This window comes from Bradyrhizobium sp. WCU1 (assembly GCF_053474805.1).
On record NZ_JBQPHM010000001.1, the window covers coordinates 55,926 to 111,646 of the forward strand.

Below are 55,721 nucleotides of genomic sequence, written 5' to 3' on the forward strand. Positions count from 1 at the left end.
CCAGGTCCGCGGCTCCGTGGAATTCCGGCGCGAGGCCTGGCTTGAAGCCGGCGCGCGCGGACTAGAGGTTCAGGGTTATCAGCCAACTGAGCTTGACCGACAGACCCTTGCTGATCGGCGAGAAGTCTGGGACCGGGCCCATTCGGGCACCCCGGAAGTCGAGGCTCGTTGGGCTTCCGATAAAGGAGAGCGCGCGGATAAGTTTGACTACGACAAGGGCATATCCGGACGCCTGATCGAGGTCGGTCAGGCACCTTACCGCAATCGTACCGATGCCGAAGCGACCACTTATGTTGCTCTCGAGCTCGACAATGGCCGCCAGCATCAAGTGTGGGGCGTGGGTCTTGAAAAGGCGACGGCCGACAGCAACGCGAAGCCCGGTGATCGCGTTCACGTGCGCCGGGACGGTGTCGAGCGCGTCACAAAAGAGATCAGGGTGATCGACGCCACCAGTGGGCATGCACATATCGAACAGCGTCAGATGCCGCGCAATCGTTGGCAGGTGACTGCTGAGAAATTTCGCGCGGCAGATCGGCAGACAGCCGCCCGTGAACCCGATCTGGTGACGGCGCAGTCGCAAATGGTTATCATCGAGAAAGCCTTGGAGCGCGCGTTTCCCAAGGATTTACGCGCGCGTCACAGCATCATGGAAGCGGCGAGGGAACGGATCGCACACCATCTTGGGCAAGGACACTCATTCGGCCGAGCAACCGTCATGGAACCAGCTCAGGACCGTCATCGATCGGAAGGCGATAAAGGTGATGCTCTGCAAGCCCGGAACGGCGAGCGCGTGAGAATTCAGCAACGAGAACGCTGATCGCGCCGACTTCTCCGTACTAATTGTTTCAGGTCTTACTCACTGCGTGAAATCCCAGGTTCAAATCCTGTCCCCGCTCGCGACACTCCCGCAGCGAAAGCTGCGGGAGTGTCGCGTTTCCGAGTCTTTCCAATGACTTGCGCTTCGATCCAGCCAAGGATCGTGCCCAATTCGCCGTGTAAGGTGGCGTCGATTTCGCCGCGGTTCGGGCCAGGGCGCAGCGTAATTTTCTCAACCAGCCCCCGGATTGCTTCCGCTGCCTCACCACGATCCTCGGGGTTGTTGAGCGCCTCCGCCAGTCGCTCGACCTTCATCCGATAGACACACGACACGTTCGGATGGATGTCCGGAATATCTGCCGGCACCTGCGCTAGAGTTTCCTTCAGCACGTCCTCGCGGGCCTCCAATTCGCGCATGCGATCGGTCATGCCGCGCGTGTGGCCGCCTCCTTCAATCACACTCAGCATTTGCTTCAAGGTGCGCTGGATCTTCGCCAACTCCGAGCGGTGACCCTCGCCACTAGCGCGGCGTTCGCGGTTAAGCCCGTTCGTCTCCTCCGCGTAAGCGCGTATTGCCTCAGCTGCCATCTGCGGCGCCATCATCCGGTCCTGGAGCCGGCGAGCACGCGCTGCTCAAGGTCAGCCTGTGCGATCGTGCGGCTGTTCGTGCAGGAGCCGTTGGTAACACGGGCCGCACAGGCATAGCGGTCCTGGCCGCGCAGCGAGTAGGGGCCGCCGCAAACGCCGCAATAGATCAACCCGGAAAACAGCGACTTCGGTCGGTGCAAGCCGTTCAGCCGGTTCGACTGTGCCTCACGCACCGTCTCGACGACATTGACATATTTGTCGGCGATCTCGCTCTGACGCGCTTTCACCGCCTGCCAGAGTTTGTCGTCGATAATCCTGAGTTCCAGAACCTCGGTGACGATCCACTCCGATTTTGATGATGCCGGTGCCGCGCTTTACGTGTCCGCGGATCATGTATTCAACCATGTGAACTTATGTGGCCGGCCGGCGCCGATGTCGGCCACGCCGATCAGCCGCACAGGTTCGCCGCCAATCAGGTTCTGCGATGGACCCGGCCGACGCGCTGCTCTATCAGGCACAGCAGGACAGCTTGGCGACATCCTTAGTGAAGGTCTGCGCGGCAAGCTTCAATCCCTCGACTGTCGTGAGATAGGGGAAGATCGTCTCGGCGAGTTGCTCGACCGTCAGGCCGCATTTGATCGCGAGCACCGCGGTCTGAATGCTATCTGCTCCCTCGGGCGCAAGGATGTGCGCACCAAGAAGCCGTCCGCTACTTGCCTCGGCGACCAGTTTGATCAGGCCGCGGGTGTCGCGCGCGGCCAGCGCGCGGGGAACATACTTCAGATCGAGAGTAGAGGTCTTTACCTTTAAGCCTCGAGCGCCGGCTTCGGCTTCCGTCAAGCCAACGCTGGCAACTTGCGGATCGGTGAACACCACTGCCGGCATGGCGGTCGCATCGTAGGGTTTCCTGTTGCCGTTGAGTGCGTTCTCCGCCGCGATCCTGGCGCCGTAAGCCGCCATGTAGACAAATTGATCGCGCCCGGTGACGTCGCCGGCGGCATAGACGCCAAGCTTTGAGGTGCGCATGCGGTCATCGACGTTGATACCGCCGTTCGAAAGAAGTTCGACACCGCTTTCCGCAAGCCCGAGGTCGTCGGTGTTGGGCCGGCGTCCGGTCGTGATGAGGACACGCTCGGCCGTGATCGTCTCGGCGCGGCCATGGGCTGAAACCAAAAGCGCGATGCCCATCGGCGCTTGTTGGATCTCCCGGTATGAGAGCCCCTCGCGAACGGCGATGCCTTCCTCGGTGAAATATTTGGTCAGTGCGGTGCTGATTTCCGGCTCCGCATCCGGCAACAAACGGCGGCGTACCGCGATCGTCACCTTGACGCCGGCGCGGGCGAACATCTGGCCGAGCTCGCAGCCGATGTAACCGCCGCCGATCACCAGCAGGGACTTCGGCAGTTTCTCGAGTTCTAGGGCCGTCGTGCTCGTCAGATACGGCACATTTTCGATCCCCGGGATCGATGGCATCGCCGCAGCGGCGCCGGTCGCGATGATGACCTTGCCTACCTTGATCGGCTCACCGTTCACCATCACGCCGTCGTTTGTCAACCGGGCCCGGCCTTCCCGATAAGCGACCGTGTTGTAGCTCGGCAGCAGATCGAAATACTTCGCCTGCCGCAACGACGACACCAATTCATCCTTCTGCCGCACGACCGCGGCCCAGTCCGCGATTCCGCCATCCGTCCGGATGCCGGCAAAGCGCGATGCGGTTTCCGCGTGATGAACTGCCTCGACTGCACGGATCATGGTTTTCGACGGGACGCAGCCTACATTGACGCAGGTGCCCCCGATCATCCCGTGCCCGACGAGCGCAACATTGGCGCCAAGCTCCGCTGCGGCAATTGCGGCCGAGAAGCCGGCCGAGCCAGCGCCGATGACGGCAAGATCATATCCGCCATTCGCTTTCGGCGCGTCGGAAGCGCAACAGTCACCAACGGTCATCGTGAAACTCCTGATACTGAATTAGATCGGAGAAAGCCGCGTTCGCCGACGGACGGCGCTCCACCTTATTTGGAATCGTTTGGCTCGCCAGCCGAGCGCCCGCTGTCGGAAGCGTCCTTTACTTTTTGGCGAGCCAAACGGGCTTTTCAGTTCTTGACGTGTGCGGGGTAGCCGGCGTTCGTGGCCGCTGCGATCAGCGTAGGAACATCGGCGGTCGCATCGTCGAAGGTGACGGTCGCGACGGCGCTCGCGTTCGCGTTGGCTTCCTTGACCTGGACCGCTGTGACGCCCTTTACCCGCGACAGCGTCTTCTTGACGATCGGCGCGCAGAGTTCGCAGGTGCCGTTATCGACATTGAGGACAACAGTCTTTTCAGCGGCCTGAGCGACGAGCGGCGATAGCGCCATGGCGAGGGCAGCGGCGGCGATCCTGATACGAATCATGATCTCTCTCCTTTTGGATTCTGGATTGGGCAACAGACTAAAGAAATAACGGTGCGATTTTTGGAAAGCCGAGTGCCACGATCACCAGAACGGTGGCGACCCAAAGGCCGATCTTGGCCGTACGTCCGGAACGCGGCTTGGCGCAGTAGGAATCTTCGGCACAGTCCACCTTGGGCTTGCGATAGACGAGGTAGAACCCGTAACCGAGGAAGGCGAAGGTAACCACGGCGAAAATCGGCTGATAGGGTTCAAGCGCGGTCAGGTTGCTGATCCAGGCTCCGCTGATTCCGAGCGTGAAAAGAGCAAATGGTACCACGCAGCACGATGCCGCGCCCAGCGCCGCCAAAATTCCGCCAACAGAGGCCAGCCGGGCCGTCCGGGTCGACGAATCCCCCCGATCGGCCTCACGCGAGGAGGGCGTTGCGCCAGTGAAGTTTTGTTGCACTATTTTGTCCATGTGCTGCGCCCTCCGTGACGCCTTGTAGTGTTATGGGGCCTGTAGCAAGTACAGGTTCAAGCGGAACTTTCGGAACCGCCAACACGGTTTTGTGAGGCGGCGCCTCAAGGAAATTGCGCTTGAACCCTACTCGACGGACTACTACGGCATATTCATTGGCCTACAGCATCCTCTGCGTCTTCATCAATGCCAGTTCAGCGGCGTGTCAGGCGCTCAAGTCGACATCGGGGTACCGCACCGGGTTTCTTTGCCGAGCAAAGATCTGCGCTTCCGGAAGCGTTACATGTGCTTCCTGCCGGGCTTGCGACCAGGCCGTGAATGTCCGTTCGTCCTTGAACAGGTTGACGTGGTCGCAGAACGCGCTTCGGAGATTGACGCAGCAAGCGTCGCTATCCGGCGCGACGATCGACATCACGCAGCCGGATGGCGGCGTCGAGCGCAACTGGCCGGGTGCCAGCTCGACGGTAAGTTGGGTCCCGGATCCGGGGCAGTGCGTGACCAAGGTCGCCGGCTTGCCGAGAATTTCCGGAAGAAAAAGCGCGTCAAAAGCGCACCAGGTATAGAGCCCGGCGTCTTCCGTGTGGAAGCGATGGTGCGTCGGAACGAGGCTCAGGCCTCCAAATGCAATGACCTGTCCATGTTCATCGAATCCAAAGTTTGTCGGCGGGAATTCGAGCAGAAGCTGGTCGATGCGTTCCGTTGGAAGGTCGCACCCGATGCCGAGTTGCTCGCGCGTCACCGGCACGCCGCAACCAAGCAATCTGAAGAGCTCGACACTCAGTCTCTGCAGTTCCGGAGTATTCTCTGTCAGAACGCGCCGCCTCAAGTAAACGTCGAACGCTTGGCGGCCGGCGTTCGGATCCAAAGCGCGCGATGCGGGCTTCGTGTTATTGGGGGCTCCCTGCGAAGCGCTCTTCATCACGTGATTTACTTCCTATGTTTCGTCAGTGCCGTAGATGGTTTTCGGCAAGCTCGGAAGAGCGTAGTGGCTGTAGGTAATACAGGCTCAAGGGCGAATTTCGTGGCGATGGCACTTTTCCGCGAAACGCTCGCCGCAGCGAGCGATGCCGCAAAGGACCCTCCGGTCCGACTTCGCGCGCAGCCCGGGGTGGGTTGTCCTTGCCAATGGCGGGTGTCGGCGCTATCTGACCTGTAGTCATTACAGGTTCGAGGCGGATACTATGTGGAGCAAGACGACAAACCGGGACGAATTCCTGACTCGCGGTGCACTGGCTGCCCAGACCGGCTGCAACATCGAAACGATCCGGTACTACGAGCAGATCGGCATCCTACCGGCGCCGCCTCGCAGTCAAGGCGGGCATCGCCTCTACGGGCAAGCTCTCGTCAGACGCTTGCATTTCGTCCTCCGAAGCCGCGATCTGGGTTTCACTCTCGAAGAAATCCGGGAATTGCTCAGAATGGTGGATGGCGACAATTACACGTGCAGGCAGATTGAAGCGTTGGCACTCGAGCACGTGCAGGCGATCCGCCGAAAGATGGCGGATCTCAAGAAACTCAAAGTCGTGCTCGAGACGATGGCTTCTCAGTGCGGGGGCGGGAAAATACCCAAGTGTCCCATCATCGACGCGTTGTTCGATGCGCGCGCGCCGATACGTTGGGCAAGGTAGTTCGGGCACTTCGGCGCGCGTCTCTTCAGCGTTTTGAAGGCGATCTATTCCCGGCAGGCAGACGCGCGTGACGTTCCGGAGATGGCTCCTGCGATCGTGAACGCAAGCCTCTTGAACGTGTAGGTACTACAGGGTGCACTTTGTTTCTGAACGGCCACAGGAGTGGACCGGCCCGGAGAGGCGTGGCACCATGAACGAACGCACCATAGGTGCAATTGCCCGCATGCTCGCGGTGCTGTGCTGCGGCGGGCCTGTTCTCGTCAGCGCCGCTGGGCGCGGCCGGGACCGCGGGGCTCCTGTCGTGGCTTTTCAAGTCCCTCTATTTCGCAATCCCGGGCAGTATTCATCGCTCTCGGGCTAGTCGGCGTCTTGTTGATGACCATGCGGTTGTGCGAGTAGATCGTGATGACCATCACGATACTCATCACGACGACATTCACCACGACACTCGCCACGGTGATCGCCATGACGACCGCCACGATTAGAGCCGGTTCTGGTCGGAACTGGGTTGAAGAGTAATTTTGAGAGCCGGAAGGGAACTTCGGATTTCACCTTCCGGCTCTGAGGGTGCAGGAGAAACCAGCAAGGCGCGGGGGCTATCGCCGAAAGTTGGTGACGGTGGGAATCGGAAAGGCGGCATATCGTGGGGGTGCTTGACGCCTCCACTTCTCCACCGAAGGAGCGATATGCCGTGCCACAGGATAACGTTATCAAGCTGATTCAGCCAGGATTCTTCGACGATCAACTCACCGGAATCTTACGCAACGGAGCCCGTGCGCTGCTTGCCAAGGCGGTCGAGGCCGAGGTCGCGGACTTCCTCGACAAGCATGCAGATTTGAAGACCGGGGACGGCCAGCAGCGGGTGGTCCGCCACGGTCATCTGCCGGAGCGCGAAGTGATGACCGGTATCGGTCCGGTCGCCGTCCGCCAGCCGCGTGTGCGTGACCGCGAAGCCGCCGCCGCCGATCCAGGGCGCATCCGGTTCTCGCCGTCGATCCTGCCGCCCTACATGCGCCGGTCGAAGTCGATCGAGACGCTGCTGCCGATCCTTTATCTGAAGGGTATAGCGTTGGCGGCACTGCTCGGCAATGATGCTGCCGGGTTGTCGGCATCGGCCATCGGCCGCCTGAAGGACGGCTGGTTCGACGAACAAGCCGCTTGGCAGAAGCGCGATCTGTCGGCGAAGCGCTACGTTTACATCTGGGCGGATGGCATCCATCTCGAAGCACGCCTGGAGGACGAAAAGCAGTGCATCCTCGTGCTGATCGGCGCGACGCCGGAAGGCCGCAAGGAACTGGTCGGCTTCACCGATGGCGCCCGCGAGAGCGCGCACGACTGGCGCGATCTGCTGCTCGATCTGAAGCGGCGCGGGCTCGACGTGCCCCCGCGGCTCGTCATCGCCGATGGCGCCCTCGGGTTCTGGAAGGCTGCCGGTGAGGTCTGGCCGAAAACGCGCGAGCAGCGCGGCTGGGTGCACAAGACCGCGAACGTGCTCGCCAAGTTGCCGAAGAGCCAGCAGCCGAAAGCCAAACGCGCGTTGCAGGAGGTCTGGATGGCCGAAACCAAGGCCGCCGCCGAACTGGCGTTCGAGGCATTCATCGAGAGCTACGCGTTGAAATACGACAAGGCGGCCGACTGCCTGAGCAAGGATCGAGATACGCTACTGGCATTCTACGACTTCCCGGCCGAGCATTGGAAACACTTACGGACCACCAACCCCATTGAAAGCACCTTCGCCACCGTGCGCCACCGCATGATCCGATCGAAGGGCTGTCTATCCAACAGGACCGCGCTCACGATGGTCTTCAAACTGATCGAGGGCGCCCAAAAAAGCTGGCGCCGTCTCGACGGTCATAACCAGTTGCCAAAACTCGTTCTCGGTGTGACATTCAACAACGGGATCGAGGTCATCGCAAAGCCGATTGATCGTCAGCCCGCAACCGCCGCCGCCTGACCGGCCCCGGCCGTCACCAAGATTTGGCGATAGCTCCAAGGCGCGAGTAGTTTAGGGGCTAAAATTACAGCAGCGATCAGTTCGTCTTCTCGTCATAAATTCCGATGCGTCAGCGGTTTTATATAATAAGGGCGCGCCATTTGGCGCGCCCGATGGAATTCCGAGAGCAAGTGAATCACATTTTCATCTTGGAATGGTCCATGCCCTTCATGCCCTTCATTTTCTTCGCGTCGCTTTTGGCCTTCTTTTGCTTAATCTGGACAACTTCGGCTCCGGCGTTTGTCATGCCAGGTTGACTTCCGACCGGAAGGGCAACAGCCGCAGCGGCAGAACTGACGAAGGCGAACGCTATAACGAGCAACACCCTGTTCATATTCATCTCCGAGTTAATGATGATCACGTGAACCAATGCGAGACGTGTGAGGGAGTTCCCTCCATGCGAAGCGAACCGCCTGAGGGAACTTATTTCGGAGTGGCGGCTTTCCTCTCTACGATTACAAAGAGGGGAGGATCCTATGTCTCGTTTTCCGCTCATAGGCGCTGCGGCGCTGTTAACTATTGCGGTATGCGCTCCCGCCTCGGCTCTTCCTTTGGCGAAGATGACCACCGCTGCGCTGCCCGAACCGCTCGTGGAAAATGTTCACCTCATTTGCGACAGGTACGGGCGGTGCTACAATTCCCGACGGTATGTTCAGCGGCGCTACTACGTGCAGCCCGGCTATTCTAGTTATGCCTACGGTCCGGGATACGGTTATGGCTACGGTCCCGGCATCAGCTTCGGTTTCGGCGGCGGTTTCGGCCATCATCACCATCACTGGTGAGCGGGGTCTTATGTCCGGCGACGGTGCACACTTTCGTGGCTGCGCGCAGCAGCGCCGTCACCGTGCCTGATCGGCCTGACGATAATGGCACCGATCCTGGACGATAGCCCCACGAAGGGGCTATTCGCGCAGCGAGTTATGAATGGCTGTTGCTGCGGCAGCAGCGTGTCCCATTGCGACGCTGATTTGGTCGACACCCTTCGCGACGTCTCCCGCAACGAAAAAGTTCGCGACCGTGCTTCGCTGGTGCTCGTCGGCAACCACGCAGTGATTATCGAGAGCCGCTCCCAGTGCGCCCGCTAGAGATGATCGCGGGGCACAGCCTAAAGCCGAGTAGAGGGTATCGAACGCAAGCGTACCGTGACGGTTCATGGTGAGCCCAACGATCTTGCCCTCATCGATTTCGACTTGCGTGACCGCCTCTTCGACGGCCTTGATGCCGGCGGCATGCATTTTTTGCCGCTGCGCGCTATCGAGCCTTAGCGGCTCGCCCAGCGAGAACAGCGTGATGTCGGCCGTGTAGGTCCTCAGGAAAAGCGCTTCACCGAGACCGGTTTCGCCATGGCCGATGACCGCAATTTTGTGGTCGATCACTTCGTATCCGTCACAAATTCCGCAGTGGCGGATGAGGCCTTTCTGAACCGCATCGAAGAGGTTAGGAAGCGCCGGCTCCTTGTCGATCACGCCTGTGGCGAGCAGGACGGTTTGTGCACTGACTTGTGTGCCTTCGAGTGTTGCTTCAAACGTTCCGTCCGGCAAGTGCTCAAGTTCGGATACGGTGCCTGAAACGATACGCGCTCCATATTTCACGGCTTGCGAGCGCATACGGCCCACCAGTTCGCTGCCGGTTACTCCTTCCGGAAAGCCGGCATGATTATGTGATTTCGGAATCCAAAGGGCCCGGCTGGCACCGGCGTCCGCGACGACGAAATTGCGCCGAAAACGGCCCAGATATATTGCAGCGGTAAGGCCGGCAGGGCCACCGCCGATTACCAGGCAGTCGAGTTTGGTTGTCATCGTCGAACCTTTTCTACTGCATCAATGTCGAAAGACCCGTCACGGGTGTTCCTCTGCCCCGACGCGCCCTGGATTGCGAAATTGGCACAGCCGTCTGGGCCAGGTCCGAGATATTTCGCTTCGTACGGACCGGCCCCGACAATGAGGTCGGAAAGGAGAATGCAGCGTCATCGCGCTCCCCGCACTGCGGGGCAATTCAGCACTCTTTCAGCTATATCCGAACCGCTCGCAGCCGCAGCGCGTTGCCGACAACGCTCACGGACGAGAGCGCCATTGCGGCAGCGGCAATGACCGGGGAGAGCAGCAATCCGAACGTCGGATACAGGATGCCCGCCGCGATCGGAATTCCCGCCGCGTTATAGATGAAAGCAAAGAACAGGTTCTGCCGGATGTTGCTCATCGTCGCCTGAGAAAGACGCCGGGCGCGGACGATGCCGCCTAAGTCGCCCTTCAGCAGGGTGACGCCGGCGCTCTCCATCGCGACATCCGTTCCGGTACCCATGGCGATTCCCACGTCCGCCGCCGCGAGGGCAGGGGCGTCGTTGACGCCATCCCCCGCCATCGCGACGACGCGGCCTTCCTGCTGGAGCTTGCTGACGACGGCGCTCTTCTGATCCGGAAGCACCTCCGCCTCGACGTCTGGAATGCCGAGCCGCCGCGCGATCGCGCTTGCCGTCGTACGGTTATCGCCGGTCAGCATGATGACCTTGATGCCTTCGGCGGCCAGCAACTTCAGTGCATCCGGCGTCGACGCCTTGACCGGGTCGGCGATTGCCAGAATGCCGGCGAGTCTGCCGTCGACCGCGACGTTGATGACCGTCGCGCCGTCGCCTCGCAGCTTTTCCGCCTGCGTCTCCAACAGTTGCGTTTTAATGCCCGCGGATTTCAGAAAATTGGAGTTGCCGAGCAGGACCGACCTGCCGCCGACCTTACCCGTAACTCCCTTGCCGGTCGGGGAATCGAACTCCTGGACATCGGCGAGAGCCAGATTCCGTTCTTTCGCCGCCCGGACAATCGCGTCGGCGAGCGGATGTTCGCTGGACCGTTCGACGCTCGCCGCAAGCTTCAGAATTTCCGCTTCGTCGAATCCCTGCGCAGGGATGATGTCGACCACCTTCGGCTTGCCTTCGGTCAGCGTTCCCGTCTTGTCGACGACCAGCGTATCGACTTTTTCCATCCGTTCGAGCGCTTCCGCATTCTTGATCAGGACGCCGGCCTGGGCTCCGCGTCCGACGCCGACCATGATCGACATCGGCGTCGCAAGTCCGAGGGCGCAAGGGCAGGCAATGATCAGGACGCTCACGGCCGCAACCAGTCCGAACGCGAGCCGCGGCTCCGGGCCGAACAGCGCCCAGGCGCCGAAGGCGACGAGAGCCGCCGCAATCACGGCCGGCACGAACCAGCCGGCGACCTGGTCGGCGAGACGCTGGATGGGAGCGCGGGAACGCTGCGCCTGCGCCACCATCTGCACGATCTGGGAAAGAAGGGTATCACGGCCGACCTTCTCGGCCCGCATCACGAACCCGCCCGATTGATTCAGGGTGCCGGCGATCACCTTGGCGCCGCTCTCCTTGGAGACCGGCATGGACTCGCCGGTCACCAGCGACTCGTCGAGGGACGAGCGGCCTTCGATGATGACGCCGTCCACCGGGACCTTTTCCCCGGGCCGGACCCGCAGCTTGTCGCCGACGTTCAGGCCGTCCATCGGGACCTCTCGGTCCGCCCCGTTCTCGTCGACGAGGCGGGCGGTCTTGGGCGCCAGATCCAGCAGGGCCTTGATCGCGCCGGAGGTGGCCTCGCGGGCTCGAAGCTCCAGCACCTGGCCGAGCAGGACCAGAACGGTAATCACCGCAGCGGCCTCGAAATAGACCGCCACCGCGCCGCCGTGGCTTCGGAATGCGGACGGGAAGATGCCCGGCGCTACGGTGGCGACGACGCTGTAGGCAAAGGCGACGCCCACGCCCATCGCAATCAGGGTGAACATGTTCAGGTTTCGGGTGACCAGCGACTGCCAGCCGCGCACGAAGAACGGCCATCCGGCCCAGAGAACGACCGGCGTGGCGAAGACGAGTTGGATCCAGTTCGAGGGGTTTTGGTCGATCCAGCCGTGGCTGCCGACCAGATGGCCGCCCATCTCGAGTACAATGACCGGCAGCGCCAGCGCGAGCCCCACCCAGAAGCGCCAGGTCATGTCGGCCAGTTCGGGGTTGGGTTGGTCGTCGAGGCTGACCAGTTCGGGCTCCAGCGCCATCCCGCAGATCGGGCAGCTTCCGGGTCTGATCTGACGGATCTGCGGATGCATGGGGCAGGTGTAGACCGTGCCCTCCGGGACGTCGGCGTGCTGCGGCGCTGCGTTCGCCTTATCGAGGTATCGCTCCGGAGCGGCGGCGAACGTAGTTTGGCAGCCGGCCGAGCAGAAATGGTAGGTGACGCCCCTGAAGTCGAAGCGATGCTTGCTGGTTGCGGGATCGACGGTCATGCCGCAGACCGGGTCTACGACGCCGGCTCTGCCCGCAGCGTGATGATTATGGTCGTGCGCGTCTCCGCCCCCGCAGCACCCGCTCTTCTTGACCGGCGTTTCAGGACCGGCGGCGACCGCCTTTGACGAGCATCCGCATCCGCCTCGGGACATCGCCTTCTGTTCGCTGGCCATTTCGAGCTCCTTGCCTACTTGCAACCCATACCGTGTAGGGGTATATAAGACCCATGCGGAAAGACATCAAGGTATCCTGTCAGAAACGCCTCGGCCGGATCGAGGGCCAGGTGCGCGGCCTCTCCAAAATGGTGGACGAGGAGCGCTACTGCATCGATATCGTCACGCAGATTTCGGCGGTCCGTGCCGCGCTGCGACGGGTCGAGGAGGAAGTCCTGAGGGACCACGTCTCCCACTGCGTCGAACACGCCATCGCGAGCGGCGACAAAACAGACCAGAGGAAGAAGATCGCCGAATTAATGGCGGTCATCGGCCGGGCTGACCGATGAGCGACACCAAAAGTTCCATCTTGGCGGCCGCGATCTTCGCCGCTATGCTCCCGAGTGTTGGTGCGAAAAGGCGTTGATGTCTGCATGGTCGTCCGGTTGACCAGAACGAAGCGAACAAGGGCAGGGTGGCTGGTAGCCCTAGCCTATCTGCTTTGCGTACTGGCGCCGACGATCTCCTACGCGCTGCCCGGCGTCCACGCGCCCGCGCCGTGCCTGACGGACGAGAACCACGTTCCCGGAATGGTTCATGTCCATTCCGAGCCGCAACATTTGCACGACGACGGCCAGATCCATGATCATGCCGCTGCGCCGGCACATTCCGGCGGCGGTGACCATTCGATGTCGGTGGCATCGGATTCGAAGTCGGCTCCCGAAAAAGCTCCGCATAAATCCGGCGGGGAGTGCTGCGGGCTGATGTGCGTGACCGCTCTTCCGGCGAAGGTCGTCGACATCGTGACGCCTTCCGCTCCGACGGCGCTTTGCGAAGTCGAAGGTTACCTGAACGTCGCCGACAAGGCTCCCCCCCGGCACTATCGCCCCCCCATTTCCTGACCTGATCGAAGCTACGCGGTGCCGTGCCTGTCGAGGGCTCGCGCGCCTGTGGTCCATCGTCAGTTCAGGAAAAGATAATGTTTGCGCAGCTTGGGGCGATTCTCGCCGCCGTCCGGTCGGTGGTGAAGAGGATATTAGGCAATAGATTTCGGGCAATCGTGGGGATGACCGCCGCGACGTGGTCGCTCGGGGGATGCATTCCGACCGTTCCGCTCGTCGGTGCGGATCCGGCCGACCCGAACGTGCCGGTCGCCGGCGTCAGCTACCGCTCCGGCATCGCGCCCTACACAAGCATGCGGCCGACCGCGCCATCCGGCTGGAAAGAACAGAACCAGCGCGTAACTCCCACGCCCAAATCCGAGCAGTAGGAGGACGCCATGACAGAAACACTTTTCATCCGACTGCGACGCGCGACGGGCGCCACCGGGGCCAGAACGGCGTTATCGTCGCTGTCAGCCGCGCTGCTGCTCTCGGGTTGCGCAACGTTCTCTCCGGACGGCGGCATGACGGCGGTGGCCGACATCGCCGGCGGCACCATCAAGAAGGACGTGATCTCGATCCGGACCGCCGACGATGTCGTGGTCGCGAACGATGCGGTCAAGCGGCTGCTGCGCCGGACCCTGAACGTCGAAACCGCGGTCCAGGTCGCGCTCCTCAGCAACCGGGGCCTTCAGGCGGCCTACAACGAACTGGCGCTGGCGGAAGCGGACCTCGTCCAGGAGAGCCTGCCGCCCAATCCCACGTTCTCGATTTCGCGAATATCGGGCAACGGAGCCGTCGAGATCGAACGGCAGGTCGTCGGCGACATTCTGGCGCTCGCCACCCTGCCGTTCCGCTCGGAAATCGCACGTCAACGTTTCCGGCAGGCGCAGTTGCGGGCCGCCCTCGAGACGCTGCGGCTCGCCGCGGAAGTCAGACGGTCCTATTACCGCGCGGTCGCCGCCAACGAACTCATCGGACTTCTCGCGGACGCCAAATCCACCGCGGAATCCACGGCCCAACTAGCCCTCAAACTCGGCCAGACCGGATCGCTCAACAAGCTCGACCAGGCGCGCGAGCAGGTGTTCTATGCCGAGACCACGGCCGAACTCGGATCGATACGCCAGGAGGCGGCGAGCTCGCGGGAACGCCTCGCGCGTCTGATGGGGCTTTGGGGAAGCGACCTGGCCTTCCGGATTCCCGGCACGTTGCCGGCGTTGCCCCGGCATCCCTCGGCGCTCCCGTTGATCGAGGTCGATGCGGTCAGCCACCGCATCGACCTGCAGATCGCGCGGATCGAACTCGACGCCCTCGCGAAATCTCTCAATCTAACGGAAGCGAGCCGGTTCGTGACGCTCCTCGATGTGGCGGGGATCGACCGCAAGACGCGCGATCCCGAAAGTGCGCCCTTCCGCGAACGCGGCTTCGACATCCAGTTCCAGATTCCGATCTTCGACGGCGGCGAGGTGCGGGTCCGGCAGGCTGCCGAGACCTACAATAAGTCGTTCAACCGCCTGACCGAAAAGGCGATCAACGTACGTTCTGAGGCAAGGGACGCCTACCGCGTCTACAGGTCGACCTACGAAATCGCCGGCCAGTACCAGCGTGAAGTGCTGCCGCTGCGCAAGATCATCACCGAAGAGATGCAGCTACGCTTCTCGAGCATGCAGATCGACGTTTTCGCGCTGCTGACCGAGGCGCGCCAGCGCATCGCATCGCTGCGCGCCGGAATCGAGGCCAAGCGAGACTTCTGGTTCGCCCAGTCCGACCTTCAGACGGTCGTCAACGGCGGCGGCTCCGGAGAGTCCCAGAACCAACCCCGTCAGACCACCACCGCCCAGGCCGGCGGGGGCGGCGGCCATTAAGGAGACAATCATGCTATCGCGTAGAGGATTCATCGGAACGGCCGCGCTGATAAGCGCGAGCGCAGTGAGCGGCCGGGTGCAGGCGGCCAACATTCCGGAAGCGCCCTCCATGGAAAAGGCGGTAATGCAGCCGCCGCTGCATCCGACGTCCGGTCCGGACTATCGGCCGGTCGTGACGTTGAACGGATGGTCGCTGCCGTGGCGGATGAACGGGGACTGGAAGGAATTCCATCTCGTCGCCGAACCGGTCGTGCGCGAGTTCGCTGAGGGCATGAAGGCCTACTTGTGGGGATACAACGGGCAATCGCCCGGTCCGACCATCGAGGCGGTCGAAGGCGACAAGGTCCGGATCTTCGTCACCAACAAGCTGCCCGAGCATACCACCGTGCACTGGCACGGCATGATCGTACCGAACGGCATGGACGGGGTGGGCGGCCTCAACCAGCCTCACATCAAACCCGGCAAGACCTTCGTCTACGAATTCCAGATCAAGACGAGCGGGACGTTCATGTACCACCCGCACTCGGACGAGATGGTGCAGATGGCGATGGGCATGATGGGCATGTTCATTGTCCACCCCCGGGACCAGACCTTCCGGCCGGTCGACCGCGACTTCGTCTTCATCATGAGCACGTATCTCATCGATCCCGGCACCTATCTGCCGAAGGTCAACGAGATGACCGACTTCAACATGTGGACTTGGAACAGCCGCGTGTTTCCCGGCATCGATCCGCTGCCCGTCCGCCTCGGGGACAAGGTGCGCGTGCGCATCGGAAATCTCACGATGACCAACCATCCGATCCATCTCCACGGGCACAGCTTCGCGGTGACCTGCACAGACGGAGGCTGGGTGCCAGAAAGCGCGCAGTTGCCGGAGACGACGACCGACGTTCCCGTCGGAGCGGTCCGCGCCTTCGACGTGCTCGCTGACAATCCCGGCGACTGGGCGTTCCACTGCCACAAGTCGCACCACACCATGAACTCGATGGGGCACGACATGCGCAACATGATCGGTGTGTCGAAGAAGGATCTCGCCAAGGCTGTCGGCAAGCTTGCTCCGGACGCGATGGTGATGGGTTCGACAGGAATGGCCATGGGCGAGATGGAGATGCCGATGCCGGACAACACGCTCATGATGATGTCGGGCTCCGGCCAGTTCGGCCCCATCGAAATGGGCGGCATGTTCTCCGTCATGAAGATCCGGGAAGGAATGGCCCGCGACGATTACAAGGACCCGGGTCCCTACAAAAATCCGCAAGGCACGGTCGCATACGAAGTCGATGCGCCCGCCTCAGCGGCTCCCCGCCAGAACGGCGGCAAGGAGGAAGGCGGGACGACGCAAATGAAGGGCATGAAAGGAATGAAAGGCATGAAGGGCATGTGATCCGGACGCCTTTTCGAACTCAACATCAGACAGGAGAAGACTAATGAAGACCATCAATCAAGCCGTCGCTTCGGCAATCGCGGGTTTACTGCTGGCAGGCGGTACCGCCGTTTGGGCGGGCGAGGGTCCGGCCGGACATAGCCACAGCCACGACGAGACGTTCTCCGCGGGCGAGCCCGGCGATGCCAAGAAGCCCGCCCGGATCGTTCAGGTGACCATGGGCGAGATGGACGGGAAGATGATGTTCATGCCCGCAAAACTGGAGATCAAGACGGGCGAGCAGGTCAAGTTCATGCTCCGCAACAACGGTGAACTCGACCATGAATTCATCCTGGCGACGACCGCCGAAAATCTCAAGCATGCGGAGGCCATGAAGAAGAACCCCGACATGGAGCACGACGACCCGAACGGCAAGCGGCTTGCCCCCAAGAAGACCGACGAGATCGTCTGGAAGTTCAGCAAGCCCGGAGAGTTCGAATATTCGTGCCTGATCCCGGGTCATCGCGAAGCCGGCATGGTCGGTACGATCGTCGTCAAGTGATCCCGACAAAACCAAGGAAAACATCATGAAGAACAAACTTGCAGCAGCAGTTTTCGCCGTCGTTTTGGCAACAATTTCGACCGCGGCGTTCGCCCAGAACGCCATGGTCAACGGCGAGGTGAAGAAGATCGACGAGACCGCCGGCAAGATCACGTTGAAGCACGGCCCCATCAAGAATCTCGATATGGACGAAGACGGCATGACCATGGTCTTCCGGGTGCAGGACCCGGGGATGCTCAAGCAGGTCAAGGTCGGCGACAAGGTCCAGTTCGAAGCCGAACGGGCGACCGCCGGCATCACGATCACGAAGATGCAGAAGGGCAAGTAACCCCGGAACGGCCGGTGCCGCCGCGCTGCGTGAGCCGGCGGCACCGGGTCGAGAAGCGGACCTTGGAGGGAATGGATGGAGGCATCGTTGCGCCAGGCTGACGGAGTTGCGTCCGAACGACCGCTCGCTTTCGATCGCAAGAGCGGAAGGCTGAGCGGCGCCGGCGTGATCGACCGCGTTGCGGTGCTGGCCCTTCAGGCCGGATCCGTCATCACGCGACCTTACGGACATCGCGGCTACAGGCACGGTTGCAAGGCGGTCGCGACTGTCGTTGCCGATCGCGACATCATCGTCCGGTTGAACGAGGATGCCGACTTCGCCATCCCGTTCTGCGACGGATACTGGAGCAGAATGCTTAATCCGAGATACGATTATGAAGAGGAGATCGAAGCCTTCTTAAGGTGCGCGGCAGACCTCAGGTACTCCTTCGTCGACTGCGGGGCGAACTTCGGTTACTGGTCCGTGCTGGCGTCCAGCCGGCCTTTCGGCAGGCAGCCCACGCTCGCCATCGAAGCGTCTCCGGAAAACGCGAAACGGCTTGGCGCGAACGCGCTCCTGAACGGCGACCGTTTCCGATGGCTCAACGCCGCGGTCGGTGGACAGGCGGCCGGTTTTGTGAGGATCACGGGCGCAAGGCATGAAGCCTTGGAGACCCTCAGGCTGACCGAAAACGAGCCGGACGCCGTAACTGTCGTTTCGCTGGACAGCCTGGTTGCGGGCGGGCTCGTCGATGCATCGCTTCCGGTGGTGGTCAAGCTCGATGTGGAAGGCGTGGAAATCGAAGCGCTGACCGGCGCGGAACGGCTGATGCACCGCGATTGCGTGGTCATCTGTGAGGAGCACGGATCCGACACGACGCATGGCATCACGCGTCACCTCCTCGAAGAGATGTCGCTCAGAGTATTTGTGTTCGATCCCAGGGCGTGCCGGTTCAACCGTCTCGACGGAATCAAGCGGCTGGATTCGATCAAGAGGCATCCGTGGGTCGGCTACAATGTCTTCGCTACCTCCAGCGCATTGTGGGAAGAGCGACTGCTCGCTGCGACGTGGAGGTACCGATGATCGGTTCGACCCAGCTCGCATCGCCGCCGCAGCACGACAGGCTTAGCAAATACCCAGGCTGTCCGGAAAGTGCTTTTCCGCCCGCCGCGGCGACATGCCGTTGCCTGAAATTGCAGGAGGTCTGCCGCGCACGTCGGCCATGAATTCACTCTTATGGAAGATGCTCAGTCCGGCGAGGTCCTGTCGACAACGCGTGCTCGCGCTTGTGCAAACGCTCGTCGCCAAAGCCGGAAATGTCGTCGCCACATCCGCGGAACAACAATTTGTGCCGGCCGTTTGCGAATGTGTTTTCAAACAATGGAGAATGAGATGTCACGAAACATCCTGAAGATTTCGGCCGCGTCTGTCGCGGTGCTGTTTGCGCTATCGATGCCTTCGTACGCCGACGACGCCGGTCCGGCCTACACAAAGTCCATGGAAAAAATGAATGCCGACATGAAGAAGGGAATGGATCCCGACCCTACGAAGGCGTGGGCGAAGATGATGGTCGCTCACCATCAGGGCGCGATCGAGATGTCGCAGACGGTGCTGAAGGAGACTAAAGACCCGATGATCCGCGAAATGGCCGAGAAGACGGTCAAGGATCAGACCAAAGAGCAGACCATGCTCAAGGACTGGATCGGCAAGCACGGCGGCTGAACAGCCTGAACACCTGACCGCGAGGACTCCATGATCGCACTTCCCTACGATTATTTTCTGATCGCATGGTTCGTCCTCGCGGCGGGCTCTACGGCCTACGTCGCGTTCGACCAGTTCAACGGCAATCCCGAGCCGACGGTGATGAAGTGGGGTTTCATCCTGGTCACCCTCTACATGGGCCCGTTCGGATTGCTGCTCTACGTGCTCGCGGACAAGGAGCCCCGTCCAGGGGAGCATGAGCACTTCACATCGCCCCTCTGGAAGCAGGGCGTCGGGAGCACTATTCACTGCGTTGCGGGGGATGCCACCGGCATCATTCTGGCGGCGACCGTGACGGCACTGCTGGGCCTCCCGATGTGGATCGACCTTATCGTCGAATACATTGCCGGTTTCTCGTTCGGTCTGTTCATTTTCCAGTCCCTCTTCATGAAGAAGATGATGGGCGGCACCTATTGGGAAAATGTCCGCAAGAGCTTCATGCCGGAATTCATCAGCATGAACGCGATGATGGCGGGAATGGCGCCGACGATGAGCCTGCTGATGATGGGCCGCGACATGCGCGCCATGGATCCGCTCGAATTCGTCTTCTGGGGCGTGATGTCTCTCGGTGTCATGGTCGGATTCACGACGGCCTATCCGTTCAACGTCTGGATGGTGAAGAAGAAGGTCAAGCACGGCCTGATGACCGAACGGCCGGAGGCAGCCGGCCAACAACGCGACATGTCCGGAATGAAGTCCGAGACGGGTCAAATGTCGGATGAGCAGATGAGCCACATGGAGGGACATGGGGGACAACAGAAAGCAAAAAAGTCGGGCGACCGCGAAGCGTCCCCTGGCGGGGGCCATCAGATGGGCGGCGACGCGACGACTCCACAGTTGGCGGCGCTCGCCGGCGTGACGTCGTTCCTTCTGATCTCCGGAATGGTGATACCGGGGTTTTCCGTCAACCTCGGTCTCAGCGCCCGCGACGTCGACGGCTCCATCATGCCGCCGGGGATGATCAACACCTTCGATCTGCCCGGCGAGGCTATGAAGGACATGGCCGCCGTGAAGCCGCGTCAAGTCGCTTACGTGGCGGCGCCCGACGCGAGGGGCGACAAGGTCCTTGCGCCGCGCATCGAGAACGGGGTCAAGGTCTTCGACATCAAGGCCGAGATCATCCGATGGAACATCCTTCCGGACGTGGCGGTCGAGGCCTACGCGTACAATCGTCAGGTCCCGGGACCGCGGCTGCAGGTGACGGAGGGGGATCATGTCCGCATCAACTTCCGTAATGCGCTTCCAGAAAGCACCACGGTTCATTGGCACGGACTGATCGTCCCGAATGAGATGGACGGGCCGGCCAACGTCACCCAAGACCCGGTGCCGCCGGGCGGCTCCTACACCTACGAATTCGACGTGGGCCAGAGCGGCACGTACTTCTACCACAGCCACGATCATCCGGACCGCCAGCAGGCGCTCGGGCTCTACGGGGCGCTGCTGATCGCGCCGAAGGACCCCTCGGCCGAGGTGAAGGCCGACCTCGATTACGCGATCCAGCTACAGGAGTGGCTGAAGCGCGAATGGCTGACCTATCCGGCGATGCTGATGGAAGGGGCGCTTCCGAACTACTTCACGATCAACGGCAAGGCATACCCCTCGACCGACACGGTCGCCATGAAGGTCGGACAGACCATCAAACTTCGCTTCATCGGGACGAACAACAACTTCGTGCATCCCATGCATGTGCACGGCGGACCGTTCGAAGTCGTAGCCGTGGACGGGGTGAACCTCAAGGAAAGCGCGCGATACCAGGCGGACACAGTCAACGTCGGTCCCGGGCAGCGCTACGACGTGGTCTGGACGGCACGAAAGTCGGGCAAATGGCTGGTGCACTGCCACATCCCGCATCACACAGCCAACAACAACGTTGAGCAGCACGGCGGCGGCGGCCTGATGCTTGTCCTCAACGTCCAGTAGGCCAACGGAAAACAAAGGAGAGAATGAGATGAAGACGAGCAAGGAGATGCAGGCGTGCATCGACGAATGCCTGCGCTGCTACCAGATGTGTCTCGGGACGGCGATGACCCACTGCCTGGAGTCCGGCGGGAAGCACGTCGAACCGAAGCACATCAGACTGATGATGGCGTGTGCCGAGATATGCCGAACTGCGGCGCACTTCATGCTTCTCAATTCGCCTCACCATGCGCACGTCTGCGAGGAGTGCGCCGAGATCTGCACCGAATGCGCCAAGGACTGCGAGCGCGTCGGCGGGATGGACGACTGCGTGACGGCATGTACGCGTTGTGCCGAAAGTTGCCGGGCGATGGCAGGCTAATCGATGCCGTCTTTGCAGCCGGTCAGAATATCGCGGCCTGACGAACCGTCGACGACAGTGGCTTCGTCGGAGCCAGCATCGTCGGACAATATCAAGAGTTCGATGCCAGCTTCCAAGGCCGTTTCGCCGCGAGGGCGGGATCTGCGTCTCGACCTGTTTCGCGGTCTGGCAAACTGGGCGATATTTCTCGACCATATCCCCAACAACTCGATCGCTTGGCTGACGACGAGAAACTACGGTTTCAGCGACGCCGCCGACATCTTCGTCTTCATCTCCGGGTACACGGCGGCGTTCGTGTACGCTCGAAGGATATCCGCACAAGGAATGCTCGCCGGAACGGCTCTGCTGATGCGGCGCGTTTGGCAGCTATACGTCGCCCACGTCCTGCTGTTCGTCTTCTACGCCGCGGCGATCGGCTACGTGGCACAGCGCTACGGGCATTCGCACCTTCTCGACGAATTCAATGTCGCCGGCCTCATCGAGCAGCCGGTCGCCACGCTTACGCAAGGGTTGATGCTGAAGTTCAAGCCGCTGAACCTGGATGTCCTTCCTCTCTACATCGTTCTGATGGCCGGTTTCCCGCCGCTGCTGATCGTCATGATGCGGTGGCCGAATGCGGCGTTGGCGGCTTCGATCTCGGTCTACCTGTCTGCACGTCTATTCGGTTGGAATTTCTCGGCATATCCTTCCGGCGACTGGTACTTCAATCCGTTCACCTGGCAGCTTCTGTTCACGCTGGGTGCGTGGGCGGCCCTGGGCGGTCGCGCGCGTATGCAGGTACTGGCGCGGTCCCGTGCCGTCCTTGCAGCGAGCATCGCTTTCGTCGTCTTTGCCGCTGTCGTGACGCTCGCTGACCGTTTCGAGACGACAGCGTTTCTGCCGACCGGCATGCTCGAATGGTTCGTCCCGAACGACAAGACGAACCTCGCGCCTTACCGGGTGCTGCACTTCCTTGCGGTGGCCGTCATCGTGGTTCGTCTGGTTCCGTCCGATTGGAGCGGGCTGCGATCCGCGGCGCTGCAGCCGTTGATCGTCTGCGGCCAGCGGTCCCTCGAAGTGTTCTGCGTCGGTATCTTTCTGTCGTTCGTCGGCCACTTCATCCTTGAAATGTATTCGGATGGGTTGGCCGCTCAAGTCGCGGTCAGCGCGGGCGGCTTGGCGCTCATGACGTGCGTCGCTTTCTACCGGAACTGGTCGCGTTCGCTGGACCGGCCGCCGTCATCCGCAAAACGAACCGCCGTACTTGACGTTCGTCGGCGAGAACCTTCAACAGACCAAAAGGTGGATGCTAAATGACGAGACGGTTGGGTGTTGCGGTCCTCGCTGCGGTGGCTCTATTTGGCGGAATTCTATTCTACGTGGGCTACGGCTTCTACGATGTCGGCGCGGACACGCCGCATTGGGAAATCACCCGAAGGGTAATGGAGACCGTTCGCAACCGCTCCATCGCGGTACGCGCCGGCCGGATCGAGCTACCCGACCTTCAGGACGAGCAACTCGTTTTGAAGGGAGCGGGACAGTATGCGGCGATGTGCGTGAATTGCCACCTTGCGCCCGAGCAATCGGATTCGGAAATTCGGCCCGGCCTCTACCCGAAGCCGCCCAATCTTTCCGAACAGCGTTTCGATCCCAAGACCGTTTTCTGGGTCACGAAACATGGATTGAAAATGAGCGGCATGCCGGCGTGGGGTCTCGGACATGACGATGCGACCATCTGGAGCATCGTCGCATTCGTCACCAAGCTGCCCGGCCTATCTGCCGAGCACTACAAGGACATGGTCGCGAGGGCGCCTCCGGACGAAGAGATGGAGTTCCATGGACAAGGGGGACGGCAAGAAGCCGGAAAACAATGGCAAGAAGCCCGGGGCCGGGATGTCGATGCCAACCGAGCAAAAGGGTGAACACAAACACTGAGCCGACAGCGGCCTATCGTCGGCCGAAGACAGGTGGAGGATGTGGATGGAAGACGACAACAGGTCTGCGCCGCGTCACAAAGTCCTGAAGGCCGCGACGATTTCCTTCGGGGGAGGGGCCATTAGCTGTACCGTCCGGAACCTTTCGGACAGTGGTGCCTCGCTCGAGGTGGCGTCGCCGATCGGAATTCCAGATTCCGTTGTTCTTGAGCTCGAAGGCGGCGGCCGCCGATGCCGGGTGGTCTGGCGGAAGGAGAAGCGGATCGGCGTCCGGTTTGTAGACCGGAAGGACAAGCCCGAAGTGTCGTCTTAGCTGTGCGGAAAGGGATAAGTCCGGTATATTGGTTGAGCTTGAACGAGAGTTCGGGTACCGGGCGCGAGGCCGAATGGCCTGCCGCCGAAGTTAGAACGGGTGGTTTAGCGAATGGAGCAGGCTTGGGTCGGAGATCTTATACGGCATTGGAGGAATGACGAGGCGGGGACGTACCGGACGTGGTTTCTGTGGGACGCGCGGATAAAAAATTTCCGATCTATCAGGCGCGGACTTCAGGAGGTGATGGCCGAGATCAAGGCTGACACGTTCGGAAACGCCTATCGCGGCTCATCGCTCGAAACGGTGCTGGATTCGATCGCCGAGCAGCGGCAGGTCTTCAAGGGCGCCGACCATGCATTCATGTGGAAACCGAAGCTCCGTATCCCGGACATCTACGAAAATCGGCCTAACCAGGTGGCCTTCGGGAATTTCCTCGATACCTGTCTTTGCTGCAATACCGAGGAACACGTGATCGAAGCGATCCAGAAGCTCGACCGGGCGACCATCAAGGGGCTCGGTCCCGCAGCCGCAAATCTGCTGTATTTCCTGCATCCGACGATCGCGCCGCCGTTCAACACCGCCATCGTGAGAGGATACAATGCCCTGACGGGAGCGGACGTGAAATTGGGCCGTTGGGAGCAGTATCTCGCCATGCGCCGAGGAGTCCTGGCGCTGAACTCGCAGTATCGGAATTTGCTTTCCAACGATCTCGGAGCCGCGGCGGCGTTCCTGTTCGAGGTCGGCACCGGACGCTATCCGCTTCCGGAACGTCAAGAAGACGGCTCCCTCGATCGCTGGAGGTCCGATCTCGATCAGGTCCGCGCGGAATCCGCAGCGTCTTCGAAAGCGGTGGCAGCAGCCCGTGAGGCGGACCATACCCATACCGAGATCCAAGGGTGGCTGCGGGACCTGGGTTTAGCCCTTGGATTCCAGGTGTGGATAGCCTCGAACGACGGAGCGCGGTCCTACAAGGACGGGCGGCTGGCGAACGGCTGTCTCGACCGCTTGCCCGCGGCCTTGGCCGAGGCCGGCGCTGCGGACGCTATTCGTCTCATCCACGTGCTCTGGATCGAACAAGGCGGCGATGTGGCTGCCGCGTTCGAAGTCGAACACACCACCAGCATCTATTCCGGCATCGTCCGGATGCTCGACCTTGCGCTGGGCATCGATGGTGCCGCAGCGCGCAACTTCTTCCTCGTGGCTCCGGACGACCGCGAGGGCGAAGTTAGAGCGCAGTTTGCCAGGCCGGCGTTCTCACGGGTCGCCGAACTCAACCTTCGTTATCTGCCATACAGCGAGTTGCGGGACCACCGCGACGCCATTGCCCGCTTTGGAAACGGCATCAAGGGAATCCTGGCGATTGCTCGGCTGATCAGGCCGATCATGTCGACCGCGCAAGACGCCACCGGCAATGTTTCAGGCTGCTGACTCTTGCCGACCGCAAGCTACGACACTCTGTCCTTGGCAATGCCGGCGGGATTCGGACGCGCGCGCTTCGATCCGACCTTAAGCGGCCAGCCCGCGGCCCGCGACGACGTCACTGCACCCGACTAACTCGGGCAAAGGCGCGACCGATACGCCTGTGGGCCCGCCGCGACCTCGGTGGGAGGCTTTCCGATGCAGGCGAGGGTGCGCCCGGCAAATCCCGGACGCTTTGCGAAACCGGGGGCTCCTGGGGCCCACAGCCCTCGGGAGGGAGCAACAGGGGCCGCTAGAGACGCCCCCGAACAAAGACTATTTCGGTTTCGGCCCGGTTGCGCGTTCCCGTCGGTAATCGTCGATCTCGTCGACGAGACGGCGCGCAAGAGGATGAAGACCGACGCCGTGGGTTGGCTCGCCGGCGAACTTCGTCAGCCGCGCTGACAACGGTCCGGACACAACCGCCCTCGCTTTTGCTTCAGGAGGCCATCGCGCTTCTCACCGGAGATCCAGAAACCTGATATCGCGGACGATTCAGTCGGGGACGGTTCCTAGCTTGTTCAGATCGTCGACGCTCTGCGAATTCTTGAGGAGCCCACCTACCTGTTCGTAGGACCTGGTCACCTCGCTCAATCGGCTCATCTCCTGGACGTTCTGGACATTGGATTTCTCCAAAGCGCCGACCGACAGTTTCACGGACCCCGTCGGAATATCGAGGGCAGGAGTCTGGCTCTGAAATAGGTTAGACCCCACCGCTTGAAGAGGGCCGTCGAACCGAACGAGGCGAAGGCTGCCGAGAATCCGTTGCCGGGAACTGATGGTGCCGTCGGCGGCGATCGTCAATGAGCGCTCTTCGGGTGCGATCGTGATCGGACCAGTCCGGGAAAGGATCGGCTGGCCTTCCATAGTGACCAAGCGTCCGGTGGCATCGGTGGTAAGCGCGCCGGCCCGCGTGTAGCGCTCTCCCTGCGGCGTCTGGACGGCAAAATAGCCGTCTCCGACGATGGCTACGTCGAGAGGATTTCCGGTGAGTTGAATGGCGCCCCCGGAGACGTCCGGATACTGGAATCCGGCATTCACCAACGAGACCGGGCGCTCCCTTTTTCCGTCGGCTTCGCCCTCCTTCGCCGGCGAGAGATATTCCTGAAAGGAAAGCTGGCGCGCACGAAAGCCGGTCGTGTCAGCGTTGGCGACGTTGTTGGCAACGTTGTCGAGCCTGCGTTCCAGCGCGATCAGTCTCGACAGATGAATAATCGTGGTCTCGCCCATGCGATCGCCGAATCAGCCGGTTCAGTTGGACCGAGTGTAGCAGATTTCCGAATCCCAGCGCCTCTGGAGTGTTCGGACACTACGGGGCTTGCGCCGCGCGCGAGGAGCAAACGCAACCAGATGACGAGGGCAGCGAAAGAATGCTTTGCGGCTTACATCGTTCGAAGACGCAGCTTGCCGAGCCACCAGGAAAACGAATGCTCATAGACCGGCTCGGATGGCCACGCGCAAAAGAGTCAATTGGTGGGCATGCTGATTTGCGCGACCATCCGCAAAAATTGGTTATGCGAAGTCTCAGCCATGAAGGGCAACGCGATCAGAAAAGTAACGAATGTCGCAAGGATCTTGGGGGTTTGAATGAGCGTCTGCTCTTGGATTTGCGTAAGGGCCTGGAACAGCGAGACGGCGACGCCAACGACGGTACCGACGATCAACAAGGGTGCCGAAATCACGACAACCGTGATGATGGCATCGTGCGCAGCGCTCATCACTTCGAGACCGTTCATGAAGAATCTCCCTGCTGCAATATGGTCTTTTGCATCTGCGATGGTTAACAACTGGTTAATGGCCATCCTTTGCAGAGGGTCACCGCCAGCCTCAAATAAAGCAAGCTGCTCGCGGCATGAGGCCGATGGCCGGCAGATTGTTTCCGAGGGCGAAAGGGACGCTGATCACGCGGATTTGGGCCCGCGGTCGCGAAGACCTAGATATGATCCTTGCTGAACGTCAGGGGATGTCCAGAAGATGTACAAATTAAGCACAGTGACTCGGCGAAGTGCGCTCGCGATCTTCGCAGCGGGATTGGTTGCGCGGGGGTATCCCGCCTCGGCGCAGACGCCAGCCATCCTCGTTCACAAGGATCCGAATTGCGGATGCTGCACGGGTTGGGTGCAACACCTCAAGGACGCTGGATTCACCGTCACTGTCCAGGAGACGGCGCAGCTTCCGGCAGTCCGGAAGCGCCTCGGCGTGCCGGGCGACCTTGCAGCGTGCCACACTGCGGAAATCGGGGGGTACGTCATCGAAGGCCATGTACCCGCTTTCGCCTTGCGACAATTGTTGGAGAAACGGCCAACCGCCATCGGACTTGCGGTTCCAGGCATGCCGGCGGGATCGCCGGGAATGGAGGGCGGCCCCCCCCCCGGAAGTACGACGTGGTCCTTTTCGGGGCCACCGGCCGGCGGTCATTCATGCAGTTTATCGGCTCCGAAATCGCGAGTTGAAGCGCTTCTTGGTTAACCGATAACTCTCATTTGGCCTGGAAACGCCTCTGGCGAAGATGTGAAGGGATAGTCCTTCCCAAGTTCCCTATCCCGTGGGATGGTAGGCAATGAATCTTCGCCGACTCATCGGTCGTATGCTTGCGATCTTCGTGATCGTAGGGCTCGTCTTTGCGCCGCTGGTCACGCCGGCGGCGGCAAAGCGTCTGGCTGCCGCTGAGATGACCGATATGGCCGCGATGTCGGACGCTATGCCTTGCTGTCCGGACGGCCAAAAAAGCAATAACTGCCGGGATTGTCCGCTTGTCGCGATGTGCATGCTGACCATCGCGCAGGCCGAACCATCCCCAACGGACGGTGTCCAAGTTTCCTTTCAAACCAGCCGACTGCTTTTCCCTCTCGACGACTTGATTGCGGACGGCCTCATCGGTTCCCCTCCGGATCATCCCCCTCGAATCGCGATCTGATCGGCGTCTCCACGCCGTCTGCTGCTGCGCGGTCTCAGGGCCGCGCAGTTAACGCACGCCGCCGTTCGCGGCGCATCGGGTCATCGAGGATTTGTAAAATGAAGAAGTATGCCTTCGCGCCCGCCCTCCGGGCGGCGTTGATCGCCGCTTCCTTGGCAGGTTCGGCCACGCTCGCGCGCGCCGACATCAAGGACTACGAATTCCAACTGGTCGACAAGACAGTCAAGAAGGGGGACGCAACCATCTCGGTCCGCCTGATCCACAAGCCCGACGGCAAGCCGGTTCCCGATGCGGTGATCTTCGCAAAGAGATTGGACATGGCTCCGGACGGCATGGACACGATGAAAACGTCGATCGAGGCGATGCCGAGCACGGAGCCGGGCGTCTATAAGTTCAAGGCCGCCATAACTATGGAAGGTGGCTGGCAATTGTCCCTCGGCGCCAAGGTTCAAGGCGAAACCGGGACGGTTGAAAGCAAGCTCGTCATCAAGGCCACGCCGTGATCCGCTCAGCCGGAATCACTGGCTTCGCCGCAATCCGAGCAACCGCAGCATTGCTGTGGTTGTCCCCGGCCTTGGCAGCCGAGCAGACTTTGCCCGGAGCTACCGCGGAAAGCGTCGTGGCGGTTGCCAAACGCCTCAACCCGACGGTGGCGGCGGCCGCGCTCGAGTTCGATGCAGCGGTTCACAAGATCGGGACGGCGGGCGTATTGGCTGACCCGACCCTCATTCTCGAGGCTTGGGACGTCAACCGGCAGGGCGTGGGACAGCGCCGCATAGGCATCGACCAGGAGCTCAAGCTTTGGGGCAAATACGGCCTCGAGCGCAACGTCGCCACGGCCGACGCCGATGCCGCAAAATTCCAAGGCCGTGCCACCGTGACCGAACTCATCGCGCAGGTCATTACAGCACATGGCGAATACAATGCGGCGTATGAAGCCGTTGGGGTCGCCACCGAAATCAAGCGGCGGTACGACGAGACGCTCGGATTGTTGCGTTCGCGATACGGCACGACATCGGTCGACCGGCAGGACGTCATCAAGGCCGAGATCGAAGCGGCTACCGCCGACGGCGACGTCGTCCGCCGACAAGGCGAACAGAAGGCAGCGGCGGCCAGGCTGAATGCCCTGATCGGCCGTCCGTCCCTGGCGCCCTTGGCTCCGCCGACCGGCTTTCGAGCAATCAAGGCAATCAGCCTCGCGCAGGTTCAGGCACTCGCGCGCTCTGCTAACCCGATGCTGGCGCTGGCCGGAGCCCAGAGCAATTCCGCGGCCCAGACCAAATCCCTTACCGACCTCAACTACTATCCCGACGTCACGCTCGGCGCGAAATACGTGCAGCGGCCCGGGACCGAGGATACCGGCGAGTTCATGCTCGGCGTCAAGCTGCCGCTGCACTATGAAGTCAAGGACGCCGAACAGCGGGCGGCGGGCGCGCGTCTCGGCGCCGCGCAAGCCCGCAGCGAGGCGCTGCGGCTGCGGGTCGACGGACAGATCGCCGACGCATGGTTCAGCGTCGATGCGCTACGGAAGGTCGTGCAGATCTACGCGTCGCGCCAATTGCCGCCTGCACGATCATCCCTCGACAATGCGCGGAACGGTTTCCAGGCCGGCACGTCCGATCTTTCCTCGGTCTTCGAGGCGGAGCGCAGGCTTCGCGCTGTCCAGCTCGACCTGCTGAAGCTCAAGGTAGAACTTCAAACGAAATACGCCGAAATGGAACGTCTGGCCGGAGGTTCGCTATGAGACGGCCAGTAGGTGCTTTGTTAGCCTTTACGGCGATCCTGGCCGCCGGAGTGGTCGGATTGGCCGTCGGACGTTCGAGCGCTCCGCTTCCAGGATGGCTGTCCGCCGTACTTCCCGCAGCGGCAAAGCCAAGTTCCGCTCAACCGGCTGCGACAGGACCGATCGTCTACTACCGTGATCCGGACGGCGCGCCCGATTATTCCATGACGCCGAAGAAGACGCCGTCGGGCAAGGAATATTCGGCGGTCCGCGCCAGCGAAGATGTGAGCTTCGAGGAGCACGCTCCGGAAGCCATGACTGCGAAGGGCGGCGAACGCGGGCGGATCAAATTCTATCGTAACCCTATGGGCCTTCCGGACACGTCGCCGACGCCGAAAAAGGATTCGATGGGGATGGATTATCTCCCCGTATATGAGGGCGAACAAGACGACGACTCATCGGTCAAAGTGAGCGCGGGCAAGCTGCAGAAGGCAGGTGTCCAGACCGAGGTCGCGGAGCGCCGCTCCTTGAATACGATGGTCCGCGCACCGGCTACGGTACAGCAGGACGAGCGGCGCGTGTCCGTCGTCTCGCTCCGGTTCGAGGGCTTCATCGACACCGTCGACAACGTCACGACCGGCACGCACGTCCGCAAGGGCCAGCCGTTGATGCGCATCTACGGCCCGAACCTGTCGAGCGCCGCCGCCGAATATCTCTCGGCCCTTAACGCCCGTCCGGAAGCCGGCATCAGCGGGCAGGCCCTGAAAGGGGCGCGCCGCCGCCTCGAAAACCTCGGTGCGCCCGATGGGTTTATTGCCGACATCGAGCGGACGCGCGAGGTCCCGGTCTACCTGAACTGGCCTGCGCCGCAGGACGGTGAGGTCGTGGAGCGGACGGCCGTTAACGGGATGCGTGCAGCGCCCGGAGACGTGCTTTTCAGGATCGTCGACCATGATGTCGTCTGGGTGATGGTCGACGTCGCCGAACGCGATCTTGCGCTCATCGAACTCGGACAAACCGCCACCGTGCGTTTGCGCGCCTATCCGAACCGACCGTTCACGGGAAAAGTCACTGTGATCTATCCGCACCTGAAACCGGAAACGCGGACCGCGCGGATCAGGATCGAATTACCCAACCCGGACGACGTGCTGCGGCCGGACATGTATGCCGACGTCGAAATTGCCACGGGGACGGAAACTCCAGTCGTAACCGTATCCAGCAGCGCGGTGATCGACAGCGGCGAGCGGCAGCTTGTGCTGCTCGACAAGGGCGAGGGCCGTTTCGAACCGCGGGCGGTGAAGATCGGGCGCCGCGGCGGCGGCCTCGTCGAGGTCAAGGAAGGGCTCGCCGAAAACGACAAGGTCGTCTCTTCCGCGAACTTCCTGATCGATGCCGAAAGCAATCTCAAGGCGGCGCTCAAGGGCCTCGACACCGGAGAGAAACCACAATGATCGCGCGGCTCATCGATTGGTCGGCCCGGAACCTGATGCTCGTTTTCATCGGCGCTATCTTCGCTATTGCGGCCGGGGTCTATGCCCTGCAGCACTCGGCGCTCGACGCGATTCCAGATCTCTCCGACACCCAGGTCATCGTTTACACCGAATACAAAGGTCAGGCACCACAGGTCATCGAAGACCAGGTCACCTATCCCTTGACGACGGCCATGCTCACCGTACCGAAATCGAAAGTGGTGCGGGGGTTTTCATTCTTCGGCGTCTCGTTCGTCTACATCATTTTCGAAGACGGCACTGACATCTACTGGGCGCGTTCGCGTGTGCTGGAATACCTCAACGCCGCGGCGCGCAAATTGCCCGCCGGCGTGACGCCGACGTTGGGGCCCGATGCGACGGGCGTCGGCTGGGTCTATCAGTACGCGCTGCAGTCCAAGGACAAATCGCTGGCCGATCTGCGGTCGATCCAGGACTGGACCATCCGATACGGAATTTCCAAAGCGGAAGGCGTGGCCGAGGTCGCAAGCGTCGGCGGCTTCGTCAGGCAATACAACATCATCGTCGATCCGAACCGGTTGAGATCGCTCGACATACCGCTTGCGAAGGTGCGCGATGCGGTCCGCGGCAGCAACATGGACGTGGGCGGGCGCACCGTCGAGCTTTCCGAGTTCGAATTCGTCGTGCGGGGCAGGGGGTATGTCAAGAGCCTCTCCGACCTATCGAACATCGTGCTGAAGCTCGACAAGGGCACGCCGGTCCTGCTGAAGGACGTCGCACGGGTCGAACTCGGCCCGGACGAACGCCGCGGCATAACCGAGCTCAACGGGGAGGGCGAGGTCGCCAGCGGAATCGCACTGCAACGCTTCGGACAGAATGCGCTCGACGTCATCGACAATGTGAAGGCGCGCCTGGGGGAGATGGCTTCGGCGCTTCCGAAGGGTGTCGAGATCATACCGGTCTACGACCGTTCGAACCTGATCCACGACGCGATCGAAACGCTGAAGCGGACGCTTACCGAGGAAAGCATCGTCGTCGCGCTCGTCTGCATCGTCTTCCTGCTGCACGTGCGCAGCGCGCTCGTCGCCATCGTGATGCTCCCGATCGGCATCCTGATGGCTTTCGCCGCGATGAAGGTGCTCGGCATCGGATCGAACATCATGAGCCTCGGCGGCATCGCCATCGCCATCGGTGCCATGATCGACGGCGCCATCGTGATGATCGAGAATGCCCACAAGCATCTCGAACGGGCGCCACCGGACAAGCCGCGCCTAGAGGTCCTCATCGAGGCTGCAAGCGAGGTCGGCCCGGCGCTGTTCTTCAGCCTGCTGATCATCACGGTATCCTTTCTGCCGATCTTCACCATGGAATCGCAGGAGGGCCGGCTGTTCAGCCCGCTGGCGTTCACCAAGACCTTCTCGATGGCGGCGGCGGCGATCCTGTCGATCACGCTGGTGCCGGCGCTCATGGTTCTGTTCATTCGCGGCAAGATCATTCCGGAGCACAAGAATCCCATCAACCGGTTCCTGATCTGGATCTATCGCCCGATGATCCGCGGCGTACTAAGGGCCAAGACGCTGACCATCTTTCTGGCGCTTGTCGCCTTGGCGATCAGCCTCTGGCCGGCCCGGCAACTCGGAACGGAGTTTATGCCGAGCCTCAACGAGGGCACGCTGATGTACATGCCGACGACGTTGCCGGGCCTGTCGGTGACCAAGGCGGCGGAAATCCTGCAGACGCAGAACAAGGTCATCAAGACCTTTCCGGAAGTCGAGTCGGTCTACGGGAAGGCGGGACGCGCCGAAACGGCGACCGACCCCGCGCCGACCGAAATGTTCGAGACGATCGTCAATCTCAAACCCAAGGCGCAATGGCGTGCGGGCCTGACCGTCGACGGCCTCATCGCCGAACTGGACAAGGCTTTGCAGTTTCCCGGTGTCTCCAACGCCTGGACCATGCCGATCAAGGCCCGTACCGACATGCTCGCGACCGGGATCCGGACACCGGTCGGCATAAAGGTGTTGGGAAAAGACCTGACGGAAATGGAAAAGCTCGCCCGCCAGATCGAAACCGTCGTGAAAGCAGTTCCCGGCACGTCGAGCGCTTACGCCGAACGGGTCATCGGCGGCTATTACCTCGATGTCGTCCCTGACCGGGAGGCGCTTGCGCGCTACGGTCTCATGATCAGCGATGTGCAGGACACGGTCTCTTCGGCACTCGGCGGAGAGACGATCACCACCACCGTGGAAGGCCGCGAGCGTTACGGCGTCAACCTGCGATACCCACGCGACCTGCGTAGCGACCCGCAATCCATCGCCCGGGATGTTCTCGTCGCGATGCCGAATGGGGGGACTGTCCCGCTGGGCGAGGTTGCAGCGATCAAGCTCACGCGCGGGCCTACGTCCATCCGGACCGAAAACGGCCAACTCGCGGTCTACATCTTCGTCGACATCCGCGACCGCGATCTCGGCGGCTACGTTGCCGATGCCAAGGCCGCCGTGGCCGCCAGCGTACAATTTCCGCCGGGAAACTATGTCGTCTGGAGCGGACAGTTCGAATACCTTGAGCGCGCCACCGCGCGGCTGAAGATCGTGGTGCCTGTCACGCTGCTGATCATCTTCCTGCTGCTCTACTTGAACTTCCGCCGGCTGACCGAGACGCTAATCGTAATGCTGTCGCTGCCGTTCGCCCTCGTCGGCGGATTGTGGTTGATGTGGTGGCTTGGTTTCAACATGTCCGTCGCGGTGGCCGTAGGCTTCATCGCGCTGGCCGGTGTCGCTGCCGAGACCGGCGTCATCATGCTGATCTATCTCGATCATGCGATGAAGGAGATTCACGCCGAACGGTTGGCGGAAGGCAAGCCGTTCACGCGGCGGGATCTGAACGAGGCCATCATGCTGGGTGCGGTCGAGCGCGTGCGGCCCAAGATGATGACCGTTGTCGCCATCATGGCAGGCCTTATACCGATTTTGTGGAGCACCGGTACCGGCTCGGAGGTCATGCAACGCATCGCCGTGCCGATGATCGGCGGCATGATCTCGTCCACCATTCTGACGCTCATCGTCATCCCCGCGGTCTACGCGCTGATCAAGGGGTTTGGGTTGCCGCGCGAACCGGGCTCAGCCGTCCCCGTGGACCGGAATAGCCAAGAACGGAAGACGGCAAGTGATTTCGACCGCTCGCAAGCAGCAGAGTGACGAAGCGCCGTCCCTCCTCGGCGCCAGGATGATGTGAGGGACCAGTGGGACTTCAAAAAGTGGCGGAAGAAGTTGGGCATCAACCAGATCGTGGCGGGAGAACTGCTCGGCATGAGTCGCGGCGCAGTTCAATACTGGGAAAGTGACCTCAGGCCGGTGCCACGCGCCGTCGAGCTTGCCTGCCAGGAATTGTTGCGGCGCTGGAAGCAGCGGCCTGAGGTCGATTCCCGCCCATCCGGCGATCTGGTCCTGCGATGCGAGCCGCATCCGAACAACGAGAGCGCCTTGGGCCGCGTCGTTCGGCTGAGCGAAACCCTGAACCTTTTCATGCCGCTCATCGTGGATGACGATGGAACCGCGGTCTGGGCCGGCCCCGAATTGCTGCACGAATGCGAGGAGCGGAAAAGACGCGATCGGCAAGCAAAGCGCATTGAGGCCTAGCCGAAGCGCAGCAGACCTTTCCGACTATTTTTGAGGCCGGTCATCTTCGGCTGTAACCAAATCCGCCGGACCGGCGAACTAACAGAGATACGCAAGCATGACGACCCACGAAATCGAACTCAAGGCGCTAATGCTTGCCAGCCTGGACGGCGACGCGGCCTCGCACCGCGCGCTGCTCGAGCGATTGAGCAGCCGTTTGCGGGCCTACTACAAGGGCAAGCTCGCCAGGATGGGAAGGGGTGCGGCAGAAGCGGAGGATCTCGTTCAGGAGGCGGTATTGGCGGTTCACTTCAAGCGGCACACCTATGATCCTGCCGAGCCTCTGACGCCTTGGGTCCATGCGATCGCGCGCTACAAGTTGATCGATTTCCTGCGGCGTACCCGCACGTCGCGGGCCGACGTGCCTATCGAGGAGGCCGATGCAATCATGGCGCACGACGACAATGTCGGCGCGGAGAGTAGCTACGATGTTAGGAGGCTCATGGAGCGACTACCGAAAAACATGCGGTGTTCCATCGAGGCCGTGAAGCTGGACGGGTTGAGCATCGCGCAGGCGGCAGTACGATGCGGCATCTCCGAGCCGGGGGTCAAAGTGAACATCCACCGGGGACTCAAAGCACTGGCTACCCTGATCGGCCGGGAAAAGCGGACATGAAGACTGACGAGCTTGTGGCCCTCCTGAGTACCAATCCCGAGCCGGTCGACCGCGGTTTGGTCGTTCGCACGCTTCTGGTCGCGCTTGGGGCAGGTTCAATTCTGGCCTTGGGAATCACGATCTTCGGGCTGGGCGTCCGTCCGGACATGGTGACGTCCGGCGCCTTGGGTTTCGTCGCCACAAAGGTCTCATTCGCGGTCGGGATTTTCAGCCTCGCGCTTGTCTATCTCGCAAAGCTGGCGCGCCCTGGCGGGGAGCGAAAACCTCGATCGTATCTCGTTGCGGTGCCGTTTCTTGTCATCGTGGCGCTTGCAGCAATCAGCCTCGGGCTGGCGCCAAGCTCGCACTGGACCAAGATGATCATCGGAGACGAATGGCTCGAATGCCTTGTTTCCATTCCGGTCATCGCGATCGTTCCTTTCGCCGTCGCTATCTGGGCCGTTCGACAGGCGGCGCCTACGAACCTTGCTCGCACGGGTGCTTTCGCGGGACTTGTTGCGGGCGGCGTTAGCGCGATGGCGTATGCGCTGCATTGCGCGGACGATTCCCTGCCTTTTGTAGCGGTTTGGTACGGCGGCACGATTGTGCTTTGCACCTTAGCGGGCGCAGCAATGGGGCCACGACTATTGCGTTGGTGAGCGTTTGCCGGTCACGTCAGCGTGAGCTTGTAACCGGCGAACGAAACGGTCCGAACTCATAAGTAGAAGCGCACAAGACGCGCTTCGAAGAACTGATGGAGCCGGATCATGACGAAAAAACTTCTCACGATTTCACTCTTGTTGCCGCTAATGGCGGCGTCGGCGTCTGCATTTGCCGGATCAACGATCACCGACAAAAGCTATTGGCCGAATGAGGCCAGGCAGAGCGCACAAGCCAGGACCGGTAGCTCACAAGGCGATCCGAATTCCGCGTTCGCTTACGACCGGATACCGTCACGCCTGCATTCCGCGCCAAACGTGAACGACGGCGGATCAGCCTGGCGTTACCAAGGCGGTCCCAAGTCCAGATGATGGGTGCGGCAGAAACTGATGCGCCGGTCGCCCAGACCGACCTCGACGAACCGTCCAAGATTTTGCGACCTCTCGCGCCTTCAACAAAACGAGGTGATCCATGATGAACGGTATTTCGCCCGCAATGTCTTGGGGCATGGGTCTGGTCTGCGTGCTGGTCATCGTCGTTTTAATATTGGCGGCAGTAGCGCTTGTGAAATATCTTCGTTCCGAAAACCAGGCTCGGCCGGAATGAAGATTTCGGGGACTGGGTCCGTCGGTTCAATGTGCCGGAGGTGAGCAGATATGACCCCGGTCGCATGCCGCTGGACGTTGTCCGCGGCCAAGGGGCATGGGAAATTGAGCATTTAGGCCTGTGAGCCCGCGGCGACCCCCGTGAGACCCTTCCTTCGTGTTTGGTCCCGGAAGATTGGTTGAATGGAATCGGTGTAGAAAGAGGCGTCTGTTACGTCAGGGAGCGCCTTGCGTCATGGAACTGAACCTGCACGCCAACGCTACGACCACGCCTAAGGTCCGGGCTTACATTCAGCGCAGCAAAAAGAAGATCGCGGAACTGGCGAGCGAACTCGGCGTAAGCCAGACCACAATCCGGCGGTGGCGCACCCGTACTACGGTCAGCGATCGTTCGCATACGCCAAAAAAGCTGACGACCAGCCTCTCGCTGATGGAGGAGGCGCTCGTCTGCGAGCTGCGGACGCGGCTGCAGTTGCCACTTGATGATATCGTCGAGGTGATGCGGCGCTGCGTCAACTGTAAGCTGTCACGTAGCGCGATCCATCGCTGCCTGAAGCGGCACGGTCTGAACCAAAGGCCGAAGCCCGACAAGCCTGCTGTTGGCATCTTTGAGCAGGCCACTGTCGGCTTCATCCACATTTGCCGGCCCTCGAGCGACGTAAAAGCTACGCCTTCGTCGCGATCGATCGGGCCACTCGCTACGTCTACATGGAGATCCATCAAAACCGGGATGCCAGGACTTCGGAAGAATTCCTTAAACGTTTCCTCGCCCACTTCCCGCATCCGGTGCACACCATTCTTACCGACAATGGCGCCGAGTTCACGGACCGCTTCGCCGTCGACAAGAAGAACAAGCCGATCGACAAGCCATCTGGCCAGCATCCGTTCGATCAAGTTTGTGCAAAGCGGGGCATTCAACACCGCCTGATTAGACCCTACCGTCCGCAGACCAATGGCCTGGTCGAGCGTTTCAATCGACGGATCGTCGAAGCGATCGGCCGCGAACCCAAACGTGGCATCGCCCGCCGGCTATTCCATTCTCACCTCGACCGCGATCAATTTCTTCATCGCTTCGTCATGGACTACAACCGTACCCGCCTCAAATGCCTCGACTATCTCGCGCCGTGCGAAGCTCTAGCTAATCTTCCGGGACCAAACACCTTCGCAGGGCAGGCGAGTGTAGGGGCCCTGCACGGCCGTTTTGCCAAACGGGAGGCCCCGGGGGGTGCGCAGGCTTCTCTGCGGAAAGCGTCTCGGATCCTCGGGCTGCACGGCCACGATGGCTGCGCTGCAGCAGCGTGCTTCGCGGCCAGGGGAGTCCTCCCAGCTTAGATAACAAGATCCGTAGCCTAGGCTGGTCCCGGCTGCTTCCTTGCATAATCTACCAACTCCGCAAACTTCGCCTCGAACGTAGCTTTGAATGTCCCTGAGACCTGGCCGGCCTCGAGCCAGACGCTGCGAACGAGTGGCTCACTGCGGCAGGGGACGGCGGCTTTGATTGGCCGGGACGTCTTGAACTTGCACACGATACGCCGCCCCGCTGCTGGTACGATGGCCATTGGTCGCCACCGCCGCCGCAGTTGCGTTGCCAATTTCGCTTGTTCCTGCGTGCGCAGATCTAATTGTGCCGGTGTCGATGATGCAAATCGGGATAGTGTGGATGCTTATGTCGAATAGGTTCGTGGCGATGCCAATGTGAATGACGCTCCAACATCTCTTCGGCATGATGTCGGTGATGCTCGTCGTGGACGTGGCTGTGGTCATGCTCTAGAAACTCATGCTCGTGGTCGTGCTCATGCCGCTCGGCGAGATGCAGCCAAATACCGCCGCCCATTAGCAACCCTGCCAGTGCCAACTGAGGGGTGAGCGGCTCGCGCAGAAGCAGGATCGCCACAACCGCTCCGATGAAGGGCGCCAACGAAAAATAAGCGCCGGTCCGGGCGGTCCCCAGATGCCGCAGCGCCAGCACAAATAAAATCAGACTCACCCCGACGCCGAAAAAGCCTACCAAGGCCGCAGCACCGATCACGGAAAGAGGCGGAAGCGCTGAGCCAATTGCAAGCGCCAGCCCCATATTCACGGTTCCGGCCACTAGTCCCTTAATGATGGTCGTGACGACTGGATCAGCAGCAGAAAGCTTGCGCGTAAAATTGTTGTCGAGGCCCCATGCCAAACAGGCCCCGGCAATCAGTGCTCCGCCGGCATCGATCGTGATGCTTTGTCCATCCCATGCCAGGATCACCGCGCCGGTCAAGATCGCAAGCGCTCCCAGCAAGACTTTACTGTCGACATTCTCTTTGAAGATCACCCACGCGATGGCCATTGTGGCAAGGCCTTCGAGATTGAGGAGCAGGGAGCCCGACGAAGCGGAGGTGCGCTGCAGACCCATCATGAGCAGCAACGGGGCGAGACATCCCCCTAAAATCACAACAGCGGCCAGCCAGGGCAGATCAACGCGTCGCAGACTTGCTTCAGCGACAGGAACGCCAAAAGCGGCCCGCCCAAGATAGACGATCGTCAATCCCGTTCCCGCGCCTAGATACAGGAGACCTGCCAGCATCTGCGGCGCAATCGAACCCAGGAGAACCTTAGCCAGAGGCGCCGAGGCACCGAACAACACAGCGGATGCCAACGCCATCGGAACCCCCGACCAGATTTGAGAACGAGGAGTTTCGGACATCCGTTACTCTAACATGTGTCGTCACCTAGGTTGAAATCCAACGTGACGTCGCTATTCAAGGCCCAATGCCCATTTTCCTGCAAGCTGTACCGAACATAGGCCGGATCATGATCTCCGATGAGTTCTGGATCAAACAACAACGGCCCACGAAGTCGATGAAAATATTGCGCCGCACACAGAGGCGAACGGCTTCTCGCCGGCAGTCGCTAAATTAGTATTTCTAATAGCGTCCTTGCACGTGCATCTGGCAGGTCTTCCCTCATGGGGGTGCTTCCGGCGATCGCGGCTAGGATCGTCCTGCCCAACCGCTCCTACTAGCTCACCTGTTTTAACCGCTTGTGGCCTAATTTGAGTTTCGTAGTGGCCCGTTATGGAGTAAGGATCCCATTGGTTGCTTGCTTGCGGAGGCTCCAATGTGTCGCATCCGCTTCCCAATGTTGGTAATGGCGTTCACGGCCGCAACATGGTCAACTTGCCAAGCCATCGGGTCTTTTCAGACTAAACCGGCGTTTCCCGTGGTGATGGTTGGTGTAGCATCTCCGTCAACCGTCAGATTGCCCGATGTGTCCGCACGCGATCTCGTTGGCGGCTGCGGTAGGGGTCGCATCCGCGATCATCAAACACATGGTTGCCGTGGACCGGCCGATATCAGGTAAGGCATCGGCCAGTAAAAAAATCCTGTCGAAGCCCGTTGCAGTCGAGCCGGGTTGTAAGAGTGTTGCATTCTGAGACTTTATTACGAGAGGGCTTCCTCGCCGACTGAAACTGCCGCACTGGTCTACGGCAGTTACCGGATGTTGACACCACGAGGCGGTTGCGCCGGTGGCGCCCCCTCGTTGAGGTGAGGTAAGGTATGGTCGATGGGTGGTCGCTTTTGGACTGACCACGGCAACGGCCTTGCCGATATGCCTCGTCTCCCGAGCTTCGCCCAACGCGACCCTTTCGATCTCCCACAGGCCGGCTTGGTTGCGAAAGATCGCGGCGATTTCACGCTGGCGATACGCTTGTTTGATGAGGCGCTTCAGCGTGACCTGTTCTCTGAGGCAATTTAGTTTGCCGGAAATCGGGTGTGCGGAAGGGGATTCCTTGCAAATTTGATTTGTCATTCACGCGCCTTTGAGAGCTTTGGCGAGGGACCAGATGCGGCCGCCGGCACGACGGGAGAGCAGGATCATTCCGCGGCTCGATCAGATCATCTGAAGCATCCGCTGGCGGCGCTGGGGCGCACGGTGGAATTGGGGGTTCCTGGAACGGGAGTCTGGGGCGGTCTACACCGATGATCCGGGCCGCCCGCCACTGCCGACGCGATTGATGGCGGGGCTGGGGTGATCCTCAAGCGCGCCTATGACCTCTCCGATGAAGCGCTCTGCGAGCGCGGGGTTGAGAACCCCTACTTTACCCGCAGCCTCCACGCCATGCACTTGAAAGACGTGCTTGGCGAGAGCCGATGGTGGTAGGATGCATTGTGGATTACTCCTCTCTTTGTTGCTTCGGCAACACTCTGCCACATTTGATGCCGTCGAGTGGGTGTCATCCACACCATCATCGTGATGCTTCATATGCTGATAGTCGCACTGGGATTAACCGAGAGCGCGATCAGAATTGCTTAGTATTGCGAATGCACGCGAAAACTGAGCACCGAAACTGGGCCTCGGTCGCGATTGTACGCTGGATTTGCGATGAGCTGATAGTCCAGCGTAACCTTCGTGGAAAATACCGGAAAACTATAATAAGTCTCGAATATTTTTTCGCTGCCCGGATTTGGCAGCTTGCCATCGCCAACCAGGATTCCAAGTCCGCCGGCATTGAGAAACGCTTGGTGCACGCCGGAAATCCCGTTGACGACACCGGCTATGCCGAACGTATCGTTATCCCGCCCCCACTGCTTTCCGGAAATCGATAGGCCGGCGGCGACGGTTCGATCGACGTCGGTGAATTCATAGGGCTCCTTACTGCCATCCGCGACCCCGGCTCGGACAAACAGGCCGACATTGGGGATGAGTTGCTGCTCTAGATTCATGCTGATGCCGCCACGGCTTTGGTAGCGCCGCACGGCGGCGATATCGGCGGGTCCTCCGTTCACTGCAGCCAACTGGATCGCGTCCTGGAAGCTTCCCATCCGGCCGCGTGTCAGAAATCCGCTGATCGCGATTTTCCCGGGTTGATCCCAGATGGCATATCGCCGCTCGATCTCGCCGACCCACTGGAACTGTCCGAACTGTGAATCGAGGTGGGTGGCATTCGGTGCGATGGATAGATCGAATAGGCCGGCGCGCAAGGTCCAGGGACCTTGGTACCATTCCGCGGCCGCGCCGACGGTGTAAGCCCAGGCGTCGGCCGCATAGTCGAACGTTCCGGTGTCGATGATGGTCCAGTTCATGAAATCGACGCGAGGATCATGGGCGTATTTATTGGTGTCGAAGATATCGCCGACGCTGAATTTTCCGACAGTGAACACCAACCGATCCGAAGTCTGCGACCCGGAAAACTGGTTGAGCCCGGCATCGACTTTCTGAACCTCGCCGCCGAGGTCGATGGTCTGTCGCAGGAATGCCCGGTGCAGACGCGTGTACGGGTAACTCGCCCCGACTTTGTAGGCCTCGCCGCTTGGGAAACCCGCTGCGCCGACCGATTTGCTCAGTCCAAAGCCCTGATCTATTTCCGGATTGACCCATGCTTCGGCGCCCTCCCAGAGCCGGACGCCTGCGTACAAGGTTACGTCTGCAGTCTCGCGGCCGATATTCGGTGCGAGACTGTTCTGGCCGCTGTAGGGAGCCCGAAATGGAGGGGCATACTGATTGACGTAGGTGGCTTGGGCGTGGAACGCGACGCGGTCTGTTTCCAGAGCGGATGGGCCCTTGGCCAGGAAGTCCGATATGTGAGCGTTATCTCCACCGATCCGGTAGTTCACACCAAGCCGGACGCTTTGCATGGCGAGGTCGGATGCGAACACCTCCGCTGCGGCCGGGAATGTCACGCCCTTGCGGCCAAATCCAGTCGACAGATACTCGGCTTTTGCGGTCCAGTTGCCGGTGAGCGGAATCTCGATGCCCGCTCCCGCGGCCCACCCCAATCGCCACAGCAGCCTCGTGTCCACGGTTCCCGGCGTTGCGAAACCGCCAGCGGGAAAACCGGTCACCTGATCCCGCGTTGCCTGATTGTAGGTCCAGGCCAATCCTCCCGTTCCATAGAGGAGAAAATGCTCGAACGCGTAGCCGAGGCGAGCGCGGGCACTTCCGTAATGGATGACCGCCTCTCCGTAGATCACTTGGCCGGTCAAGGGCGAGGTGACCGTCTGACTGCCACGCACGGAAAAGGGTACCTGCACGTCCGAATTCGGAAAGCTAGCGTCGGCCTCGAAACCCAGCATCCAGCGAGACTGAAAAACGTAATTATACCCACCCTGCAGTCCGGCGAAATAGCTGCCCGTTCCGCCCATGAAATCGAAATTGAACGGAAAATCGAATGATCCATTCAAACCTGGACCGCCGGCTCCCGGCGCAGTTGCGGACCAGTTTGAAGAGCCTTTGATCACCCCGGCATGGGCGCCGATGTACCAACCGTTCCAATCGTAACCAGTCACCTCCGCAGCCTTCGAGACGTAGGGCAAAGGTGCCTTGACCGGAAGGTTTACGGGAAGGTCACCTGCGATCGCGACAGAACACGTCGCAAGCACTATCCAGGTGCCACCCAAAAAGTTGGACACTCGCTTCATAACGCGCCCCGTTACCCAACGCTAAAGTAGACCAAAGAAAGATGACATCCATCCCAAAGCATTATTGCAACTAATTCGCAATTGCAAGAACGAATGGGCATTGAGCGACGCCCGCACTCTTCAATGGACGAGATCACTGCTTCTCAGACATGGTGAAGACTGTTATTCCAACATAAGTCCGATCCCCAAGCCGGTTTTGGCCTGCGTGATCAGTTGTCGGATGATGATCCGAATCGGCGGCCGTAACGTCAAAAGGCGTAACGTCAAAATGACGAGAACGACATAACTCGTCGCCAGCCCCTGTTAACGGTTCGATCAATTGATGTGACATCCTGCTCGACCTTTTGGCGCTTCGCTGGCCGCTCAGAGCCGACCATGCCTCCGAACCGCTCCAGCCATCGCGCTACTTATAAGACAGCTCGAAGACCGCTATGTGAATCCTGCGCTGTCGTCGCGTAGCGAAAGATTGTGCTCGCCAGCCGAAAAACTCCAATGGCTCCCCGACATCGCGCATTTTCGACGGCGGTCCGTATCACGCTCCCGCCGCTCGGGGCCGAACTTGTTGAGTTGCGGCGACGGCCAAGCCCAATCGCTTGCAACCGGAAAGTTGTTCAATAGCCGCTAAGCCAAATTCGAAGGCTGTTTGCGCAAAGGCCTCAAGCTGCCAGTGTCATCCCAGTCGCGTCTCACCGTCGATCAGGGATCGTTGACAAATGCGCATCTGATCCATCGCGGTCCGCTTGGCCGGAGAACAATCAGGCAGGTTCGCATTGCAAGCAACCGTGGCGCCGACGACCCCAGGATCGCCTTGGATGACCGCACCGTCAGGCATAGAGGAAGATCAGGAAATCCCGGGCAATGAATGGCTGGACTGACTTGTCCTGCAGTCCGCCGCCGAACGCGAAAATATAACTCATGCCAGTCAGGCAGCCTAGGGTGCCAATGACCCTTTGAGAAGTAGTAGCGGATCGATTCGACGGCACTTGGTCATATTAGAAACTCAAGCTAAATTGAAACTCGGAAAGACCGATAATTGTGCTCCCTGATAATGCCGTACGGAGTGCATTGGAGTGACTAGATGATTGATCCAGCTCCCGAGCTCCCGGATAACACGCTGATTGAAAGTGTACGACTTCCGCAGAGAATTCGAAACCTACTGAATTCGGCCGGTCTAAAAACCGTCGGCGAGGTTCGCGATAAGGCAGATGCTGAATTTTTAAGTTTGCCGAGTGTCGATAAGAATTCGCTGCAATATCTGCGAAGGACCCTCGGGCTTCCGTCGTCACAGGGAGTTAGCTGCCTCCCATCGGAGCTGCGAGACGGCGATGATGAAGTCAAGTAAACGACTTCATAAACAAGCATGACTGTTGCTAACTTGCGCGATCCTTTCTCAAGCTGCGCTCCAATCAACTTTCGCTGGGCTTCGGCGCATTCGCACATGGAACTATCGGTTGGGTGGCGTCTGACTGCAGCGGTGCGAACGGCGGTAATATCACCTTTCGACCGACTGGCGCCGCGGCATTAGCGCGGATGTTTACCCGGTCCGTCTCGGACTCACTCGCTCATGATTCTCAACCGGCCAGTCACGGGCCCAGATCGAGACGAGCAAGGACGTAATCTACAAAGCTGCTCCGGAAGAGGTCGTGTAAGGCAACGGGCCGACGTTTCTCGCCGGCCCGATCTGCGTCTTACTTTATGCCTTCGTGCTGCCAATGGGCAGTGACTTCCGCGTCGGATTTTGTCAAATGGACGTGCTGGTCGACGTGATCGATCCAGCCAACGGGAATAAAATGATGGTGAACGCCGTCGGGCGAACTCTGTTTGGTCAGCTTGATCTTGTCGGAGCCTTCAAGATGGTCGACTTTGCCGACTGTCTTTTTGTCGGAAGAGACGACGTCCATGTGCTCTTTGATCTGCGAGGTATCTGTCATGGGAAACTCCTTTGGTATAGAAATTAAAAACTCGCTAACGGGGATTAGGTTGCATTTCTGGAAAGAACGTCTCTTACCCAACTCACCGGCGCGGCCGACAGAGCGGAACTCTTAATGTCCGCTTGGATGTACACGCTGATCCCGGCCGTAGCCGTCGTGGTCGGCGCCGCCGCGGCGGTCTGGCGGAAGCCGTCGCCCACATTCGCTGGTGCTATCCAGCATTTTGCCGCCGGTGTGGTGTTCGCCGCCGCCGCCGGAGAGCTTCTGCCCGACATCAAACACCGTCAGTCAGCTTGGGCAGTCATCCTGGGAGGGGCGGCCGGCATTGTGCTTATGCTACTTATCAAGCGCCTCGGCGAAATGACTAAAGGCACGTCCGGTCTCATCGTCATGGTAGCGGTGGATATCTTCATCGATGGACTGGTGTTGGGCATCGGTTTCGCAGCGGGCGCAAAACAAGGTTTTTTACTGACGGTTGCGCTCACGACGGAAGTCTTGTTCCTCGGCCTTTCATTGACCGGCGAACTGTCCGAGTCGATTCGAAAGCCTGCAAATGTTCTCGCCGTCGTTGGCGGGATCGCGATCTTGTTGCCCCTTGGTGCCTCCGTCGGCATCCCGGTTAGCCATCTTCCAAACTTTTGGATCGCGGCCTTCTTTTCATTTGGGTTGGTTGCATTGCTATATCTCGTCACGGAAGAGCTGTTGGTCGAGGCGCATTCGGCTCCGGAAAAGCCGTGGGTCACCAGCCTGTTCTTCGTAGGCTTTTTGCTAATTCTGCTGTTAGATGAGCTCGCAGGCTGAACACCGATCCGGGTCGTCGCCTGTCGCCCCCGGAGATTAATGCGTGCAAACAAGCCTTCTACGTGAGTGGCTCACCAAAGTCGGGTGGGAGATCGCGCTGGCGGTTGCTCTAGCGGCAGTCCTTGCAGTCAGTACGGGTGGCACGCTCTCGCTTGCCCTTCGTTACCTGGCAGGCTTCAGCGGACTGAACTCGCTCGTGCAGGTAGTTCTAGCCGTTGCGCGACGGCGGCCGCTAAGCGCGCGCCTTTCGGAGTGGGACGAAGCAATCGCGCTTGCGACGCTATCGGCTGGATCCCACCTCATGGCCGGCCACATCGACACGATCACATGAAAAACGTGACGCCCATCGCAAGTGCCGCTGCGGCCATGGTGGCGGTCGCGATCCAGCCGAGCCCCGTCAACCAACCACCGATAGTGAATTGACCCATGATCTTCGTGTTGGCGGCCATCAGCATCATTAAGGCCATCACCGGCACGGCGACGATGCCATTGATAACGGCGCACCAAATAAGCGCCTTAATAGGATTGATCGGGGTGAAGTTGAGCAGCACTCCAACGGCCGTTGCCATCACGATAGTGGCATAGAAAGCCTTCGCTTCTTGGGGCTGGCGGGCCAGACCGATCGGCCACTTGCGAGCTTCGCCGACCGCATAGGCTGCCGACCCGGCGAGTACGGGAATGGCGAGAAGGCCTGTGGCTACCACGCCTAGTGCGAAGATCGTCGCAGCGTAATTTCCCGCTATTGGACGAAGCGCCTCGGCCGCCTGGGCGGAAGTTTCGATGTTCGTCACGCCCGATACGTTGAGCGTTGCAGCGGTCGTCAGAATGATAGTCAAGGCGATGAAGTTAGAAATCCCCATGCCGATTAGGGTATCAATTTCGATCCGCTTGATGGCGTCGGGACCCTGTTCGGGCACCCGCTTAAGGACCTGTCGCTGCGGCACGGCGCGAATATCCTCCGCCTCTTGAGAGGCCTGCCAGAACAGCAGATAGGGACTGATCGTTGTGCCGAAGACGGCAACGATCGTCTGGATGTACTCGGTTTTCCAGGTGAGCGACGGCATGACGAACTGGCGCAGCGCTTCGCCCCAGTGCACGTCCACCATGAACAATGTCGCCACGTAAGCGAGCAGCGCGAGCGTTAGCCATTTCAAATAGGATACGTATCGGGTGTACTGTAGCAGGACCTGCAGGCCGATGCAGATAGCGCCGAACAGCGCTACATAGAACGTTCTCGAACCGCCGAGGACTAAACTCGTAGAATCGGCCATGGCACCCAGGTCGGCGCCGATGTTAATCGTGTTTGCCGTGGTCAGCAGCGCAACAAACGTTTGTAGGAGCCAGTTTGGATAATGTTGGCGCAGATTGCCTGCCAGACCACGGCCCGTCGTCCGTCCGATCCTGGCGCTGATCATCTGGACCGCCGCCATCAGCGGGTAAGTCAATAACATGGTCCAGCTCAGCGAATACCCGAACTGGGCGCCCGCCTGACTGTAGGTGGCTATGCCGCTCGGATCGTCGTCCGAGGCACCCGTGATGAGGCCCGGACCGAGGGCGCCGAGCAGCCGCGGCTTGCTGCGGCCGACGACGGGACTAGGACCGGCTTTGGCGGCGCTTTCCGACGAATTCATCCAACCGGCCTCAAAGATCTCAAAAAACTAGGTCCAATTACTCTCTAATACGCTCAAGGCACGACCAAAGTTCCACAATGGCCAAGACGCCTTCATTTGGAAGACGAGGTTGTAGAAAAATGCGCTGCCGCCAATGTATTTTGCTATGTTCTATCTGAACGATCCTTCCACATTAGGCCGAATCTAGCAAAGGTTGACAGGTGGCGTCCCGAAGCCAAACGGCTGTTTTTATAATTGGACTTCTGACGATGACCGCCTTAGTGGCGACCGTCGCCGGTATCTTGCTACATCGCGCATTTCCAGACCACCCTTGGGTTACGGTCGTTGGACCGGTAGGCGCAGCGTTGACGGTGATCGGGTTCGCAAAGAATTTTTTGCCTAGGTGACGCGCCGGTGCGTCGTTCGCTTTCTCGCCTAAAAAAATTCGCCCGGCGCAGGAAGTTTTTTTCCTCGTGGGCCGAATTCGTTTGCAGAATTGGCTAGAAATAAATCGCCGAACGCGCTCCGCAGTCGGGTCGGAGGATGTAAATCGGATTGATGGATGTGTTCGCGTGGTACGCAGTGAATTAACCGAAAGCCACCCGCATCGTTAGCGAACTGCTTCGGTATGTGAATGCGTTTGAGATGAGTTTCCATCACTATCTTCAGAACGCCAAGTAAACACCAATTGGTGGTCGTTCGTCAGGACCCGGTAGCCTTGAGGTTGTGGCCCCTGCGCGATGGAGAGCAAATGTTGACCTATTCGCTTGGCTTCCTCAAGGTACAAGGAGCCGCCTACCACTCGATCAAGAATTACCGGGCAGTCGTGCACAAATCCCAGAATTTCAATCGTGAACGGCGCTTTGTCGGTCATTCTTCGAATATGCGGACGTTAACAGCCCAGTTCAAGCCAATAGTCCAACACGATCGGGACCCAAACTACCGCACAATGTTTTTCAGTCGGAGAGTTCTCGATGGAACCCCCCTGCTGGGCATCCCGTTCCGATTTTCGTGAATTGGGGGTCGGCATCCACCCCAGCGCGACTTCCGCCCAGATCCCTCGGCTTACAGGCGCACCGTTTTTCAACTTAATCGTGCGCGTTGGGGCCGGCCGAATTGTCCTAATACCGCACCGCACCCGACCCCGGTTCTAAGAAGACAGCGCTGTCCTTCAGCTATCAATTGGTCTCCGATCCTGCCTACAATGCCCGACTAGACCAAGTTTGATCGTTAAGGGACGTATGCATTGGAGCTCTGAATTGCTAAATACCGCGGCAAGACAGGAAGCCCGAGCACGATCCGAAAGGAACGATTCCCGCTGGCCCGATCACCCAAGGAGGTGTAGCCGCCGCCTCCGCAAGGTACGATCCGATGCGTAGCATATTGTTGAATCCCGCCAGATTGATCCTTTTCGCCCTGACCACGGCGCTGGGCGTTGCGGTATGCTTGGTCCCGCCCAGTTTCGCGCAACGCGATCCTCTCGATCTCGCTCAGGCCGGCTTCGTTGCAAAGGATCGTGGCGATTTCACTGTGGCAATACGCTTGTTCGACGAAGCGCTTCAGCGCGGCCTGTTCGCTGATAAACAGCGTGGCCTCCTGTTGTACAGCCGGGGCGTCTCTTATGAAGCGCTCGGAATTCGCGACCGCGCGTTGTCGGATTTCGACGCGGCCGTCGCGCTGCTTCCGGATTTCCCTAATGTCTACCTCTATCGAGGGATCATCTGGGGCGAGAAGAGCGAATACCAGCGCGCGATGCAGGATTTCCTGACGGCCAGTAAATTGAATCCAAGCGATCCGCTTGCTTTCAATAACCTTGGAAACGTCTATGAAAAATTGGGAGATATTGATCTCGCCATCGAAAACTTTGGCCGCGCGATCCGCTTGCAGTCCGACTACGCCCAAGCCTACTACAATCGCGCCCATGCTTATGTGTTGAAGCAAGACGAAGAACGCGCCATCGCAGACTACGACAAGGCGATCTTGTTGCAGCCGACTTACGCCGAAGCGTATGTCAACAGGGCAATCGTGAAATTCTTGCTCCGAGATGTCCAGGGCGCTCTAGCCGATCTGGATACCGCAATCAAACTCAATCCGCGCGACGTCTCCGCACGGTCAAATCGAGCAAACGTGAATCTGGCAATCGAAAAATATGGTGAGGCGTTGACCGACTTCGATCGCAGCTTGGCGTTGGATCCCGGCAATGCAGCCACGTACTTGGGAAGGGGGCGGGCGCATCTATTCTCAGGCGCCATCGACGATAGCATTGCGGATCTTAAGACAGCCGTACGACTGCGCCCTTCGAACCCCTATCCCGTTATTTGGTTGCACATTGCCCGGGTTCATAAAGGGGAATCCGACCGCGAAGAATTTGCAGCGAATGCAATGGCCGTGAAACGCGGAGCGTGGCCGGGGGCAATGCTGGATATGTACCTCGGGCTTCTCGATGCGGACAAGGTCAAAGCTGCTGCCCAACAGGGCCCAAGCCGCGAAAAGTCCAAACGCCAATGCGAAGCGAATTTTTTCCTGGGCGAACTGGCGCTGCACAACGGCCAAATCGAGCAAGCGAGAGATGCTTTGCGCGAGGTGACGTCTACCTGCGGACCTGCGGAAACGGTCTACAGCGCGGCGGTGGCGGAGGCCAAGCTGTTACCGCGGCAATAAAGTGCCTTGCGAAGGCCGGGCTTCTACCACCCAGCTGCGCACCCGCCGAAGCGCACTTCCCCTATTGCTTGACATGTCAGTGGAGGCGTTACAACGGTTTACGATGCCGCGAGAATGGCCCGCGCCGGTCTAGGTGGTGTGAACTCTAGGGATTCCCTTTTAGGAGTTTTCCAGCACGTCTTCCCGCACGAGCGCTCGGACCTGAGCCATTGGCGCAAGCGGCTTGGCGACAAGCTGGAGCTGCTGCTGGCCGAGAGCTTGCGGGTGGCGCATGGGGCCGGCGCGTTACGCAGCCAGGACCTCAAGCGGGTCACAGTCGACACCACGGTGCAGCCGAAGGCCATCACCTTCCCGACCGATGCCAAACTGCTTCATGCGGCCATCAATCTGGCGATCAGGCATGGCGTCAGGCTTTGGAAATCTTATTCTCGCGTCGCCAATTCCGCCGCGATGATGGCGGGCCGCTATGCCCATGCCAAACAATTCAGGCGGCATCAGCGGCAGTTGCGTATCCTGAAGAGCCGGCTCGGCCGGATCATCCACGACATCGGCCGCAAGATCGAGAACCATCCAGCACTAGAAGAGGCGTTCGCCCTGCCGCTTGGCCGGGCCACGCAGATCCGCTCGCAACAGCAGCGCCAGCGCGGCTGGAAGCTTTATTCCTTCCATGCCCCCGAGGTGGAGTGGAGTGCATCGGCAAGGGCAAGGCCAGCGCGCCTTACGAGTTCGGCGTCAAGGCCTCCATCACTTTATTTCGTATGACCTCCGAACAACCTACCCAAAAGAAGCCACACAGAAGCGCGGCGTGCTGGACGTTTCTTCAAAGCGAGCGGCGCGTGGATCAGTGCCCGTCACTCTCGATCGTGAATACGGCTTCACGCAAATTCATGCCCCCATGAAGGAACTGAAAGAAGATCATCACTGCCTGATCGAGCGTTCAAAAGAAACGGACGAGTGTGGCTTCTACAGTTAAAGCAGCTCTCGCTTCGGGAAATAATACTCATAGATAAAAGCCCGCAGCGATGCGGGCTTTTCGTTCTTATCGACGTTCGTGGCTGTTGTCACCCACCCCGATGCTCACGCCCGGGACTTGAATACCGATCCCAGGCTGTCCGTGCTGCTGCGGGCGTTCCTCGTGGTGCTCTCGCCGTGGCTCTTGATGACGGTCCTGCTGAATAATCATGGCGGGTCGGTCATGAGGGCGTTCCTCGTGATGTTCGCGCCGAGGTTCACCATGGCGTTCCTGAATAATTACGACAGGTTGGTCATGATGCTGTTCCCGGCAATTGCCATGTTGATCACAGACCATCTGGACGCGCAGCAGGCCGGTATCGGCCTGCGAAACGCCCTTGGTAAGGGATCCTGCCTGGACACCGCTCACGAACAGCCCGACAGCACCAGCCAAAAGCGAAAACGTAAGTGTGTTCATATTCATTCCCCTTTGTGGTTGATCGCTACTGCCTTGAAGTACCTTCGGGCTTCATACGACTCTCAGTGATGGCCGCCGTGATGACCGCCAAAGCCGCCGCCGAACCCACCATGATGACCGCCAAAGCCACCGTGATGACCGCCAAAGCCGCCAAAGCCGAGGCTTATGCCCGGGCCTCCGTACCCATATCCATACCCGCCGCCGCCATAGTACGGCTGTGCGTAGTAGGGTTGCGCGTAGTAGACCCGTCGAGGGGCGTAATAGCCGTAGCTCCTGTAGACGCGGCGATGCCCATAGTGGCGATAGCGACGATGGGCACTGAAGTCGGTTGACTGGCTCGTTCCGCTGGTTGCGGTTACCGTCTTCACCGAGTTGTCGGCATTTGCTGCGGAACCACCGAGAAGCGCGGCTGCGCCGACGGCAATTACGATGGCTAGTGTTCTCATTTTCCACTCCTATGGTGAACTGTGGAGGGGTAATTGAGTCCGGGGAGTTTCGTTCCGGCCGTCAAACCTTTATTTTTGCGTAAGTAGTTGAATATCCATTCATAATCAAGAACGTCAAGCAAAGATACGGCCTACCCGTGTCCTGTACCGTCGCACTTCACGCATGGGCCGATCCTGGAGCCTTTGCAAAAATTGCACGGCTTACCCTCATACCGTTTCCCGCTTCCGTAGCATTCATTGCAAGCATTGATCCTTTGCCGTTGCACCTCGGACATGCTGCCATTGTCCTTCACATTATTTAGGCGAAATTCATTTCCGACCACTGACGCGATTTTTCGATCATGTTCAGGTTATCCCATGAACCTCAAACTGATTTACCGGGCTATCTTGGAAACCCGACTGCTATGGCAATCATCGAGACCGGCTAATGCCGCTGTGGACGCCCTCTATGACTTGCTCCCGCGCCACCGATCCGCTGGACGCTCTCGAAAGAGAAGTTCAAAAGCCTGGTGCTGCCTCCCCTCGAAAATAAAGCGAGCGGAAGCAAGGTCGAGTTTGAATTGTAACTATCTTTGAATGATTTTCTTTAGCTGCGCTTCCCATTTATCCACGACCTCACGCATTTCTTTCGCGAAGTCGTATCGCCGATAGACTGACACGATACCGGACTGACTACCGGATACGTGGTTCAACAGACGTTCGGTAACGTGTATGGGCGTTCCGAGGGCCGCAAGATTCGTCGCGAACGTGCGGCGCAGATCGTGCAAGGTCCACGGACGTTCTCGAGAGCGCTAGAAGCCCTTGAATTGCGTCCCCCACCCCGCGTACGGGATGATCCCACTGAGCCTACTCGCCGGAAACACGTAGCCGTCCGTTTCCGGCACCGAAGCAATCACCATCTGCGCCATCCTCCCTATGGGAGCACGAACGCGCGGCCGTTTTTCGTATCGGGCGAATTGATCGTGCCAACGCCGAGATATTCCCGCTGCACCAGTTGAAAAATGTCCGAATATCTTTGAGGGCATGCGGCGGCTTCCGACTTGGCCGTAAGCCGCCGCATTGATCGAGGGCTTCTGGGGGGCCCACAGCGGCAAAGCTCGTTGACGCAAGCTCGCTAAATCGCGCGTCGACCGCTCAGTGCGACAAGCTGCTGGTCGTCATCATCACGTTTGATGAGGGATTTTAATGGGGGCTCTGGGTTCAGAGGAATGCTCCCGAAACACACCCGAAATCGCCGGGCTCAACCCGGCAAAACAAAGATTCATAAATATATCTCCATAGCTTATCGTTCGCGGACGGACGCTAGGCTAGAGATTTTCACCGATCGAATGAGGTGGATCAGAGCACCAAACTATTTTCTTATAGTCAAAGCCGATCTCGATTGTCGGTTTGACTACGGCAAAAAAAGGGGAAATGTCGAAATCACGAGGCGTGTAGAGTGACGAGTCGCGGATATGAAAGATTTCCTTCCGCGCATGATCGCTTTCCAACGGAGTAATAACAGGCAAAATGGGGTAACCAACATCCATGAACGCTTGGGCGATAAGGGCGGAACAGATGAGGCGGGTGGGATCACCCGAACCTAACGCGATCATTCGGCGCCGCCAACGCTTTGGCACCGGAAGCGGCACCAGGTAACGCCCAAGATCGATCAGATTCTTGAGATCGTATTTGAGCCCGATCCGCGCAACTGCGAATTTACATACCGCTTCGCAGTCTTCGGGGGCCAACCCGACGGGTCGACATATACGAGTATGAAATTTGGAATACTTCGACAGAGAGACGCAGGTAATGCCATAGTCCAGATTGGACTCCACCAATTCGCATTCGCCTGGCACCGTCGATCCTACGTAGAGCGCAGCGTGAGACCAGGTTGACTGCGTGAGGTACTTGATAATTCCGGAGATGCGATTGTTACCCTCAATGAGCAAAATATCGCCGGGTCTAATGCAGGCTTGGAGCGCTTTCGGATCGGCCGGGGTGAATGGCTCATAGCTGGACGAGGGCTGCTGCAGATAGGCGGCGATCAGGCGCCCCAGGAGATCGAGGATCCATTTCATGGCGCCAAGTTCCGGTTGCTACATGGGCCAAGCAAGTCGAGCCATTCATCGTTCGATGACACACCAATGTTAGCCTCCTCGCCCTGTCAGGTAAAATGGCTTGAAGAGGGGACTCGCAACTAGACCACCGATGGGAGTTCTGGCGAACTAATCCGGTACGTTAGCCAACTTGCTTAGCTCAGTCGGGTCCTGTAAATCTTTCAACAATTTGCTCGCCAACTCGTACGATCTGTTAATTTCGATGAGTCGGCTCATCTCTATGGTTGGCTGAACGTTGGATTTTTCAGTCACGCCCTGCAAAACCGTCGCCGAGCCAGCCTTCACCGCCTCTGGTACGCGATCCGAGCTAAAAAGGTTGCCGCCCACCGCCTGAATGTTTGCCCGCGCAGAAAAACTCGCGAGTCGCAATCGGCCCAGTCCCCAAGCTTGGTCGAAATCCTACCCCCTGCGTTGATATTGATCGCTCCAGCTTGGACAGGCACGTTTACCGTGCCGCTGTCGGCTAAAACCGGCTGCCCGTCCATGGTCACCAGCCGGCCAGTTCCATCCAGGCTAAATGACCCGTCTCGGGTGTAGCGTTCTCCCTGAGATGTTTGCACCACGAAATAGGCGTTGCCTTTGATTGCCAGATCGAGAGGATTTCCCGTCGTCCGTATCGCCCCGGCTGACGTGTTCGTAAAGGCAAACGCCGCATCCACCAGAGAGAGGGGACGCTCAGGTTTAATTCCGATCTCCTCCCCCTTTTCAGGCTTCAAATATTCATGAAACGAAATTTGCTGAGCGCGAAAACCGGTAGTTTCGACGTTCGCAACGTTGTTTGCGGCAACATCGAGCCTGCGCCTGAGGGCCATCAAGCGCGAGAGATGGATGAGTGTAGTTTCGCTCACTGCTGTCCCTTCGGAAGCGAATCACGCGCCATTCAATTCTCTGATACAACGCTGACTGCCTAAACTCCGCAATGCGGCATCTTGCAGCGCAGACCGAGCGAACGATCAAAGTGATTACTTGCGATATGGTTGCGTTTCCCGGTACTGCACGTCTTGCCAGCCTCAAAAATGGTTCCGCATCTCTAGACCCGCAGGGTCGGCTCTGCCATTCGGATCTCCTCATTCTCGACCTGAATGGTCACGTGATCGATCTTGAACTTTTCTTCCAAGATGGCCTTTACGCCCTTCAGGACCGCGGCTGCGTATTTCATGTCGGACACGACGACATGTCCGGTGAATGAGTCCGTCCCCGATGTGATCGTCCAGACGTGCAAATCGTGAGCGGCAACGACGCCTGGGATACGCAGCAACGTCTTCTCGAGCTCCGGTAGATCGATTTCGGTAGGTACGCCCTCCATCAGGATATGGACCGCCTGGCTCAACAGCTTCCAGGTGCGCGGCACGATGAAGAGGCCGATGCCCGCGCCGATGATCGGATCCGCCAGCGTCCAACCGGTGTACATGATAATTAGCGCCGCAGCGATCACGCCCAACGATCCCAGCATGTCGCTGAGTACTTCGAAGTAGGCGCCCTGGACATTGAGGCTCTCCGATGATCCCACAGAGAGCAGCTTCATACTGAGAAGGTTCACGACCAATCCGACGGCCGCAACGGCCAGCATCGGGCCACCCAGTATTTCCGGTGGAGAGCGAAAACGTTGGTAGGCTTCATACAAAATGTAGACGGTCAGCAGAAGGAGCACCACTGCGTTGACCAGCGCGGCAAGAATCTCGGTCCGTAGATAACCGTAAGTCTTCTGCGGCGTAGCAGC

General features: G+C 59.9%; 59 protein-coding genes and 4 pseudogenes (2 of these 63 cut by a window edge). 38 read left to right on the forward strand and 25 right to left on the reverse strand.

From position 1 onward, the window contains the following. Positions 1-817 carry the 3' portion of an LPD7 domain-containing protein gene (locus ACTUWL_RS35580; protein ID WP_021078672.1) on the forward strand. It extends 365 nt beyond the left edge of the window, so only the last 817 of its 1,182 coding nucleotides appear in the window; its start codon lies off the left edge, out of view; its stop codon occupies positions 815-817. Positions 818-852: 35 nt separating this feature from the next. Here ACTUWL_RS35580 and ACTUWL_RS35585 read toward each other — a convergent pair whose 3' ends face one another. From ACTUWL_RS35585 to merB, 6 genes are all read right to left on the reverse strand, one after another. Next, the gene (locus ACTUWL_RS35585; RefSeq protein ID WP_021078673.1) at positions 853-1,416 is read right to left on the reverse strand and encodes a hypothetical protein; all 564 of its coding nucleotides are present in this window, start codon (positions 1,414-1,416) and stop codon (positions 853-855) included. Continuing rightward, positions 1,416-1,691 (reverse strand): recombinase zinc beta ribbon domain-containing protein, encoded by a 276-nt coding sequence (locus ACTUWL_RS35590; protein ID WP_021078674.1) that lies wholly within the window; start codon positions 1,689-1,691, stop codon positions 1,416-1,418. Before ACTUWL_RS35590 ends, ACTUWL_RS35585 begins: the two co-directional genes overlap by 1 nt. 223 nt (positions 1,692-1,914) lie before the next feature. Beyond that, positions 1,915-3,351, reverse strand: coding sequence for a mercury(II) reductase (merA, locus tag ACTUWL_RS35595; protein WP_021078675.1), 1,437 nt, complete (start codon positions 3,349-3,351; stop codon positions 1,915-1,917). A gap of 146 nt (positions 3,352-3,497) precedes the next feature. Further along, positions 3,498-3,794: a heavy-metal-associated domain-containing protein gene (locus ACTUWL_RS35600; protein WP_021078676.1), complete on the reverse strand. Its 297-nt coding sequence runs from the start codon at positions 3,792-3,794 to the stop codon at positions 3,498-3,500. A 37-nt stretch (positions 3,795-3,831) separates the two neighbouring features. Beyond that, positions 3,832-4,251, reverse strand: coding sequence for a mercuric transporter MerT family protein (locus tag ACTUWL_RS35605; RefSeq protein WP_021078677.1), 420 nt, complete (start codon positions 4,249-4,251; stop codon positions 3,832-3,834). 205 nt (positions 4,252-4,456) lie between these two features. After that, on the reverse strand, positions 4,457-5,170 hold the full coding sequence (gene merB, locus ACTUWL_RS35610; protein WP_106940472.1) for an organomercurial lyase: 714 nt from the start codon (positions 5,168-5,170) through the stop codon (positions 4,457-4,459). Between the two features lie 262 nt (positions 5,171-5,432). Between merB and ACTUWL_RS35615 the strand changes: the two genes are divergently transcribed. Further along, positions 5,433-5,879 carry a MerR family transcriptional regulator gene (locus ACTUWL_RS35615; protein ID WP_021078679.1) on the forward strand — a complete coding sequence of 149 codons (447 nt, stop codon included), beginning with the start codon at positions 5,433-5,435 and terminating at the stop codon, positions 5,877-5,879. Between the two features lie 260 nt (positions 5,880-6,139). Here ACTUWL_RS35615 and ACTUWL_RS35620 read toward each other — a convergent pair whose 3' ends face one another. Then, on the reverse strand, positions 6,140-6,346 hold the full coding sequence (locus ACTUWL_RS35620; RefSeq protein WP_021078680.1) for a hypothetical protein: 207 nt from the start codon (positions 6,344-6,346) through the stop codon (positions 6,140-6,142). A gap of 224 nt (positions 6,347-6,570) precedes the next feature. On the opposite strand from ACTUWL_RS35620, the gene ACTUWL_RS35625 reads away from it, so the two are divergent. Continuing rightward, positions 6,571-7,833, forward strand: coding sequence for an IS256 family transposase (locus tag ACTUWL_RS35625; protein WP_021078681.1), 1,263 nt, complete (start codon positions 6,571-6,573; stop codon positions 7,831-7,833). Positions 7,834-8,008: 175 nt separating this feature from the next. On the opposite strand, the gene ACTUWL_RS35630 is transcribed toward ACTUWL_RS35625, so the two are convergent. Further along, on the reverse strand, positions 8,009-8,206 hold the full coding sequence (locus ACTUWL_RS35630; protein WP_021078682.1) for a hypothetical protein: 198 nt from the start codon (positions 8,204-8,206) through the stop codon (positions 8,009-8,011). Positions 8,207-8,348: 142 nt separating this feature from the next. Between ACTUWL_RS35630 and ACTUWL_RS35635 the strand changes: the two genes are divergently transcribed. Then, complete coding sequence (locus ACTUWL_RS35635; protein ID WP_021078683.1) at positions 8,349-8,654, forward strand: hypothetical protein; 306 nt, start codon at positions 8,349-8,351, stop codon at positions 8,652-8,654. Positions 8,655-8,774: 120 nt separating this feature from the next. Here ACTUWL_RS35635 and ACTUWL_RS35640 read toward each other — a convergent pair whose 3' ends face one another. After that, entirely contained in the window at positions 8,775-9,671 is an 897-nt protein-coding gene (locus ACTUWL_RS35640; RefSeq protein ID WP_021078684.1) for an NAD(P)/FAD-dependent oxidoreductase, read from the reverse strand. A gap of 211 nt (positions 9,672-9,882) precedes the next feature. Next, the gene (locus ACTUWL_RS35645) at positions 9,883-12,324 is read right to left on the reverse strand and encodes a heavy metal translocating P-type ATPase (RefSeq protein WP_021078685.1); all 2,442 of its coding nucleotides are present in this window, start codon (positions 12,322-12,324) and stop codon (positions 9,883-9,885) included. 53 nt (positions 12,325-12,377) lie between these two features. On the opposite strand from ACTUWL_RS35645, the gene ACTUWL_RS35650 reads away from it, so the two are divergent. The 15 genes from ACTUWL_RS35650 to ACTUWL_RS35720 all read left to right on the forward strand — a co-directional run bounded on the left by ACTUWL_RS35650 (position 12,378) and on the right by ACTUWL_RS35720 (position 24,974). Beyond that, entirely contained in the window at positions 12,378-12,653 is a 276-nt protein-coding gene (locus ACTUWL_RS35650) for a metal-sensitive transcriptional regulator (RefSeq protein ID WP_021078686.1), read from the forward strand. An 84-nt stretch (positions 12,654-12,737) separates the two neighbouring features. Further along, on the forward strand, positions 12,738-13,205 hold the full coding sequence (locus tag ACTUWL_RS35655; RefSeq protein ID WP_021078687.1) for a hypothetical protein: 468 nt from the start codon (positions 12,738-12,740) through the stop codon (positions 13,203-13,205). A gap of 77 nt (positions 13,206-13,282) precedes the next feature. Next, positions 13,283-13,573: a hypothetical protein gene (locus ACTUWL_RS35660; protein WP_021078688.1), complete on the forward strand. Its 291-nt coding sequence runs from the start codon at positions 13,283-13,285 to the stop codon at positions 13,571-13,573. Between the two features lie 9 nt (positions 13,574-13,582). Next, positions 13,583-15,049: a TolC family protein gene (locus tag ACTUWL_RS35665; protein ID WP_021078689.1), complete on the forward strand. Its 1,467-nt coding sequence runs from the start codon at positions 13,583-13,585 to the stop codon at positions 15,047-15,049. A 10-nt stretch (positions 15,050-15,059) separates the two neighbouring features. Beyond that, positions 15,060-16,433 (forward strand): multicopper oxidase family protein, encoded by a 1,374-nt coding sequence (locus ACTUWL_RS35670; protein ID WP_021078690.1) that lies wholly within the window; start codon positions 15,060-15,062, stop codon positions 16,431-16,433. Positions 16,434-16,476: 43 nt separating this feature from the next. Continuing rightward, a complete protein-coding gene (locus ACTUWL_RS35675) occupies positions 16,477-16,974 on the forward strand; it encodes a cupredoxin domain-containing protein (protein ID WP_021078691.1) in 498 nt (165 codons plus the stop codon). Positions 16,975-16,999: 25 nt separating this feature from the next. Further along, positions 17,000-17,302, forward strand: a complete 303-nt coding sequence (locus ACTUWL_RS35680) for a copper-binding protein (protein ID WP_021078692.1) — start codon at positions 17,000-17,002, stop codon at positions 17,300-17,302. Positions 17,303-17,377: 75 nt separating this feature from the next. After that, positions 17,378-18,364: an FkbM family methyltransferase gene (locus ACTUWL_RS35685; RefSeq protein ID WP_021078693.1), complete on the forward strand. Its 987-nt coding sequence runs from the start codon at positions 17,378-17,380 to the stop codon at positions 18,362-18,364. A gap of 297 nt (positions 18,365-18,661) precedes the next feature. Beyond that, positions 18,662-19,003 (forward strand): DUF305 domain-containing protein, encoded by a 342-nt coding sequence (locus tag ACTUWL_RS35690; RefSeq protein WP_035651170.1) that lies wholly within the window; start codon positions 18,662-18,664, stop codon positions 19,001-19,003. A gap of 30 nt (positions 19,004-19,033) precedes the next feature. Further along, positions 19,034-20,962 (forward strand): DUF4396 domain-containing protein, encoded by a 1,929-nt coding sequence (locus tag ACTUWL_RS35695; RefSeq protein ID WP_021078695.1) that lies wholly within the window; start codon positions 19,034-19,036, stop codon positions 20,960-20,962. A gap of 28 nt (positions 20,963-20,990) precedes the next feature. After that, positions 20,991-21,320 carry a four-helix bundle copper-binding protein gene (locus ACTUWL_RS35700; protein WP_021078696.1) on the forward strand — a complete coding sequence of 110 codons (330 nt, stop codon included), beginning with the start codon at positions 20,991-20,993 and terminating at the stop codon, positions 21,318-21,320. A 102-nt stretch (positions 21,321-21,422) separates the two neighbouring features. Then, positions 21,423-22,616 (forward strand): OpgC family protein, encoded by a 1,194-nt coding sequence (locus ACTUWL_RS35705; RefSeq protein ID WP_106940470.1) that lies wholly within the window; start codon positions 21,423-21,425, stop codon positions 22,614-22,616. Beyond that, positions 22,613-23,221, forward strand: a complete 609-nt coding sequence (locus tag ACTUWL_RS35710) for a c-type cytochrome (RefSeq protein ID WP_021078698.1) — start codon at positions 22,613-22,615, stop codon at positions 23,219-23,221. Before ACTUWL_RS35705 ends, ACTUWL_RS35710 begins: the two co-directional genes overlap by 4 nt. Before the next feature lie 58 nt (positions 23,222-23,279). Continuing rightward, entirely contained in the window at positions 23,280-23,546 is a 267-nt protein-coding gene (locus tag ACTUWL_RS35715; protein WP_021078699.1) for a PilZ domain-containing protein, read from the forward strand. A 111-nt stretch (positions 23,547-23,657) separates the two neighbouring features. Beyond that, complete coding sequence (locus ACTUWL_RS35720) at positions 23,658-24,974, forward strand: type II restriction endonuclease (protein WP_106940469.1); 1,317 nt, start codon at positions 23,658-23,660, stop codon at positions 24,972-24,974. A gap of 525 nt (positions 24,975-25,499) precedes the next feature. Here the strand turns inward: ACTUWL_RS35720 and flgF are convergent. Continuing rightward, on the reverse strand, positions 25,500-26,234 hold the full coding sequence (gene flgF / locus ACTUWL_RS35725; RefSeq protein ID WP_021078702.1) for a flagellar basal-body rod protein FlgF: 735 nt from the start codon (positions 26,232-26,234) through the stop codon (positions 25,500-25,502). 236 nt (positions 26,235-26,470) lie between these two features. Further along, complete coding sequence (locus ACTUWL_RS35730) at positions 26,471-26,740, reverse strand: flagellar biosynthetic protein FliQ (RefSeq protein WP_021078703.1); 270 nt, start codon at positions 26,738-26,740, stop codon at positions 26,471-26,473. A 238-nt stretch (positions 26,741-26,978) separates the two neighbouring features. Here ACTUWL_RS35730 and ACTUWL_RS35735 point away from each other — a divergent pair. The 11 genes and pseudogenes from ACTUWL_RS35735 (at position 26,979) to ACTUWL_RS35785 (ending at position 36,630) form a co-directional block, all read left to right on the forward strand. Then, positions 26,979-27,457 (forward strand): annotated as a pseudogene (locus ACTUWL_RS35735) (DUF411 domain-containing protein). 107 nt (positions 27,458-27,564) lie between these two features. Continuing rightward, positions 27,565-27,921: a hypothetical protein gene (locus tag ACTUWL_RS35740; RefSeq protein WP_021078704.1), complete on the forward strand. Its 357-nt coding sequence runs from the start codon at positions 27,565-27,567 to the stop codon at positions 27,919-27,921. A gap of 98 nt (positions 27,922-28,019) precedes the next feature. Then, positions 28,020-28,424, forward strand: coding sequence for a FixH family protein (locus ACTUWL_RS35745; RefSeq protein ID WP_021078705.1), 405 nt, complete (start codon positions 28,020-28,022; stop codon positions 28,422-28,424). Further along, positions 28,421-29,665 carry a TolC family protein gene (locus ACTUWL_RS35750; RefSeq protein ID WP_021078706.1) on the forward strand — a complete coding sequence of 415 codons (1,245 nt, stop codon included), beginning with the start codon at positions 28,421-28,423 and terminating at the stop codon, positions 29,663-29,665. The genes ACTUWL_RS35745 and ACTUWL_RS35750 overlap by 4 nt, the downstream gene beginning before the upstream one ends. Continuing rightward, positions 29,662-31,095, forward strand: coding sequence for an efflux RND transporter periplasmic adaptor subunit (locus ACTUWL_RS35755; protein WP_021078707.1), 1,434 nt, complete (start codon positions 29,662-29,664; stop codon positions 31,093-31,095). The genes ACTUWL_RS35750 and ACTUWL_RS35755 overlap by 4 nt, the downstream gene beginning before the upstream one ends. Continuing rightward, a complete protein-coding gene (locus ACTUWL_RS35760; protein ID WP_021078708.1) occupies positions 31,092-34,289 on the forward strand; it encodes an efflux RND transporter permease subunit in 3,198 nt (1,065 codons plus the stop codon). Before ACTUWL_RS35755 ends, ACTUWL_RS35760 begins: the two co-directional genes overlap by 4 nt. 72 nt (positions 34,290-34,361) lie before the next feature. After that, entirely contained in the window at positions 34,362-34,730 is a 369-nt protein-coding gene (locus ACTUWL_RS35765; protein ID WP_035651174.1) for a hypothetical protein, read from the forward strand. Between the two features lie 97 nt (positions 34,731-34,827). After that, entirely contained in the window at positions 34,828-35,385 is a 558-nt protein-coding gene (locus tag ACTUWL_RS35770) for a sigma-70 family RNA polymerase sigma factor (RefSeq protein ID WP_021078710.1), read from the forward strand. Further along, positions 35,382-36,023 carry an NrsF family protein gene (locus ACTUWL_RS35775; protein WP_021078711.1) on the forward strand — a complete coding sequence of 214 codons (642 nt, stop codon included), beginning with the start codon at positions 35,382-35,384 and terminating at the stop codon, positions 36,021-36,023. The genes ACTUWL_RS35770 and ACTUWL_RS35775 overlap by 4 nt, the downstream gene beginning before the upstream one ends. Positions 36,024-36,131: 108 nt before the next feature. Further along, positions 36,132-36,395: a hypothetical protein gene (locus ACTUWL_RS35780; protein WP_021078712.1), complete on the forward strand. Its 264-nt coding sequence runs from the start codon at positions 36,132-36,134 to the stop codon at positions 36,393-36,395. A 100-nt stretch (positions 36,396-36,495) separates the two neighbouring features. Further along, positions 36,496-36,630, forward strand: coding sequence for a hypothetical protein (locus tag ACTUWL_RS35785; RefSeq protein ID WP_021078713.1), 135 nt, complete (start codon positions 36,496-36,498; stop codon positions 36,628-36,630). 290 nt (positions 36,631-36,920) lie between these two features. Here the strand turns inward: ACTUWL_RS35785 and ACTUWL_RS35790 are convergent, their stop codons facing one another. Next, positions 36,921-37,262, reverse strand: a complete 342-nt coding sequence (locus ACTUWL_RS35790) for a hypothetical protein (protein ID WP_146160395.1) — start codon at positions 37,260-37,262, stop codon at positions 36,921-36,923. A gap of 6 nt (positions 37,263-37,268) precedes the next feature. On the opposite strand from ACTUWL_RS35790, the gene ACTUWL_RS35795 reads away from it, so the two are divergent. After that, positions 37,269-37,961 (forward strand): DDE-type integrase/transposase/recombinase, encoded by a 693-nt coding sequence (locus tag ACTUWL_RS35795; RefSeq protein ID WP_106940467.1) that lies wholly within the window; start codon positions 37,269-37,271, stop codon positions 37,959-37,961. Positions 37,962-38,247: 286 nt separating this feature from the next. Here the strand turns inward: ACTUWL_RS35795 and ACTUWL_RS35800 are convergent, their stop codons facing one another. Further along, the gene (locus tag ACTUWL_RS35800) at positions 38,248-39,309 is read right to left on the reverse strand and encodes a DMT family transporter (protein WP_035651180.1); all 1,062 of its coding nucleotides are present in this window, start codon (positions 39,307-39,309) and stop codon (positions 38,248-38,250) included. A gap of 542 nt (positions 39,310-39,851) precedes the next feature. Then, a complete protein-coding gene (locus ACTUWL_RS35805; protein ID WP_168470983.1) occupies positions 39,852-40,415 on the reverse strand; it encodes a hypothetical protein in 564 nt (187 codons plus the stop codon). Here ACTUWL_RS35805 and ACTUWL_RS35810 point away from each other — a divergent pair. Then, positions 40,407-40,706 (forward strand): annotated as a pseudogene (locus tag ACTUWL_RS35810) (transposase); the annotation flags it as partial. The gene ACTUWL_RS35805 and the pseudogene ACTUWL_RS35810 sit on opposite strands and share 9 nt — an antisense overlap. Before the next feature lie 209 nt (positions 40,707-40,915). Here the strand turns inward: ACTUWL_RS35810 and ACTUWL_RS35815 are convergent. Further along, positions 40,916-43,024 (reverse strand): carbohydrate porin, encoded by a 2,109-nt coding sequence (locus ACTUWL_RS35815; protein ID WP_168470984.1) that lies wholly within the window; start codon positions 43,022-43,024, stop codon positions 40,916-40,918. Positions 43,025-44,102: 1,078 nt separating this feature from the next. Between ACTUWL_RS35815 and ACTUWL_RS35820 the strand changes: the two genes are divergently transcribed. Next, positions 44,103-44,366: a DNA-directed RNA polymerase subunit alpha C-terminal domain-containing protein gene (locus ACTUWL_RS35820; protein ID WP_106940465.1), complete on the forward strand. Its 264-nt coding sequence runs from the start codon at positions 44,103-44,105 to the stop codon at positions 44,364-44,366. A gap of 346 nt (positions 44,367-44,712) precedes the next feature. Here the strand turns inward: ACTUWL_RS35820 and ACTUWL_RS35825 are convergent, their stop codons facing one another. Continuing rightward, the gene (locus ACTUWL_RS35825; protein WP_021078717.1) at positions 44,713-44,955 is read right to left on the reverse strand and encodes a DUF2171 domain-containing protein; all 243 of its coding nucleotides are present in this window, start codon (positions 44,953-44,955) and stop codon (positions 44,713-44,715) included. 114 nt (positions 44,956-45,069) lie between these two features. On the opposite strand from ACTUWL_RS35825, the gene ACTUWL_RS35830 reads away from it, so the two are divergent. Further along, entirely contained in the window at positions 45,070-45,756 is a 687-nt protein-coding gene (locus tag ACTUWL_RS35830; RefSeq protein WP_021078718.1) for a ZIP family metal transporter, read from the forward strand. 323 nt (positions 45,757-46,079) lie between these two features. Here the strand turns inward: ACTUWL_RS35830 and ACTUWL_RS35835 are convergent, their stop codons facing one another. Together ACTUWL_RS35835 and ACTUWL_RS35840 are read right to left on the reverse strand one after the other, a co-directional pair. Next, on the reverse strand, positions 46,080-47,387 hold the full coding sequence (locus ACTUWL_RS35835) for an Nramp family divalent metal transporter (RefSeq protein ID WP_021078719.1): 1,308 nt from the start codon (positions 47,385-47,387) through the stop codon (positions 46,080-46,082). Between the two features lie 589 nt (positions 47,388-47,976). Further along, positions 47,977-48,240: a hypothetical protein gene (locus tag ACTUWL_RS35840; protein WP_146160394.1), complete on the reverse strand. Its 264-nt coding sequence runs from the start codon at positions 48,238-48,240 to the stop codon at positions 47,977-47,979. A gap of 497 nt (positions 48,241-48,737) precedes the next feature. Between ACTUWL_RS35840 and ACTUWL_RS35845 the strand changes: the two genes are divergently transcribed. The 4 genes and pseudogenes from ACTUWL_RS35845 to ACTUWL_RS35860 all read left to right on the forward strand — a co-directional run bounded on the left by ACTUWL_RS35845 (position 48,738) and on the right by ACTUWL_RS35860 (position 51,525). Next, the gene (locus tag ACTUWL_RS35845) at positions 48,738-50,027 is read left to right on the forward strand and encodes a tetratricopeptide repeat protein (protein ID WP_021078721.1); all 1,290 of its coding nucleotides are present in this window, start codon (positions 48,738-48,740) and stop codon (positions 50,025-50,027) included. Between the two features lie 168 nt (positions 50,028-50,195). Beyond that, positions 50,196-50,773: pseudogene (locus ACTUWL_RS35850) on the forward strand (IS5/IS1182 family transposase); the annotation flags it as partial. Positions 50,774-50,832: 59 nt separating this feature from the next. Continuing rightward, positions 50,833-51,000 carry a hypothetical protein gene (locus ACTUWL_RS35855; protein ID WP_168470982.1) on the forward strand — a complete coding sequence of 56 codons (168 nt, stop codon included), beginning with the start codon at positions 50,833-50,835 and terminating at the stop codon, positions 50,998-51,000. A 78-nt stretch (positions 51,001-51,078) separates the two neighbouring features. Further along, positions 51,079-51,525, forward strand: a complete 447-nt coding sequence (locus ACTUWL_RS35860; RefSeq protein WP_035651188.1) for a hypothetical protein — start codon at positions 51,079-51,081, stop codon at positions 51,523-51,525. On the opposite strand, the gene ACTUWL_RS35865 is transcribed toward ACTUWL_RS35860, so the two are convergent. The 6 genes and pseudogenes from ACTUWL_RS35865 to ACTUWL_RS35890 all read right to left on the reverse strand — a co-directional run. Beyond that, positions 51,519-51,902, reverse strand: coding sequence for a hypothetical protein (locus ACTUWL_RS35865; protein ID WP_021078724.1), 384 nt, complete (start codon positions 51,900-51,902; stop codon positions 51,519-51,521). The genes ACTUWL_RS35860 and ACTUWL_RS35865 overlap by 7 nt on opposite strands. A 566-nt stretch (positions 51,903-52,468) precedes the next feature. Further along, positions 52,469-52,669, reverse strand: coding sequence for a tyrosine-type recombinase/integrase (locus ACTUWL_RS35870; protein ID WP_075252533.1), 201 nt, complete (start codon positions 52,667-52,669; stop codon positions 52,469-52,471). A 579-nt stretch (positions 52,670-53,248) separates the two neighbouring features. Further along, positions 53,249-53,962: pseudogene (locus ACTUWL_RS35875) on the reverse strand (YiiX/YebB-like N1pC/P60 family cysteine hydrolase); the annotation flags it as partial. 147 nt (positions 53,963-54,109) lie between these two features. Continuing rightward, positions 54,110-54,217: a hypothetical protein gene (locus ACTUWL_RS35880; RefSeq protein WP_373010873.1), complete on the reverse strand. Its 108-nt coding sequence runs from the start codon at positions 54,215-54,217 to the stop codon at positions 54,110-54,112. Positions 54,218-54,282: 65 nt separating this feature from the next. Next, the gene (locus ACTUWL_RS35885) at positions 54,283-54,849 is read right to left on the reverse strand and encodes a flagellar hook-basal body complex protein (RefSeq protein WP_280710565.1); all 567 of its coding nucleotides are present in this window, start codon (positions 54,847-54,849) and stop codon (positions 54,283-54,285) included. A 182-nt stretch (positions 54,850-55,031) separates the two neighbouring features. Further along, on the reverse strand, positions 55,032-55,721 hold the 3' portion of the coding sequence (locus ACTUWL_RS35890) for a cation diffusion facilitator family transporter (protein ID WP_021078727.1). Its footprint extends 222 nt past the window's final position; 690 of the gene's 912 nt are visible here — the last part of the coding sequence; the start codon falls outside the window, past its right edge; its stop codon occupies positions 55,032-55,034.

Bases quoted from the DNA above. Each gene is read 5' to 3' on its own strand.
- merB (WP_106940472.1), bottom strand. From the start codon at position 5,170: ATGAAGAGCGCTTCGCAGGGAGCCCCCAATAACACGAAGCCCGCATCG.
- ACTUWL_RS35790 (WP_146160395.1), bottom strand. From the start codon at position 37,262: ATGAAGCCGACAGTGGCCTGCTCAAAGATGCCAACAGCAGGCTTGTCG.
- ACTUWL_RS35755 (WP_021078707.1), top strand. From the start codon at position 29,662: ATGAGACGGCCAGTAGGTGCTTTGTTAGCCTTTACGGCGATCCTGGCC.
- ACTUWL_RS35785 (WP_021078713.1), top strand. From the start codon at position 36,496: ATGATGAACGGTATTTCGCCCGCAATGTCTTGGGGCATGGGTCTGGTC.
- ACTUWL_RS35805 (WP_168470983.1), bottom strand. From the start codon at position 40,415: ATGACAAATCAAATTTGCAAGGAATCCCCTTCCGCACACCCGATTTCC.
- ACTUWL_RS35830 (WP_021078718.1), top strand. From the start codon at position 45,070: ATGTCCGCTTGGATGTACACGCTGATCCCGGCCGTAGCCGTCGTGGTC.
- ACTUWL_RS35645 (WP_021078685.1), bottom strand. From the start codon at position 12,324: ATGGCCAGCGAACAGAAGGCGATGTCCCGAGGCGGATGCGGATGCTCG.
- ACTUWL_RS35730 (WP_021078703.1), bottom strand. From the start codon at position 26,740: ATGAACGGTCTCGAAGTGATGAGCGCTGCGCACGATGCCATCATCACG.
- ACTUWL_RS35585 (WP_021078673.1), bottom strand. From the start codon at position 1,416: ATGGCGCCGCAGATGGCAGCTGAGGCAATACGCGCTTACGCGGAGGAG.
- ACTUWL_RS35695 (WP_021078695.1), top strand. From the start codon at position 19,034: ATGATCGCACTTCCCTACGATTATTTTCTGATCGCATGGTTCGTCCTC.
- ACTUWL_RS35745 (WP_021078705.1), top strand. From the start codon at position 28,020: ATGAAGAAGTATGCCTTCGCGCCCGCCCTCCGGGCGGCGTTGATCGCC.
- ACTUWL_RS35880 (WP_373010873.1), bottom strand. From the start codon at position 54,217: ATGAGCCGACTCATCGAAATTAACAGATCGTACGAGTTGGCGAGCAAA.
- ACTUWL_RS35780 (WP_021078712.1), top strand. From the start codon at position 36,132: ATGACGAAAAAACTTCTCACGATTTCACTCTTGTTGCCGCTAATGGCG.
- ACTUWL_RS35660 (WP_021078688.1), top strand. From the start codon at position 13,283: ATGTTTGCGCAGCTTGGGGCGATTCTCGCCGCCGTCCGGTCGGTGGTG.
- ACTUWL_RS35650 (WP_021078686.1), top strand. From the start codon at position 12,378: ATGCGGAAAGACATCAAGGTATCCTGTCAGAAACGCCTCGGCCGGATC.
- ACTUWL_RS35760 (WP_021078708.1), top strand. From the start codon at position 31,092: ATGATCGCGCGGCTCATCGATTGGTCGGCCCGGAACCTGATGCTCGTT.
- ACTUWL_RS35600 (WP_021078676.1), bottom strand. From the start codon at position 3,794: ATGATTCGTATCAGGATCGCCGCCGCTGCCCTCGCCATGGCGCTATCG.
- ACTUWL_RS35815 (WP_168470984.1), bottom strand. From the start codon at position 43,024: ATGAAGCGAGTGTCCAACTTTTTGGGTGGCACCTGGATAGTGCTTGCG.
- ACTUWL_RS35675 (WP_021078691.1), top strand. From the start codon at position 16,477: ATGAAGACCATCAATCAAGCCGTCGCTTCGGCAATCGCGGGTTTACTG.
- ACTUWL_RS35840 (WP_146160394.1), bottom strand. From the start codon at position 48,240: ATGACCGACAAAGCGCCGTTCACGATTGAAATTCTGGGATTTGTGCAC.
- ACTUWL_RS35620 (WP_021078680.1), bottom strand. From the start codon at position 6,346: ATGGCGATCACCGTGGCGAGTGTCGTGGTGAATGTCGTCGTGATGAGT.
- ACTUWL_RS35800 (WP_035651180.1), bottom strand. From the start codon at position 39,309: ATGTCCGAAACTCCTCGTTCTCAAATCTGGTCGGGGGTTCCGATGGCG.
- ACTUWL_RS35680 (WP_021078692.1), top strand. From the start codon at position 17,000: ATGAAGAACAAACTTGCAGCAGCAGTTTTCGCCGTCGTTTTGGCAACA.
- ACTUWL_RS35655 (WP_021078687.1), top strand. From the start codon at position 12,738: ATGGTCGTCCGGTTGACCAGAACGAAGCGAACAAGGGCAGGGTGGCTG.
- ACTUWL_RS35710 (WP_021078698.1), top strand. From the start codon at position 22,613: ATGACGAGACGGTTGGGTGTTGCGGTCCTCGCTGCGGTGGCTCTATTT.
- flgF (WP_021078702.1), bottom strand. From the start codon at position 26,234: ATGGGCGAGACCACGATTATTCATCTGTCGAGACTGATCGCGCTGGAA.
- ACTUWL_RS35670 (WP_021078690.1), top strand. From the start codon at position 15,060: ATGCTATCGCGTAGAGGATTCATCGGAACGGCCGCGCTGATAAGCGCG.
- ACTUWL_RS35820 (WP_106940465.1), top strand. From the start codon at position 44,103: ATGATTGATCCAGCTCCCGAGCTCCCGGATAACACGCTGATTGAAAGT.
- ACTUWL_RS35720 (WP_106940469.1), top strand. From the start codon at position 23,658: ATGGAGCAGGCTTGGGTCGGAGATCTTATACGGCATTGGAGGAATGAC.
- ACTUWL_RS35865 (WP_021078724.1), bottom strand. From the start codon at position 51,902: ATGAGAACACTAGCCATCGTAATTGCCGTCGGCGCAGCCGCGCTTCTC.
- merA (WP_021078675.1), bottom strand. From the start codon at position 3,351: ATGACCGTTGGTGACTGTTGCGCTTCCGACGCGCCGAAAGCGAATGGC.
- ACTUWL_RS35705 (WP_106940470.1), top strand. From the start codon at position 21,423: ATGCCAGCTTCCAAGGCCGTTTCGCCGCGAGGGCGGGATCTGCGTCTC.
- ACTUWL_RS35635 (WP_021078683.1), top strand. From the start codon at position 8,349: ATGTCTCGTTTTCCGCTCATAGGCGCTGCGGCGCTGTTAACTATTGCG.
- ACTUWL_RS35825 (WP_021078717.1), bottom strand. From the start codon at position 44,955: ATGACAGATACCTCGCAGATCAAAGAGCACATGGACGTCGTCTCTTCC.
- ACTUWL_RS35615 (WP_021078679.1), top strand. From the start codon at position 5,433: ATGTGGAGCAAGACGACAAACCGGGACGAATTCCTGACTCGCGGTGCA.
- ACTUWL_RS35630 (WP_021078682.1), bottom strand. From the start codon at position 8,206: ATGAACAGGGTGTTGCTCGTTATAGCGTTCGCCTTCGTCAGTTCTGCC.
- ACTUWL_RS35685 (WP_021078693.1), top strand. From the start codon at position 17,378: ATGGAGGCATCGTTGCGCCAGGCTGACGGAGTTGCGTCCGAACGACCG.
- ACTUWL_RS35715 (WP_021078699.1), top strand. From the start codon at position 23,280: ATGGAAGACGACAACAGGTCTGCGCCGCGTCACAAAGTCCTGAAGGCC.
- ACTUWL_RS35605 (WP_021078677.1), bottom strand. From the start codon at position 4,251: ATGGACAAAATAGTGCAACAAAACTTCACTGGCGCAACGCCCTCCTCG.
- ACTUWL_RS35835 (WP_021078719.1), bottom strand. From the start codon at position 47,387: ATGAATTCGTCGGAAAGCGCCGCCAAAGCCGGTCCTAGTCCCGTCGTC.
- ACTUWL_RS35775 (WP_021078711.1), top strand. From the start codon at position 35,382: ATGAAGACTGACGAGCTTGTGGCCCTCCTGAGTACCAATCCCGAGCCG.
- ACTUWL_RS35665 (WP_021078689.1), top strand. From the start codon at position 13,583: ATGACAGAAACACTTTTCATCCGACTGCGACGCGCGACGGGCGCCACC.
- ACTUWL_RS35845 (WP_021078721.1), top strand. From the start codon at position 48,738: ATGCGTAGCATATTGTTGAATCCCGCCAGATTGATCCTTTTCGCCCTG.
- ACTUWL_RS35700 (WP_021078696.1), top strand. From the start codon at position 20,991: ATGAAGACGAGCAAGGAGATGCAGGCGTGCATCGACGAATGCCTGCGC.
- ACTUWL_RS35740 (WP_021078704.1), top strand. From the start codon at position 27,565: ATGAATCTTCGCCGACTCATCGGTCGTATGCTTGCGATCTTCGTGATC.
- ACTUWL_RS35770 (WP_021078710.1), top strand. From the start codon at position 34,828: ATGACGACCCACGAAATCGAACTCAAGGCGCTAATGCTTGCCAGCCTG.
- ACTUWL_RS35640 (WP_021078684.1), bottom strand. From the start codon at position 9,671: ATGACAACCAAACTCGACTGCCTGGTAATCGGCGGTGGCCCTGCCGGC.
- ACTUWL_RS35690 (WP_035651170.1), top strand. From the start codon at position 18,662: ATGGAGAATGAGATGTCACGAAACATCCTGAAGATTTCGGCCGCGTCT.